The sequence below is a fragment of the Rhodococcus sp. NPDC056506 genome, from assembly GCF_042794945.1.
Classification (GTDB): domain Bacteria; phylum Actinomycetota; class Actinomycetes; order Mycobacteriales; family Mycobacteriaceae; genus Rhodococcus_F.
Genome location: NZ_JBHTSW010000001.1, coordinates 1 through 57,671, shown reverse-complemented (window position 1 = coordinate 57,671; position 57,671 = coordinate 1). Strand labels below are relative to the sequence as shown.

The following is a 57,671-nucleotide window of genomic DNA, read 5'->3' as shown; positions in this document are numbered from 1 at the left end:
AATTCGGCCCGGCCCTTCGTGATCTCATGGCCGCCAACAAGAAGCTGGGGTACGGCAACCTCAGCGGACTCGGGATCACCGAACACAGGCAGCTCGGCGCGCGGGTCACCGAACGCCTTCCCCAACTGTTCGACGCCATCGCAGCGCAACAGGGAACCATCACGTTGACCTCGTCGGGTGTCGACCGTGCCGTGGACAGCGCTGACAACTTCGCTCAGGGCCTGACCGGTGCGTTTCCAGCCGTCGCCGGCGATGTTGCACCGGTGACGACGGATGCCGATCTCCTCTACTTCCACGACTCCGATGCAAATGCCGACTACAAGGACTACGAAGAGTCCGATCCTCGACTGAAAGCCGTCGACGACCAGATCGCCGATCTTCCCCGCACCCGCGAGGTCTCACGGCACATGATGCTCAAGCTCTACTCGGAGAACTTCGTCAACCGCCTGAGCGCGGGCGAGTACTCACTCGTCGACCGCGGCAAGGGTTCCAGCACGATCGACAACGAGGTCGACGCTGCATACATGCTGTACAACACGTACATCATCACTCCGGGCATGGCCGAAGAAGGCAAGTGGAATTTCGAGCGATTCATCGAACCTGCCGACGCACAATGGCTCGCGTACACGAACGATGCCGAGGACTTCTACGCCAAGGGTCCGGGCTTCACCGGTGAAGACGTCACCTATCGGATGGCTACCGTGCTCCGCGACGAGTTCCTGCGCGGCTTGCAGGAACACAACGGCGACGACGCCGTACCGGGAGCGGATTTCCGGTTCGCACACGCAGAAACGATCATCCCCTTCGCGGCGCTCCTGAAACTGCCGGGAAGCACCGTCTCGCAGGCGGAGGGCGACCTCTACACCTATGCGAACAACCCCTGGCGCGGAGCGCAGGTCAGCCCGATGGCTGCCAACGTGCAGTGGGACGTCTACGCCGGGCCGGACGGCAAGCGTCTGGTCCGAATGCTCTACAACGAGCGTGAGACAGCCTTTGCGGCCCCGTGCGCTCCGGTGAGCGCCGGTAGTTTCTACTACACGCCGGACGAACTGGCCCGCTGCCTACCGGAGATTTCACCGGCGGCCTGAGATCCGGCAACTCGGGATCCGGGCCGAGGTCGACGAGGGCGCGCCCATGCCTGATGCAATGCCAGCATGCGCGCCTTCTCGTCGTCCTCCATCAACAAGGCGTCGCAGATCCTCACGATGACCGGAGCCGAAACACCCACGGACGTACCCTGTTCCAACCGTTGGTAGTGATTGAAACTGATGTCGGCAATCTGTGCGACATCACGCCGACTGAGGCCGTGCATGCGGCGAGCACCCTCGCTTCGCATGCCGACCTTTTCGGGTGCAAGGCTGTTTCGTTTCTCGACGAGCATCTGGCTCATCAACTGACGCGCGCTCGACCCGTTCACGTCGCCACCTTTTCCATCCCTGAAATATGCTTTCACCTAACATGTTTCAGAATATGGGATGGGACGGACCCGGCGGTATCTCCGAGATGACAGATAATCACGCGATACCGCCAACTCTGTGCCTGTTCAGGCTGTGAACCCTGTGATGATCAGGCTATGAACCTGCCGATCGTCGGATTCGACTGGCAGATGGGACTACTGCCCCAGTTGATCGAACCGAACGCCGTCGCAACGACATTGCCGACGCCGGTATTGACCGTCGCGGAGAGATACGGGTAAGTCCCTACCAGGTCGACGATTCCGGACTTGCCGGTGTCTGTATTGACCCACGCAACGGTGACCTGTCCGGCCGCCGGGATTGGCGCAGCTGCCGGGAACGAATCGAAGCGAATATCACCCTTGGCAATGGGCGGATTGGCCTCTGGTCCGGACTGGCCGGTGAGACCGGTCAACGAAGCCAGCGACCCCTGATTCGGACACCCGATGGTGACGGCGGCGCCGCCGAAAGGGTGGGGCGGATCAGCCGAGGCGACTCCGGCGAACATGACGCTCGCGGCAATCGGTAGTCCGATGGCCGCAAAAACCCCGGCCGTGCGTGTGACGCTCATAGCTGCTCCTCGGGTCGACAACACTTTCCGGATACCCCTGGTACAACGCCCGAAACGAAGGAAAGTCGACTATTCACACCCCCTAGACAACGCGTGTTGTCAGAACTACAGTCGGTGGTGCAGCTCACACCTACCTCTGCCGCGCGCAGACCAGTCCCAGGGAGTGTTCAGATGAAGCGCTACGACCTCCGCAGTCGCACGGATCGACTCGATCCCGAAACCGATTACGAAGAGATGTCGCGCATTCTCGCGGCGCAAGAGTTCCCCTGGGACATCAATCAGGCGCTCAGCTTCGCACTGTTTCGCACGTACGCAGTCCCCTCCATCGGCAAGCTCCTCTTCTCCACGGGCGAGTTCACCGACAAGGTTCAGAAGCGTTACGACGACACCAGCCTGATCCTCGACGCGATCCTCGAGCACGGCCTCAGCAGCACCGAAGGCCGCAAGAGCGTGCGCCGAATGAATCAGATGCACGGCTCGTACGACATCTCCAACGACGACATGCTCTACGTCCTGGCCACCTTCGTCGTCACACCGGTCAGATGGCTCGACGCGTACGGCTGGCGAAAGATGACCGAGAACGAGATCGTCGGGTCGACGAACTACTACCGCCACCTGGGTCGGTACATGAACATCAAGGACACGCCTGACACCTACGAGGGGTTCGTCAAACTTCTCGACGACTATGAGCGCGAACGCTTTTCATTTGATCCCGGCGCGCGAGCCGTCGCCGATTCCACCCTCGAACTGATGTGCACCTTCCCGCCCAACAACCTGGCGCCGAAGGCTCTGGTCAAGGGATTCGCCTTCGCCCTCATGGACGATCACCTACTCGACGCCTTCCACTACAAGCACCCGAGCACCGCGATGCGCGTCGTCTCACGCGGAGCGCTGAAAGTCCGCGCGCGTCTGCTGCGGTTCTTCCCGGTGCGCACGAAGCGGAAATTCGCCCGCGAACTGCCCAACATCCGCAGCTACCCGAACGGTTACAAGGTCGAAGACCTCGGCACCTTCCCCGCCGGATGTCCGGTCAAGCACCTCCAGGCGGACCAGCAGGCCCAAGCGTAATAACGCTGTGCTGAATAGCCTCTGTCATGCCTGAATTATGGAGGCGTCGCGACCAGTACGACGCAGGGTGATCAATTCATGGTTTGTCTCGGCGTCGTCTCGACGCCCCTCTTCTTCGAAGTCCATCAACTCGTAGAATCTGCGGGCGCGTTCGTTGAGGGTGTAAACCTCGAGTGTCACCTCGCCGTGCATGGTGGCGGCATGTTCGACCAACGCCCGCCCGACGCCCAACCCTTGTGATGCCGGCGCGACGAACAGTCCCCCGATTTCGGAGCCGATCATTCCCAACAGGCCAACAACTTCGGAGCCGTGCTCAGCCACCCAATTGTCGGCCTGAATCAGATAAACCTCTCGCATCTTCTGCTCCCGTTCACCGGTCCCCTCACCCGCAAGAAACGGGTGGGCTTCGCGGGCTGCACGAGACCACAGGTCGACGACCACGTCCTCATCCGAGGGCTGGTAGCGGCGAATGATCAGATCCTGGTTCACAATCCGACAATACCCTCCGGCATCAGACCACTTGCTGGTGCCGAACTGACCAATCTCGGATTTACCCAGACCGCGGAAGTCAGCACACTTCAAAAGATTTCGCATCTTTGTACAGGAAACTGGATGTCACGCAAACGATGGGACCGGTTGGCACGAGTGCGGATCGTGCAGCAAGCCGTAATCACAAACCCCGTGTTCAGCCTTCGGGCAGTTGTTCACTTTAAGACGCTTTTCAGGTGCGGTAAGCATCGGAGCGGTGCGCGATCGAAGTGACCGTCACCCGACGGGCGTCATCGTCGATCAAGTACAGCACCCGATACGTACCGCGCCGCGCCGAATACGCCGGAGCCAGCGGCGGATCGAGCCGCTTTCCGACCCGGTGAGGGTTCTCGAGCAACGGACCGGTGATGAACGCGTAGACCGCGACCGCAACCTTCTCGGGCAAGCCCGCTTTCAGCGATCGAGCCGCAGAACGCGCCACCGCCAAGACATAGGGCTCGTCAACGCCGCTCACTCCTCGCTCTTACCCAGGAACGCAGCCAAACCGGCAGCGTCGAGGGTGTCCCCGGCCTGCGCCTCAGCCACTCCCGCCAGATGTCCGGCCAGTAGCGATTCATCGGCCAGCACGGCGATCGTCTCGCGCAACGCGTCATAGTCGTCGGCGCCGAGCAGCACGGCGGCACGATGCCCGTTGCGGGTGATCTCGAACCGTTCGTGTGTGCGCTCGGCCTCGTCGACGAGACGAGAGAGCTGCGCTCGGGCGTCGGCCACCGGGAGAGTTGTCATGTACATAATTCTAGCGCACATAGGCTAAGGTGCGCTCGCCGCGTCGCAGGGCAACCTCCGGGATCGAGGCCCACCAGAAGTTCGATGGAGACCGGTACACCTTCGTTCAAGCGTTTAAGCAGCGTGAAACTAGCCGACGAGCTTTGACTTCAGAAGCGCGATCGTGTCCGGAGCGAGTCCGAGACCTGCGGTGAGATAACCATCGACGGTTCCGTAGTCGCTGACGATCTGCGCGAGACCTGCCTCCAGATACGAAGCGTCGACACCGAGAGCGGGCTCGAGATTGGTCGCCACCTGCGGGCTCAGGGCCTGAGAGATCTGCGCGAGAATCTTCTGGTTGGTCGCCTGAAGGTAGGTGTTGCTCAACAAATAGTCGTCCATGATCGTCTGGGCGGGAACACCGGCGATGGACTGCAGCAACATCGCGGTCCAACCCGTGCGGTCCTTGCCTGAGGTGCAATGGAACAACTGCACCCCGTCACTCGCAGCGATGTCCGAGAGGACCTGCTTGAAGCCGGCACGGCGAACGGGATCGGTGACAAAACTGCGGTTGGTGTCGACCAAGAACTGCTTAGCCTCTTCCGGCGACTTGATGGTTGTGGCGAGCTGGGTGAGATCCTTGAACTCGATCGGGATGTTCGTGTACGTCACGCCGTCCGGAAGCTTGTCTGCGCCACCGATGAACGGGTTGGAGATCTCGGTTGCACCGCGCAGGTCATAGGCGTCGGCAAGTCCGAGACCGGTGAGCGTCGCCTTGTCGGCGTCGCTGGTCGCGGTCAACGCATTGGACCGGTAGATGACGCCGCGCTTAAGGTGCGAGCCATCTGCGGTGGCGTATCCCGTCCCGTCGTTTCCTGCGATGTCGCGAAAGTTGGCCACGGAGGCCAAGTTCGGGGTCGGCGCGAGCACCGGATCGAGTGAGCCGAGATCGACCGAACCGAGTGATCCCGTGCCCAGGGAACCCAGGTCAAGCGGGATTGCCGTAGCGGGAGCGGCAAACAACAGACCTCCGGTGACAATAAGTGCGGCGGCCTTCGCGGTGCGAGCGAACAACATTCGTGTGCGTGTGGACATGTGGCAGTGCCTTTCTCTGTGTGTGGTGATCTGGAGTTACGGTGATCTGTAGTTAAGGTGCGACGTCACCGATGCCGGTGAATCCGTATCGCTGGTGAGGTCCGATCACTGCTACCTCGAACAGGCCTGTCCCGATGCGGGTTACGCCGTCCTCGACGAGGGTGAACCGGGCGAGATTGTCGACCGGGCACAGCATCTTCTTCCACGGTTCGATGTTCGAAACCTTTTCTCGCAGGCCCTGAACCACCAGTTCGCCCTGCCACATCCCGTGGCGCCAATCCTGCTCGAGTCCGTAGCCCGTGCCGACACCGATGTAGTTGGGCAGTATCGGTTCGCAGGTGATCTCCAGAATGTGGTCGGACTCGCCTGGTGCACCGGGACGCCGGAAGTACAGAGTTCCGCTCTTCACCTCGCGTGTACCGGAGATGAAGGTGAGTTGGTGGTCCGGTCGACCCAACCACTCCGGCTCCCGCGAGCGGTCCGCCCAGACGCGAGTGGCATCCTCGAGGATTCGGCGTCCCTGCTGATCTTCTTGAACGATCGTGACGACGGTGAAGTCGCCGAATTGCATGATCGAGTAAATCCAGAAGAAGTTCTGACTGCCTGCTATCGCCGGATCCGCTTTGCGCCCAGGCGGTTCCGCTTCACCGACCGGTCGAACACCCCAAGACCGATCGCGATTACCCCGCCACGTCTCCGGCGTGACGGGAATGACGTCGCCGTCCACGGTCAGAGATCCGGACCACGTGCCTGTCTGCACGAATCGTTGGGTGTCGAAGGTGACTCGTTCCAGCTGACGGTGGAAATGCCTGGCCTCGAGATTGGCCGGACCGTCGGACTCGAAGGTGAGGTCGAAGCTCAGATCCGGCGCCTCGGGGCTCGATTCCAACACCACACGTAGGCGGTGCAGACCCTCGATGATGTCGATTCGCAGTGGGCCTACTGACAGGTCCATTCGGTCGTCACCCAAGGCTCGGGATGCCCGGAAGACTATATGGTCTTCGCCGCGCCGAAGAACCGCAAAGCCGTCGCATACACCAAGATTGGGGTACTGACCGAGACCGATGATGAGAAACATCGGCTCGGTGTCGCCGTCGACGCCGGCATGAGCGTTGAAGTAGTAGCGATCGTAGAAGTTTCGATCCGAGGTGCCCACGTGGCGGATGGTCTCCGCGATCTGATGTACCGGGTAGTCGTCGAGCGGGGACAGTGTCATCGCGCTTCTCCTGTTGTGACCGGGGCTGATGTAACCGGTACTGTTGCGAGCGACTCCCAATAAGTGCCGTCGAGCATGGCTTCGAGCGTCTTGTGGTGCAGGATCATCTCGTCCGGGTCGTCGGGGAACTCGGCCTGACCGAAAGCCACTGCGCGGCTTTGGACTCGGAACATGATCACCGCATGCCGCAACGCGGCGTACACAATGTAGAAATCGAGATCCGCTACCTGGTGGCCGGACAGCGAGCGGTAGGCATCTGCCACGTCCTCACGACGCAGGAAGTCCGGCATCCCGCGGAGGCCGGCCATGGCCGCAAGATCCTCGAAGAACCTGTGCTGGAAGATCATCCAGCCGAGGTCCAGCTCACGCGGCCCTAGCGTTGCCATCTCCCAATCGAGGACCGCCGCCGGTTCGAAGTCGCGGTAGATGATGTTTCCGATCCGCGAGTCACCCCAACTGAGCACGGCTGCACCGGCATCGGCGGGAAAGTTCGCTTCGATCCAGTCGAAACCACGCTCGATCAACGGGGACCCCGGTCCGTCGGCGGTTGCCCACTCGTAATAGCTTCGCTGCTCTTCGAGATGGGCGCGAAGTGCCTCTGTGCCAGTCGGTTCGACACCGTCGCGACACAGGTCAGGGAGTGCGAGGTGCGGATCGGCCATCGCGTGCAACTCCGCAAGTACGCGGACCGATGACTGCTGGAGTCGAGAACAGTCGTCGGCTGAAGCCTCCGAGAGCCAGGATCCGAACGTGTACGGCATGACGTCGGGCGGGATTTCACCGTCACGCCGCTCCATCACGAAGAATTCGCCGCCGAGCGCGTCCGGATTGCTCTCGGACCAGTACACCCGCGGGACCGGCACCGAAGTGTGAGCGGCGACGGCGCTCATGACCTGAAACTGCTGGTCCAAGTTGTACGAAGGGAAGATCGGCACCGCACTGTCTCGTGGAGCGATGCGGGCGACAAGGCGGTGCTCGGCTCGAACCCCGTCCTCGATCCAGGTCGCATCGAAGAGCACAGTTTCGTTGGACATGCCGTTCGCGGCCGGCACCTCGACCGAGGTCACGGAAGGTTTCGAGCCTCGCCACAGCACGGTAGCGAGCCAGCTTTCGAGGCTGCGCCGCATCTCGGCTGGGTCGTTGCGGGATTCGCCGGGTCTGGCAAATTCGGCGTAGTCGGGATCTCCGCCTGAGGTTTCTGTTTCGGTTCGAAGGTTCATCACCACTCCTCGTGGTTCGGTGGCGCCGATGCGCACGCGCCGATTGTCGATACAATATGTATCGACTAAAGCCGTGACAGAATGTAACGGCCATCACAGCGATACCGCAAGGGATTTGCCAAAAATGTCCAAAGATTCCGAAACTCAGCACCGCCTGGGACCGCAGCGAAACCCTGCAATCGACGACGCAGTACTGGACGCGACCAGGCAACTGTTAGAAGAAAAGGGGTATGCGGGCACGTCCATCGACGCCATCGCCACCCGTGCGGGAGTGGGGCGCCCGGCGATCTACCGTCGGTGGCCGTCGAAGGCGCACATCGTCAACGACGCGATTTACCCGGTGCTCGACGTCGAACAGGGCGCCGACATCGACACCGAACTCGGCACCGAGGGCACGATCACGGATCAGATCCGCGCGCTGGTGCACGGCGCGGTTGCACTGTTCGCAGCTCCTGCCACGCGAGCCGCTGCACCCGGGCTGATGAGCGAAGTGCGAACAAACGCGGAATTGCGTGAGGTTCTGGTGGTGCGGCAACTGGCCGGAGTCCGCGTCGAGCTGAACCGTCGACTGGAAGCGGCGAGGGAACGAGGCGACATCCGAAGTGGCGTCGACGCCGACGCTCTTCTCGACATCATGGCAGGTGCGGCCATCTTCGCGATGTCGGTTCGGGATGTCCCGGACCCGGGACCGTTCGCCGACTCACTCGCCGACATAGTGCTGAACGGCATCCTTCCCGACGACCGCTGAACCCTGAACCGTTGGTTTGCGCTGCCACGCGCGAAACGATGGACATAGGCATGGTCCGGACCAACTGACAGCACGCTCAGTGTTCATCCATCGACGTTCACCCATCGAGTGGGACCGTCTGTCGCTGCCTAACTTCTGCGATGTATTCACGGATGGCGTCGCGATTTTTCACCAGAAAGCTGATCTTCTCGTCAAGTCCCGACGCCTCCGCCTCGAGCATCGACAGCATCTCCGGTGTCACATCGCTCATGTGAATGACGCGTTCTTGGTCCAGGCAAGGAAGGATCTGCCGGATCACTCGCGTCGGGAAACCCATGTCCAACAACCCGCGTATCTGAAAAACCCGATCAACCATTCGTTCGTCGTAGTCGCGGTAACTGTTTTCGGATCGTCTCGGAGCAATCAGGCTTTGCTCCTCGTAATACCGCAAGAGACGGCGGGATACCCGTGTCGCTTCCGACAGCTCGCCGATCTTCATGTGGTCGCCGATGTTTCGAGCGACGCTGTCTGGAGACGCTCTCGCAACGTGCGCACCCGGGTGCTCGCCCCGAAGGCAGCGGGAAACTGTTCGAGGAGAAGTGGGATGTCCCGGCCGTTCACCGCTGGCCGCAGTCGCACGCCATGCGCGCCAGCCGATACGAGTTCGTCGATCCGGTGCATCAGTTCACCCACCGAACCGACAAAAATGTCGGTGTCGGACGAATACGGTGCGCCTGACAACTTGTCGAGGGCACGCTTCTGCTGCACCGCCTCAGAATGGGTCGCGCCGAGGAAGACCACGAGATCCACCAGGATCGCCAGCGGCTCATCGATCAAATTTCGCTGCACTGCAACACATTCAGCGTTGACAGCGTCGAGAACATCACCGATGGTGACACCATTGACACTCGGAGTTGGCGTCACCAGGATGACATCAGCCGAGGCAGCGGCCAACCGATAAGGAACTTGGGCGTGATGCGCCAGCGCGACAACGACAGGTCTCAAGCCTTCGGCAACAGGGACGGCGAGTGGCCCGGAAACCTCGAAATTTGTTGTCACAATTGACTTGTCAGAGATCTTGTCGATATCGACGAATCGGCCATCGGCGCCTTCTTGGAGTGCGCCTTCGGTCCATGTCGACCACAATGCTCGGAGTATTTCGATCGACTCGGTCGCTCTCGAGAAGACCTGCTCCAGTCGGGTTCCAATCAATTCGGGGAAGTAGATGTCGGACTCTCTCAACTCCGGCACGGGTTGCGGACGAACGAAATGACGTCTGTCGATGCTTCGCGAAGTGATCTGGGCACGGAGGCCGACTCGGCCCCCGCTCAAGAGATTGAGCGATGCGATTTCGGTGGCGATACTGTATGGCTCACTGTGAGTCAGGTTTCTCGCGGCGATCACGCCGACTCTCTGCGTCCCGAAAACAGCCAGTGCCGTCAACGCTACAGGCGACAACCGACCACGAACCTGGTCGTCCTTGTCGTCGATTCTCCTGAAGTCCGACGACTGCAAACCGATCGATTCTTCGAAAGTGACAAAATCGAGGACCGATTCATCTATGTCGCGCAACAACTCCGACCAGTAGTGAGCAGTGAAGAGTTCGGCAGGGGCATGCCCCTGCAATCGCCATGCCGCCGGATGCCAGCCAGCTGGTTCCAGCGCGATACCGATGACCGGTGACCGATGGATCGGCGGCCTTTGAATCGACGGCGTTGCGTTCATTCGTGTGCCTGACCTTCCTGATGGATTTGTGCAGGTGACCGGAACCCGTCTCCGCGTGCGGCCCACATGATCACCACGCAGAGCAGGGCGAGTGCGACCGTCCACCACGGGAGGGCTCGAGCACCGTTGAGAGACAACAGAACTCCACCCATCACCGCACCTGCTGCCATCGCACCGTTCCACAGCGTCGTGAGAACCGCTTGAGCCTCGTCTGCGTGTGAGCCCGCAGCAACCGCTGCCGAAGTTTGCAGCAGAGTCGGAATTCCACCCCACCCCAATCCCCATACGGCAGCTGCCAAGTAGACGAGCAGCGCATCCTCCGTGGTGATAGCCAGTACGGTTGCGGCGACCGCAATCAGGACAGCGCCGACAAAGGCAAAGGTCCGTAGTCGCGTGTAGATTTGTTTGCCCACAACAACAATGCTGATGAGGCATGCCACCCCGAAGGTCAACAGAACGAGGTCATTGTCATCTCCCATTTCGATCGACTCGAGGAACGGAGCGATGTATGCATAAAGGATGGTGTGGCCCAACACCACGGCGAACGTCACGATCAGAACTGCGTCGACACCGGGAATGCGCGCCGCCTCGAACATGCTTCGCCGTCTACGGTCGCGGGGCCGACCTGGACGATCGGGAACCGACACCGCGATTGCAACGAGTAGCGCAACGGCCAGTATCGACATGAGATAGAACGGTGCCCGCCACCCGGTAGCGTTGCCCAAGTATGTCCCGAACGGAACGCCGAGCGCGAGAGCGAGCGGAATTCCGGCCATCGTGAACGCGATGGCGCGACCCTCGAGATGTTTCGGGGCAAGACTTCTGGCGTATCCGGCGAGCAATGCCCAGGCGATACCTGCAGCAACTCCCGCAATGAACCGGGCGGTCATCGTCAGAAGATAGTCGGAAGAAAATGCAGTGACCGTGTTGGCGAACGCAAACCCGAGAATCGAATTCAGCAGTAACACCTTTCGTGACCAAGACGCCGTCGCTGCGATCAAGGGAATTGTCGTCAGCGCCGTCCCCAGCGCGTAGATCATGATCGTCTGCCCGGCGGCTGATTCACTGACATCGAGACCTTCACTCATTGCCGGCAACACTCCCGCTGGGAGCGTTTCCGTCAGGCTGGTGATGAAGACGGACACGAACAACGCCAGCAGGGGAACGAGCGGAAGTGTGTCCCCGCGATCATGTTCCGCAAGAAACTGTTTCGCTCCTGATGTGTGGTGCTTTGAATCGATGTCGTCTGCCATGAAACGATTGTCAACCTTCACATCAATGTGAAGGTCAAGCTCTCCGCGAAGATCGGACCGCGAATCAATCAATCTGATGCCGTTCAAGTTTGGTCTATCCAGTCGAGGAACTGCCCATGTCCACCGGCTAGCCCGTGAGGTGTGCCGTCAAGAGAGACAACAAATTTGCCGCGACATTCCTCGTGTGACACGGTCAGCGCTGCGTCGACTTCAGGTAGAACGCCAATACCTTCGTTGGCGATCCAGTGACATGGCAAAGCGCGAACAACCTCTGCGAATTCATCTCTGGCAGTTGGGGTCAGGTAGTTGAGTACCGCACTGTGAAAGACCACGATCGTTGTTTCCCGTGGCGCACGTTCGACGAGATCGGCAACAGCCGACGTGAGATCTCCGCGAACCAGATGAGGCGGATCCACACGAGCGAGTGCCGCTGCGTCGCGCAATCGCCGCCGGCGGTGGTCCTGTTCCGGCCACACAAGACTCTCCAACCATCTCATGTCGTCGGCGTCACCTGCATCAAGTGGATTGAGGTCGATGCCCGCCCGGTAGACCACGTCCGGGACTTTCTCCGGAATCGGCGGATTGCCAGTCGTCCCACACTCCAGCAGAACGGTGGACGGACCATCTACTGGATGCAGATACCTTTCGCCGTCGTAGAGAAAGCTGTAGCGGTCCGGATAAAGGCACAGGCCCGCCGAGACACCGACTTCGATGAGGGAGAGCGGGCCCTTCAACAACCCGAGAACGGGAAGCAACACAGCAACGCGGCCTGCTTCATTGGTCTGTGTAGTCCGGATCCGCGCAAGTTGTTCCACCTCTGACCAGTTCTCGCTCAACCACCGGCGGAACGACGCGTACGGCTCAACCGGGGCACCGAGGTGACGGCTCGCCCCGAACACCAGGTTGGGTTGCCTGCGGGGTTCTGGAAGCCGATCGATCAGAGCGAGGACTGCTGGATCCTCCGATACGCCGATGCCCCATTCCTCGTAGATCGCTGAGTTCCCTCGAGCCTCCACTTCCGCGAACGATCGGTACCAGCGCGATGTGTCCACCGTCGATGTCTACCGGATGGCGTGTGGTGCGGAAAGGTTTTCGATCACGCCGACGCGTAACTCGTAGACGTCCCCCCGTCAGGCGTACTGGCCTGAGAACCCTCCCCGACGACAACCAGGCGCGAACCCCGCCGACTATCCTGTGGGGCATGACCGAGCCTGTAGCGACCGCTGACCTTGCCGACGAGATCGGACCCGACATCCGTAGCTGCGACACGCAGTTCACCCAGTTCGGTGGACGTGAAGTTTTTGCCGGCCCCATCACCACCATCAAGTGCTTCCAGGACAACCTGCTCGTGAAGCAGACCCTCAGCGAACCGGGCAACGGCGGAGTTCTCGTCGTCGACGGTGACGCGAGCATCCACACCGCACTGGTCGGCGACATCATTGCCGGCCGCGGCGTCGACAACGGCTGGGCCGGCGTCATCGTCAACGGAGCCGTCCGTGACTCGGCGATCCTGCGCACCCTCGACATCGGCGTCAAGGCTTTGGGTACCAACCCGCGCAAGAGCACTCAGACCGGTTCGGGTGAGAAGAACGTGCCGATCGAAATCGGCGGCGTCACCTTCAACCCCGGCGAGATCGTCTACAGCGACCAGGACGGCGTCGTAGTTCGCGAAAGCTAGTCAGAAGTCGCGGGGTCAGGCGGGGGCTTCCACTTTGGCGGCCATCCCGCCGATCTCGACGACATCGCCGTCACGAAGCTGGCGGCCCCGACGATCTTCGACCTCACCGTTGACCGAAACCATGCCGTCGGCGATCACTTCCTTGGCCTCCGCGCCCGATTCGATGAGGTTCGCGAGCTTGAGAAACTGACCGAGCCGAATCATTTCGTCGCGGATGGGTACTGCTGGAATGTTGTCGGTCATGTCAATCATCTTCCTCCTCCCACAAAACTGGACACGACAGACCACACTTAGCGTGAGGATCTGATCGACCGGTAGGAGAGGAAGCTCGATGGCACCATTGACCGAGGTATCGGACACCACTGCAGAGTTGGTGGAATCGCCACCCGAAAATCCGCGCCAGGCGCGTAGATTCCGCAAAGGGCGGTTCAGCCAGGTTCCCCATATCTCGGGATTGATCCTCGGAGTCTTCTCCGTACTGGTGTTCCTGTGGAGCATCTCGCCGGTTCTGCGGCACATCCTCCGCGTCCCACGCGAATACATCGACAGCTACTACTTCGACGCACCGGATACGAGCCTGTCGTGGGCGCTCGTCGTCGCCCTGCTCGCCGCGGCCCTCGCGAGCCGCAAGCGCATCGCCTGGTGGCTGCTGACGATCTACCTGGCGCTGATCACCCTCACGAACATCGCCTCCGCGATCGTCGACAAGAACCCGAACAACGCCGTGGCAGTTGTGGTTTTGCTTGTCGTGATCGGAATCCTCATCGCGGCGAGGCCCGAGTTCTACACACGCGTACGACGCGGTGCCGGCTGGAAAGCTCTCGGCGTACTGATCGGCGGTATGGCTGTCGCGACCGTGATCGGTTGGGGCCTTGTCGAACTCTTCCCGGGCGACCTGCCGCAGAACCAGCGATTCCTGTGGGCCCTGAACCGCGTCACCGCTGCGGCTTCGGTCGACAACGAGGTGTTCGACGGTCACCCGCGCGTCTTCGTAAACACGGTCCTCGGTCTCCTCGGTGCCATCGCACTACTCGCCGCCGTCATGACGCTCTTCCGCGCGCAACGCTCCAACAACGCTCTCACCGGAAACGACGAGTCCGCGATCCGCGGGTTGATCCAGAACTTCGGTGCCGACGACTCTCTCGCTTACTTCGCCACACGCCGCGACAAGGCGGTCATCTTCGCGCCGAGCGGCAAGGCCGCCATCACGTACCGCGTCGAAATCGGCGTCTGCCTCGCCAGTGGTGATCCCATCGGCGATCCCGAAGCGTGGCCGCACGCCATCGAAGCGTGGCAGGGGCTCGCGTCGCAGTACGGCTGGGCGACAGCCGTCATGGGTGCCAGCGAAATCGGAGCGACGGCGTACAAAAAGGCGGGCCTGAGCGTCCTGCAACTCGGCGACGAAGCGATCCTGCGCACCCGCGAATTCAACCTCAACGGACGCGACATGCGCCCGGTCCGTCAGGCCGTCACCCGCGTGAGGCGCCACGGTGTCACTGTCCGGATGCGACGCCATCGCGACGTTCCGCCGGAGGACATGTCGGCCGTCATCATCCGCGCCGACGACTGGCGCGACACCGACACCGAGCGCGGCTTCTCCATGGCGCTCGGCCGACTGGGCGATCACCTCGACGGCGACTGCCTCCTCGTCGAAGCCGTCATGGGTGAAGGCACCGAGGACGAAAGCGTCGTCGGCATGCTCTCGCTCGTGCCGTGGGGACCGAACGGCGTTTCGCTCGATCTGATGCGTCGCAAGCCGACTGCGCCCAACGGAGTCATCGAATTGATGGTCGCGGAGTTGGCCACACGCTCGGACGAGATCGGCGTCGTACGGGTCTCGCTCAACTTCGCCGTGTTCCGCTCGGTATTCGAGGAAGGTTCGCGCATCGGCGCCGGCCCGATCCTCCGCATTTGGCGCTCGGTGCTCGTCTTCTTCTCGCGCTGGTGGCAGCTCGAAGCGCTGTACCGCTCGAATGTGAAGTACCAGCCTGATTGGGAGCCACGCTTCCTCTGCTTCGAGGACAACCGCGAACTGCCGCGCGTCGGATTCGCGTCGGCCATCGCCGAAGGCTTTGTGGTGCTGCCCAGTTTCGGGCGCAAGTCGAGCCAGGTCGTCAAACACACCGGCACGCATGTGGCGGTGCCCGCCGCTCTGGTGACGTCCGAAGGACTGCACGCCGACGGCAGTCCGCCGGACTCGGCGCCGTCGTTCACGACCAACGGCCCGCGTCGACCCGAACAGGTCCGAGTGCGCATGAACAAGCTCGCGCAACTCGCCGACGAAGGGATCGCCGCCTACCCCGTCGCCTACCCGCCGACGCACACGATCGCTGCCGCAGCAAAGTCACCGGAGGGCACCCGTGTACGAATCGCGGGACGCCTGCTGAGGGTTCGCGACTACGGCGGAGTCGTGTTCACGGACGTGCGCGACTGGTCCGGCGACATTCAGGTCCTGGTCGACCAGGACAACGTCGGCCGCGAGAAGTTGGCGGAGTTCGCCGCCGAGTTCGATCTCGGTGACCTGATCGAAGTCAGCGGAACCATCGGACGCAGCCGCAAGGGCGAGCTGTCGCTCATCGCCGTCGAGTGGCGCATGAACGGCAAGTGCCTGCACCCGCTGCCGGACAAGTGGAAGGGCCTCTCGGATCCCGAGACCCGAGTCCGCCAGCGGTACCTCGACATCGCCCTCAACCCGAAGGCCCGCGAACTGCTCGAGGCCCGAAGCGCCGTCGTGAAGTCGCTGCGCGATTCACTCGGTGGTCGCGGATACCTCGAAGTCGAGACCCCGATTCTGCAGCAGGTGCATGGCGGCGCGAATGCCGCTCCGTTCCTGACACACATCAACGCGTACAACCTCGACCTCTATCTCCGCATCGCACCCGAGCTGTACCTGAAGCGCCTGTGCGTCGCCGGTATGGAGAAGGTGTTCGAGATCGGCCGCGTGTTCCGCAACGAGGGCGTCGACTTCAAACACAATCCCGAGTTCACGATCCTCGAGGCGTACGAAGCCCACAGCGACTACGAGGGCATGATGCGGATGTGCCGCGAGCTGATCCAGGCGGCGGCTGTCGCAGCGTTCGGTCGCGAGATCATCATGCGTCCCGGCCCGGACGGCGAACTGGTCGAGGTCGACATCTCCGGCGAGTGGCCGGTGAAGACGATGCACGGCGCCGTCGCCGAAAAACTTGGTGTCGACGTCTCCCCCGAGACAAGTCTCGAAGACCTGCAGAAGCTGTGCGACGCCAACGAGATCCCGTACCAGTCCAGCTGGGACACCGGCGCCATTGCGCAGGAAATGTACGAGCACCTGGTCGAGGACTACACCGAGTTCCCGACGTTCTACACCAACTTCCCCACCTCGATGTCGCCGCTCACCCGGCCGCACCGCAGCATCCCCGGCGTCGCCGAGAAGTGGGACCTGGTGGCGTGGGGCGTCGAACTCGGAACCGCGTACAGCGAGCTGACGGACCCCGTGGATCAGCGCAACAGGCTTACCGAGCAGTCGATGCTCGCGGCCGGCGGCGATCCCGAAGCGATGGAATTGGACGAGGACTTCCTTCAAGCCCTCGAACACGCGATGCCGCCGACGGGTGGTCTCGGGATGGGCGTCGACCGAATCGTCATGCTGATCACGGGTGGCAGCATCCGCGAGACGCTGGCCTTCCCCCTCGCGAAACCGCGTCAGTAGTCCGGACCCTCGCGTGCCGGAATTGTTCCACGTGAAACCACCGGGCGAGATCTTGCAGGTCGGCGAGAGCCGACTGCATGTTCTTGCCGAAGGCGACGGCCCCGTCGTCGTCCTGTGCGGCGGGCTGGCGGGCAACTGGTTCGACTGGGATGACTGCGCACGTCATCTGCAGTCGGACCACACCGTTGTCCGGTTCGATCGCCCGGGTTTCGGACTCAGTGAGCCGTCGTCCGAAGTGCCGACCGTGCACGGTGAAGCTCAGCGGATCCGCGATGTTCTCGACGCTCTGGGGTTGGCGCGGCCGGCCGTCGTGGTCGGCCACTCCATCGCCGGCTTCTACGTCGAAGGCTTCGCGCGCCTGTTCCCCGATCGCGCAGCGGGCATGCTCCTCCTCGATTCCAGTGCCGAGAAAGAGCCGAAACGTCTTTTCCCCCGCGACCTACTGCTGATCGCCTCCCGGGCCGCCGCGGCCTCGTTCAGCACCACCGGGCTCCAACGACTCCTCGGCACCACGACGCGCAAGATCCTCAACCAGTCCGTGCCGCCGAGCGGGTCGTCCGAAGCCACTCTCGAATGGGTCCGGAAGATCTACCGCGAGCCTCATTATCTGGAAGCGGCGATGATCGAATACGTCGCGTACACCGATATGGCGTTGGAGCTCACCGCTTTACGACGCTCGAGCAAGCATCCACTGCCCGACATCGACCTCAGCGTCGTTGCCGCACACACTGGCCACACCACTCCCTGGTCCATCGCCTGGATGGCAAAGCAGCAGAAACTCGCCACCTACCTCGGCGGGAGTTTTCACGTCCTGCGTCCGGCGCATCACCACGCCATGATCGATCAGCCCGAGGAGTTGGCGGACTTGATTCGGCGTCTCACGCAGCCGAACCGTCGAGGATGATGCTTCAACCTACAACTCGGACAGTAGCCGGATCATTGCTAGTCTCGGACAGCTTCTGCTTTCTACGACAGGCTGACCATGGACCGTTCGACACGTCGGGTGCGCTCCTGCCTTATTTTCGTGGCGATCCTCGTTGTCGCCCTGGCGGGCATCGCCGCCCGTCCACCCGGGTTTCTGTCGACCTTCTGGCCCGCCAACGCGATCCTTCTGGGCATTCTCCTCCGTAACCCTCGCTCGTTTGCGCCGATCGGACTCGCCGTCGGCGGCGCCGCGCTGCTGACGGCGGATCTTTCGACCGGAAGTTCGGTGCAGCGGGCATTCGAATTGAACGGCATCAATCTGGTCGGGGTGACGACGGGATTGATCGCCGCGAACTTGCTCGGCTGCTTTCCGAGGCGGATCCCCGAGACCAAGTACACCACCAGAATCTTCCTCGTCTCCGTTCTGGCGTCGTTCACGGCCGGGTCCGCGAGCGCGCTACGCACTCAACTTCACGAAGGAAGCGGCGCGGCAACGGAATTGGTGGGGTGGTTCTTCGCCGACCTGTGTACGTATCTGATCGTGCTGCCGATCGTCCTTTCGGCACCGACGCTCGAACACATTCGTCGGACTTTCGGGCCGTCCGTGCGGCAGAGTCTGCGCTTGCGGCGGCTCGCACAGATCCTGGCACCTCTGGCCGCTCTACTGGCCTGTCTGCCACTCGCCCTGGAGGTTCAGGGAGCCCTTGCGCTGCTGCTGCCGATGCCGGCGCTCCTGTGGTGCGCAATGCGTGTCTCACTGTTCAGCACTTCGCTCCTGGCAGCCGGATGGGGCGCGTGGGCACTGGTCATGGCAGGCCAGGGGCGACTGGCACTCGCAGATCCGGTTCATCTGCTCAGCGAGGGTGTGACCACCCGGATCTCCGTCATTCTGATGGCACTCTCCCCCATCGCCGTAGCCGTCGCCACGGGCGCACAGCGACGCGCTGAACGTGAACTCCAACGCATCGCCGAATGCGACGCCCTGACCGGAACACTGAGTCGCCACGCGTTCTGGACCCAATCGCAGGAACTCCTCGACGCCCAGCACGCGGCGCAACGACCGATCGCCGTCATGATGCTCGATCTCGACCACTTCAAATCGATCAACGACAACCTCGGCCACCTCGCCGGCGATTCCGTCCTCGAACAGTTCGGTAACACCCTCCTCGCCACTACCGAAGGCCTGGGACTTTCCGGCCGCCTGGGTGGTGAAGAATTCGCCGTCGCGATAGCCGACTGCACCTTCGAGGAAGCAATCCAGCTCGCGGAGAAGATTCGGCTGACTCAGGAGTCCCACGCGCGATCCATTCGCGGTTTCGCGGGGACGGTCAGTATCGGCGTCGCCTGGGTCGACCGGGCGATGCCGGGGATGGAGACTCTGCTCGACATTGCAGACAACGCGATGTACCAGGCAAAACGCGAAGGGCGAAACCTCGTGGTGGCGTTCGATCTCTACATGGCAAGGTGACGTAGGTGCAACTACTCCTGATCCGACACGCGCTCCCCGAACTGGCCGAGGTCACCGAAGGCCGCGCCGATCCCTCGCTGACCGACGAAGGCCGTGCCCAGACACTTCGTCTTCCCGCAGCACTGGCGCCGTACCGGATCACCGGACTCTTCAGCAGCCCGCAGAAGCGCGCACTCGAGACCGCGGCCCCGGTCGCGCAGGTAGTGGACCTTCCGGTAACCCAGCTCGAGGGTCTGGCGGAATACGACTACGAGCAGCCCCACTACATCCCGATGCACGAGGTCCTGGGGCGGGCACCGGAAACCTATGCGCGCATCAAAGCCGGCTGGCTCCCGGAGTCGGTGGACGGCGACGCATTTCGTGCGCGAGTCCTCGGTGCGATCGACGAGATAGTCGCGGCGACCGACAACGACGCCACCGTGGCGATCTTCTGCCACGGCGGCGTCGTCAACATCGTTTTGCAGGAACTGCTCGGGCTGGAGCGCCCGTTGACCTTCCCGATCGAGTACGTCTCCGTCACGCGAATTCTTGTTTCCCGCAGTGGAAGCCGAAGGGTCGGGTCCATCAACGAAACAGGTCACGTGCGCAACATGTTGCGCGTCTAGCTCAACTCATACGTGGTGGCACGCCACCTGATGGCCGCCCTCGACGAGACGAAGTTCGGGAACTTCCTCGGCGCAGAGATCAGTGGCCAGCGGGCACCGCGTGCGGAAGCGGCAGCCGCTGGGCGGATTGAGCGGCGACGGCAGTTCGATGACCTTCTGCTCGACGTTCTGCGCCGCGGTGACGGTGGCGTCGGGATCGGGAATCGACGCCAGCAGTAGCTGCGTGTACGGATGCAGTGCGCGGTTCTGCATGTCTTCTGCGGGAACGATTTCGCACACGCGGCCCAGGTACATGATCATCACGCGGTCGCTGATGTTCTTCACGACGGCCATGTTGTGCGCGATGAACAGCAGAGACAGCCCGTGGCGCTTCTTCGCGTCCTCGAGCAGGTTCAGAATCTGCGCCTGCACGGACACGTCGAGGCTCGAGACCGGCTCATCACAGATCAGGACCTTGGGGTCGAGCATCAACGCGCGGGCGATGCACACACGCTGGCACTGTCCGCCCGAGAGCTCGCGCGGCGTCCGGTCCCACACCATGTCCGGGTCCAACCCGACCTCGGCAAGAACCTCGCGCGCCCGAGCTTCGATGGCGGCCTTGTCTTTTCCGCCCCAGATCGACGGACCCTCGGTGATGAGAGCCTTGACCTTGCGACGGGGGTTCAGGGAGGAGATGGGATCCTGAAAGATCATCTGCAACTGAGTGCGGCTGCGACGCAACTCTTCCGCACCCAGTGCCGTCATTTCCGTCTCTCCGAGGCGGATCGAGCCCGACGTCGGTGAGGGCAACTGCATGATCGCCCGGCCCGCCGTGGACTTGCCGCAGCCGGACTCACCGACCACACCCAAGGTTTCACCCGGAGCGACGGTGAAGCTGATCCCGGACACGGCGTGAACCGTTTGCCCCTTGCCGACGTTGAATTCGACGACCAGGTCCTCGACGGTCAAGGCCGCGTCCACCGTCTCGGGCTTTCTGGTATCCACTGATGCAGTCATCAGACCATCTCCTTCACCGCGAGCGTCAGGCCCGCTGCGGTAGTGCCGGCCTTCTCGTTGGCGACCAATGCCGTTGTGCCTTCCGGGGTATCGACCGGGTAGTGGCACGCGAACGTGTGACTTTCAGTTGTGTTGTCCCCAGGTCCGCCGGGAGCCAGAGCCGGGTCACCGGTCAAGCAGTCGTCCTGGGCGTACCGGCAGCGAGCAGCGAAGCGGCAACCGGTGATCGGCTTCGTCATGTCCGGGAGCCCACCCGGAATTGTCTGCAGCACTGTGTGCGTCGGCGATTCGAGTCGCGGAATCGCGGCCATCAGCGCTTCGGTGTACGGGTGACGCGGACGAGTGAACAGTTCTTCGGTTGCCGACGTCTCCACGACGGAACCGGCGTACATGACGGCGACGCGATCCGATCGACCCGAGACCACACCGAGGTCGTGGCTGATCAGGATGACGGCCATGTTGAGCTTGTCGTTGAGCGAGGCGAGCAGATCGAGGATCTGCTTCTGGACCGTCACGTCGAGGGCGGTGGTCGGCTCGTCGGCGATCAGCAGTTTCGGCTCGCAGGCCAGCGCCATCGCGATGACCACACGCTGGCGCATACCGCCCGAAAGTTCGTGGGGGTACTGATCGAGCCGACGCTTGGGCTCGGGGATACCCACCATCGACAGGAGTTCCGCAGCGCGATCACGGGCCGCGTCCTTCTTCAGACCAAGATGGAACTTCAAGGATTCGGTGATGTGCGTACCGATGCGCTTGAATGGATTGAGCGAGGTCATCGGATCCTGGAAGACCATGGCGATCTCGGGTCCCCAGAAGTGCTTCATCTCCGACTTCTTCATCGTCGACATGTCGCGGCCGGCAAACGTCACCGTTCCGGTGATGTCGAGGGCGGGACCCTTCTGGAGCAGACCCATGATGGTGCGCCCGAGAACCGACTTGCCGGAACCGGATTCGCCTACGATGCCGAGAGTTTCACCAGCGGAGACGTGGATCGAGACACCGTCAACTGCTCGCAACTGGCCACGCGGAGTGGCGAATACGGTTCTGATGTTGTCCGCCTGCAGCAGCGGAACGCCGTTCTGAGATGAAGTGGTCACAGCTTACTCCGATACTTCTCACCGATGAGGTTGAAGGAGAACACCGTCAGGAAGAGGAAGACACCTGGTACCAGGACGATGAACGGATGCTTCTCCACGATCCCGCCCTGACCTTCGGCAATCATGTTGCCCCAGGTCGGATCGGGTTGTGCGATACCGAGTCCGAGGAAGCTCAGTGATGCTTCCGCGACGATCAGGCCGGAGACGGCCACCAGGCCGAGCGCGGCGACGGGAACGAGGACGTTGGGAACCAACTCGCGCCAGATGACGCGCCATTTGGTGGCGCCCATGGCTCTCGCGGCAAGCACGAACTCCCGTTGGGCGACGACGATGGTGTTTGCCCTGGCGATTCGAACCATGCTGGGAATGCAGAGAATCGACAGTGCGAGGGTGATGTTGCGCAGGTTCGACGTGAGCACCGCAGCCAGTGCGATGAGCAGGACCAGAGAAGGAATGGCCAGCAGCGAGTTGGTCAGGATTCCGACCACGGCGTCGACCTTGCCACGGAAATAGCCGGCCATGACGCCGATGGTGCCACCGATGATCATGCCGATCAGTACGGCGCAGATTGCCACGGTCAAGGATGCTCGAGCCCCGAACAGGGCGCGGGCGAGGAGGTCGAGACCGAAGTTGTTGGTACCCAACGGGTGCTCGGACAACAGGCTCGGCGAGGCGAAGCCCGGCTCGGCCAATGTCTTGACCGTGTCCTTGTACTCACCGAGCGGCAGCAGCGGCGCGAAGATCGCGGCCAGGATCAGCGCGACCAGCCAGATGCACGCCAACCAGTACGAGAGATCGAACTGACTGCCCCACTTGGACGTACCGAGCTTGCCGAGACCCTTGAAGAGGAAAACCAGGGCAACGAGCGCGAGCACGATCCGGACGGTCATCATGATGGCCGAACCGAAGAGTGCGGTGCCGAGGAGCGCAAAGCCGACCACCGTGAGAATCGACCCGATCAGGACCAGGTTCTTCGGCTGTTCCAGCGTTTCGACGGGACCGGGAGCCAGCAGGACTGTCTGCTGCCGGTATGTCATCACCTCGGACGGGGCCGGCGACGGGGCCGCTCCGTCTGGCGTCACTTCAGACATGGACACGACGACTCCTCGGGTCAAGATAGGTGTACAGAACATCGATCGCGCTGTTGACGAGGACGTAGATGACGGCGATCACGACCACCGCGCCCAGCAGCATCGGCGAATCACCTTGCTGCGCTGCGCGGACGATGAGCGTGCCCATTCCGGGCAGTGAGAACAGCGTCTCGACGATCACGGTGCTGCCGATCATGCCGCCGAGAGCCAGACCCATCATCGTGATGAGCGAGAACGACGACGGGCGGAGCGCGTCACTGAAAAGCACTCGCAGCGTGGGCATTCCCTTGGCCTTCGACGCGAGGATGTAATCCTCACGGAGCGTCGTCACCAAGTCGGAGCGGAGAACGCGAGTGAACATTGCCATCTCGAGGAGGCTGATGGTGATCGCGGGAAGTATTGCGTGTGAAAGGTTTCCGGAGAGGCTGTCGCCGATGCGCACCCACTGTGATCGCGGGAACCAGCCGAGCCAGTTGACGGTGACCATGATCAGCAACAGACCGGCAAGGAAGCTCGGGACGGAAAGAACACCGAACGTCGCGGCGCTGATGACGCGGTCGATGGCGCCGCCTTCGTGGTGTGCCGACCAGAGTGCCAGCGGAACTGCGACGACGAGGGCGATGACCAGACCCATCACTGCCAACTGAACGCTGACGGGGAGAGCGGAACTGATCGCCGTGAGGACGTCCTGCTGCGGGGGAACGAGCGAGTTGCCGAGGTCGCCCTGCAGAGCACTGGTCAACCAGTCCCAATAGCGAACCAGGAGTGGATCGTTGAGGCCGAGCTGCTGGCGAACTTCCTCGTACTCGGCGGGCGTGCGCCCCTCACCGAGGACGGAGACAGCGGGATCGCCGGGGATCAGTGATGCCAGCACGAAGGTTCCGAAGCTGACGATCAGGATCACAATGACGAGCTGGCCCAATTTCTTACCTATTGCGCCGATGTTCATCGATTTCGTCTCCTTCGGACAGCGAGCTCGCAATACACAGCAGTTCCTCTGATCTCATTTCTTCGTTCGCAGCCGGCCCCGATCCGCTGCAATATGGGCGCGGGGCCGGCTGTGAACTTCAGGCTCTCCAGGACTTCCGGGCTCCCTAGGACTTCCAAGCGCCGTCGAAGAGCACGATTCCGTCGAGGCTCTGCTCGAGTCCGTGAACGTTCTGGTTCCACACGTCGAGTGCGGCGACGTTGCCCCACACCTGCCACGGCACCGTCTCGTTGGCGCGTTCCTGGATCTGCGCCAGGACTGCCTTCTTGTCCTCGTCGGTGGTTGCGACACCCAACTTGTCCAGGAGAGCATCCATTTCGGCGTCGGAGTAGCCGGTCGCGTTGTTGCGGCCGCCGGACTTGATGCCCGTGTACAGACGCTCGAAGGGATCGGCCTCGGCGAGGCTCAGTGCTGCGGTACTCATGTCGTAGTCGTGATCGGCATACATCCGCTTGACCAGATCGCCTGCACCGGTGACGTATTCGATCTGAGCGTCGAAGCCGACTGCGTTGAGCATCGCCTGGATGGCCAGAGCCGTTGCCTGCGCGGACGGTTCCTGGATGGACAGGAACGTGATCTTGCCGTCGTACCCGTCGGCCTTGGCCTGATCGAGCAGTTCCTTCGCCTTGGTGGGGTCGACGCCGATCGGTGCGACGTCGTTGTGCCAGCGCGAAGTGTCCTGGAAGATCTCCTGGCCGGGCAGTCCCTTGCCGTTGTTGACTCGGGTGTTGAGCGTCTCCGGATCGACGGCCAGCGCCATCGCCTGTCGGACACGGACATCCGATCCCGGGCGACCCGGGGCCATGTTCACGTTCGCGATGTAGCCGAGCGAGGGGATGTCGACGAAGCCGGGGTAACCCGACTCGATCAGATCCAGGATCGGGGTGAGCGTACGCATGTAGGCGGCGTCGATGCCGCCGGTCTTGAGGGCTTCGGCGGTGGGCTGAGCGCCGACGATGCTGATCAGCTTGAGCTTGTCGATGTTCGGTGCGCCGCCGTAGTAGTCGGGGCGAGCTGCCAAGAGCAGTTCCTCGTTGGGAGCGAACTTCTCGAGGGTGAACGCGCCGGCACCGATCGGGGTGAACTGGTCACCCTGCTGGGCGCTCGGGGCGACGATCATGCCGGGTCCGGTGGCGAGCATCGACTGGATGCCCGTCCACGGATCAACGAGGTTGAAGACAACCGTCGTCGCGTCCGGGGTGTCGATCGAGGCAACCTTGGAAGCCCAGAGGCTCGATTGAGGTCCCTTGTTGGTGACGTAGCGGTTGATGCTGTCGGTGACGGCCTTGGAATCGAAAGCTGTTCCATCGCTGAACTTCACACCGCCACGCAACTTCAGCGTCCAGGTCTTGCTGTCCGCACTCGCCTCGAGCGACTGGGCGAGCTTGGGCTCGAACTTCTGCCCGATGGGGTCGTAGCGCATGAGCACGTCGTAGATGGCGCTGAGCTCGCTGCCACCGGTGGCACCGGCAACCTGAGCCTTCGCGGGATCGAGAGTCGTGACCGCGGAGTAGCCGCTGAAGGTCAGCGTGCCGCCCTTGGTGGGAGTGCCGGCGTCGGCCTGCTCGTTGACCATGCCGATCTTCAGCGAGGAACCGGAATCAGCGGATTCGCCGCCGCCGTTGCCCGTGCCGTTGTCGGCGCACGACGCCAGGAACATACTTGCGGTGATCGCCAGCGCAGCCGCAGCCAATCTGCGACTTCCGCGGCGGGAACTACGACTCATTCGAATGCCTCCAAGGCGGGGTAAGACCATGACGTGATGTTGAACACGAAACAGTCTGTGATGGGAGGCACAGAAAATTGGATCGAGTCTCGCTCAGTGGAATCGGTTAAGTTGCAGGCCTCAACGGTCGGGTAAACCGACCCTGGCCAGCGAATACCCTCACCGAGATCAGACCAGCCGGTCTAGTCCAGATCTAGTCGCGATCCAGCGTCGCTTCCTCGAGATCGAGCTCTCGAAGTACCTTTCGGAGCACTTCGTCGTCGATCCGGCCGGCATCGCGCTCGGCGATGAAGACACCTCGCTCGGCATCGATCATCTCGAGGCGCAGCGAGCGGAAGGCATTCGACGGGCTCTCCCCCAGATCCTCGTCGCTGCGTCCCAGTCGCTCCCAGGCCGAGTTCGCCCGGTGGGTGTTCCAGCTTCGCAAGATGTCTGCGGCCCGATTGCGGACCTGTGGAACGTCGTCGGCGTCGGCTCCGACCAACTCGTCCAGACGCGCCGCAGCAGCCCGCGCAGCCTTGTCCTGTGCTGCCGCCTCAGCGCGCGCGTCGGACTGCGCTTCGTTGCCCTGCACGCCGAGGACTCGGATGACCCACGGCAACGTCAGACCGTGCAGCAGTAGCGTGCCGACCACAACGACAAATGTCAGGAAGAGAATCAGCGAACGCCCGGGGAAGTCTTCGCCACTGTTGACCGTCAACGGAATCGCGAAGGCAGCCGCCAGTGACACGACCCCTCGCATACCGGCCCACGACACGACGAACACTGCCCGAGCCGAAATCTCCGGCTCCCTCGCTCGGATGCGAGGAGACAGCCAGCGCGGTAAATACGTGAACGGGAACACCCAGGCGATCCGCACCACCACCACGGTCACGAGCACGGCAACCGACGCCCAGACGACGATCGAGGTGCTGTACCCCTGCAATCCGTTGACGACGCTGGGCAATTGGAGACCGATCAACAGGAAGACGAACGACTCCAGAATCAGGTCGACGGCCTTCCACACTGCCGTGTCCTGCAAACGCGTCGCATAGCTCGCACGGGTGGAGCGCTGGCCGAGGAACAATCCGGCCACGACGACGGCGATGACGCCCGACGCGTGGACCTCCTCCGCAGCCAGGTAGGTGAAGAAGGGCACCACCAGTCCGATTCCGCTCTCCATCACCGGATCCTGGAGCTTGCCGCGAACCTTCGAGATGACAAACCCCACCGCGAGGCCGATCACCGTTCCACCGACCGCCGCGACGAGGAAGGTCTCGAAACCGCCGATCAGCGTCGCACCCGTACCGACGGCGGCCGCGAGAGCGACCTTGTACGCCGTCAGAGCGGTGGCGTCGTTGAGCAGGCTCTCGCCGCCCAGCAGTGTCATGATTCGGCGCGGCAGGCCGAGCTTGCGTCCGATTGCGCTCGCGGACACCGCGTCCGGCGGCGCCACGATCGCGCCGAGAACCAGAGCAGCCGCTATCGAGAACTCCGGCACGATCAGGTAGGCGACAAAGCCCACCGCGGCCGTCGTCGCCAGGGGAAGCCCCACCGCGAGAAATCCGATCGGACGCAGATTCGAGCGCAAAGCCAGGTATGAACTGTCCAGTGCTGCCGAGTACAGAAGTGGAGGCAACACGACGAACAGGACGAGGTCGGGATCGAGTTCCAATTCCGGAACACCCGGTATCTGACAGGCGATCAAACCGACCAGGACAAGGATCAGCGGCGAAGACAGCCCGAACCTTCGCGCGACCGCCGCCACCAGCAACGCCGCTACTACAACCCCCAGTAATATGCCGTTCACCCTGGCAGCATGCAGTATGGAAGGCGATGAAGAAAATCCTGAAGCGAGCAGCAGCTCGCACACAGCAGCCCGCACCCGCTACGAGCGGTTGCGAGGAACTAACCAATGCGCCCGAAACGGACCCGGCGGCGCTGACGCCCGGCGTCTGCCAGGAGTGCGCCGAGTTGGGTGAGGATAACTGGTCTCACCTGCGCATGTGCCTGTCCTGCGGCCACGTCGGATGCTGCGATTCCAGCCCTCATCAGCACGCCACCAATCACTACCGCGAAACCGGGCACCCGGTCATGCGCTCGCACGAGCCCGGCGAATCCTGGCGCTGGTGCTACGTCCACGATCTGATGGATTGATCGCTCTCGACACGCAGTGCACTGCGCATTGTGCCCACCTGTTGCGGCACACAGCCCTCGGTGTTGCGCACATCGCTCAATCCAGTGGATAGCTATTGCCCAATCTGTATGCCGATGATGGACTTTGACGCAGAATCTGCACAACAGATCGACAGGTGCGGCTGGACTTTGCCGCACCGAACGGTTCGGCCTCAGGAAGTCCTGCCAAACATCACAACCACATCGTCGGCCCCACGATCTGGGGTACAGGCGGTGCGGTGATCGATGTCCACTATTGAAGGCAGGACCGGCCGTGAACAGCCCCAGCATCGACCAGAACGCTCCCGAGTCACTGGCGGAGATCGAGAAGCGCGTTCTGTGGTTGTCGACCGCGATGATCCATCACGCCAACCGTGTTCGGCCGAATCCCAGCGGGCTCAAGGTCGGCGGCCATCAGGCCTCGTGCGCGTCGATGGTCTCGATCATGACGTCGCTGTGGTTCGGCCAACTTCGTTCCGGCGACCGGGTTTCCGTCAAGCCGCACGCGGCTCCGGTGCTGCACGGCATCAATTATCTGCTCGGTGAACTCGACGAGTACTACCTGACGACTCTGCGCGAGTTCGGGGGCCTGCAAAGCTACCCGAGTCGATCAAAAGATCCTGATCCGGTGGATTATTCGACCGGATCGGTGGGAATCGGTGCGACGGCTCCCATCTGGGGCGCCATTGCACGTCGGTACGTCGACGCCTCCCTCGGCGGCGCCGGAACCGGGCGCCAGTACTCCCTCGTCGGTGACGCCGAACTCGACGAGGGCGCTGTGTGGGAAGCAGTTCTCGATCATTCGGTTGCCGAACTGGGTGAGATCGTGTGGATAGTCGACCTCAACCGCCAATCACTCGACCGGGTGGTGCCGAACATCGCGGCAACTCGCCTGGAACGCATGTTCTCGGGTGCCGGCTGGCAGGTCATCACCGTGAAGTTCGGCGCTTTGCTGGAATCACTGTTCACCCGGCCCGGCGGCACCGCGCTGCGCGAACGAATCCTGGACATGCCGAATCCGGAGTACCAGCGTCTGCTGCGATGCACGGCCGACGAGGTTCGTCTGAGACTGCCCGGCGACGCGGCGGACTCCGACGCGATCACGGCGCTGATCAACGACCTCGACGACGCCACGGTGCTCGAAGCCATCCGCAATCTCGGTGGCCACGACCTCGACGCTCTGCGAGAGGCCTACGCGCAGATCGACGACACCCGCCCCACCGTGATCATCGCGTACACGATCAAGGGCCGAGGCCTGCCGACGCAGGGCCACCCGCAGAACCATTCGTCGCTGCTCACCACCGAGCAGTACGAGCACCTGGCGGCGGAACTCGGCATGGATCCGTCGAAGCCGTGGGAACGGTTCGACGCCGACAGCCCATCGGGCCGTATCTGCGCCGAAACCGCTGGGCGCCTGGCCCGCCCGAAGGTGGAGCACCTGGTGCCGCCGGCAGTTCCGAAAGACATCGGCCGTACGCCCTCCGGCACGTCCACCACTCAGGCAGCACTCGGCCGGGTACTACTCGACCTCAGCCGCGAAGCGCCGGACGCCGCGAAACGTGTTGTCACACTGAGCCCGGACGTCAGTTCCACCACGAACCTGGCGGGGTGGCTGAACAAGGTCGGGGTGTGGTCCCCCAACGAGCGGCACAACTGGTTTGCCGACGACGCCGAAACGATCATGCACTGGCGTGAGAAGCCCACCGGTCAGCACATGGAACTCGGTATTGCCGAGACCAACCTGGTCGGACTGATGGGCGAACTCGGCGCGACGTGGAGTCGTTGGGGCCAGCCGCTCTTCCCCATCGGCGTGATGTACGACCCCTTCATCGAGCGGGCTCTCGAACCGTGGTCGTACGGCATCTACGCCGGCGGACAGTCGATCATGGTCGGCACTCCGTCGGGCGTCACCTTGGCTGCCGAAGGTGGTGCGCACCAGTCGATCAAGACCCCGTCCATCGGTCTCGAACAGCCGGGATGCGTCAGTTTCGAACCGGCGTTTGCCGTCGACGTCGAGTGGACGCTCCTCGACAGCATCGGACGCCTGGGCCGACCGGACGGCAGCTCGTCGTACCTGCGTCTGTCGACCCGTCCGGTCGATCAGGCCCTGGCCGCAGTACCGACCGATCCGGCTGCGCGAGAACGCCGTCGACGTCAGGTGGTCGCCGGGGCATACACACTGCGACACAATCCTGATCCTGCCGTCACTCTGGTCGGTATGGGTGCCACTGTCACCGAAACACTGGTTGCAGCCGAAAGACTCGGCGAGCAAGGCATTTCCGCCGACGTGGTGTGCGTGACCAGCCCGGGCTTGCTCTTCGAAGCACTCCAGTCTCGGCGTGGCCTCGCGGACGGCCCGTCGTGGATCCTGGATCAGGTCTTTCCGAGTAGCCGATCCGCGCCGATGGTGACCGTTCTCGACGGTCACCCGCACACCCTCGCGTTCCTGACGGGAATCAACAACGTCCCGGGCGCTGCGCTCGGGGTGAGCCGGTTCGGTCAGGTCGGTTCGCTCGAGGACGTCTACCGGTACCACGGCCTCGACTCCGACAGCATCGTCCGCGCCGCCCTCGATCTCACTTCTTGATCACTCTGTTGCCGAGAAGCGTCCCGGCGGGGACGCTTCTCGGGTCTGGTCAGTTCTTCAGTTCTTCAGAGGCCTTCAGTTCTTCCAGGCCTTGTCGAAGAACATGATTCCGTCGAGGCTCTGCTGAATGCCGTGGACGTTCTGTCCCCACACACCGAGCCAGGGGGTGTTGCCGTAAACCTGCCACGGCACAACCTCGTTGGCGCGCTCCTGAATCTTGGCGAGCACCTCGATCTTCGCGTCGTTCGACGTCGCGACACCCAACTGGTCGAGCAGCGTATCCATCTCGGGGTCGGAGAAGCTCGTGGCGTTGTTCCGTCCACCCGACTTGAGATTCGAGTACAGACGCTCGAACGGATCGGCTTCCGCGAGGCTGGCGGAACCTGTTGCCATGTCGAAGTCGCGGTCGGCGTACAAACGCTTGACGACGTCGGCAACCGAGTTGACGTACTCGATCTGGAAATCGAATCCGACGGCGTTGGCCATCGACTGCAGTGCGAGAGCCATCGCCTGCGCCGAATTCTCCTGCAGCGTCAGGTATGTGATCTTGCCGTCGTAACCGTCGGCCTTGGCCTCGTCGAGAAGCTGCTTCGCCTTGGCGGTGTCGACGCCGATCGGAGCGACGTCGTTGTGCCAGCGGGAGGTGTCCTGGAAGATGACCTGTCCGGGCAGACCCTTGCCCTCGTTGAGTCGGTTGTCGAGTGCGACGGGATCGGTTGCGAGTGCCAATGCCTGACGGATGCGCACGTCGGCACCGGGACGACCGGGTGCCGTGTTGACCAGCGACAGGTAGGACAGCGACGGAATGTCGACGAAGCCCGGGTAGCCGGAGTCGATCAGATCCAGCACGTTCGGTAGCGAACGCATGTACGCGACGTCCATGCCGCCGCTCTTGAGCGATTCGGTGGTGGACTGCGAACCGACGATGCTGATCAACCGCAGCTTGTCCACGTTCGGGGCGCCGTCGAAGTAGTCCTCCCGAGCGTCGAGGATCAATTCCTCGTTGGGAGCGAACTTCTCGAGGGTGAACGCACCCGCGCCGATCGGGGTGAACTGATCACCTTGCTGGGCACTCGGCGCGACGATCATGCCGGGGCCCGTCGAGAGCAGTGACTCGATACCGGTCCACGGGTCGACGAGATTGAAGACGACCGTCGACGGATCCGGAGTGTCTACCGACGCGACCTTCGACGCGTACAGACTCGACTGCGGTCCCTTGTTGGTGACGTAGCGATTGAGGCTCGCCGAGACGGCCGCCGAATCCACCGGCGTCCCGTCGCTGAACTTCACACCGTCGCGCAGTTCGAGGGTCCACGTCTTGAAGTCCGAACTCGGCTCCATCGACGCTGCGAGCTTCGGAACGAATTCCTTGGATGCCGGGTCGTACCGCAGGAGCGTGTCGTAGATGGCGCCCAACTCCGAACCGGCGACCGAACCGGCGATCTGAGTCTTCGCCGGATCGAGATTGGTGACGGCTGAGTACCCGCTGAACGTGAGGGTGCCGCCCTTGACCGCGTCACCCTCGCCGGACTGCTCGTTGACCGGGCCGATGGACAACCCCGAACCGGAATCCGGTGCGTCGCCGCTCCCACCCCCGTTCCCGCTGTCAGCGCACGACGAGACGAACAGGCCGGCGGAGACTGCCAGCGCGACGGCGGCAACCTTGCGGTGACCGCGCCGAGAACTGCGACTCATTCAAAACCTCCAGGTCAGAAACTGTGATGTGAAGCATTGTCGAGACAGTTTGTGACTTAAGGCACAGGTATTAGTCGCAGGTCCCGCTCAGTGGAATGAAGCGCGACGATTGGTCAGTTTTCCAGCGACATTCGCAGGTCAGGCCCTTAGCGAAGGTCAGGAATTCATTCTGATTCAGGCGCCTTTCAACGGGTGGATCGCCGGAGCACCGTCGAGGAGCGGACCGGCAGCGGCCAGTGCAGCCTGCAGATGGGGGGACTGCATATGAGCGTCCAACTCCTCCTGCCCGCGCCAAGTTTCGATCGTGACGAAGGTACCGGGCGCAGCCGCTGACTCGAACAGTTCGTACGACACACAGCCGTCCTCGGACCGACTCGCCTCCGCGAGAGTGGTCAGAGCCGATCGGACGTCGTCCTCGGAACCGGACTTGGCCGGGATGGTTGCAACTACACGAAGCTCGCTCATCGGATACCTTTCGCAGAGGGGAAGTCAGCTAGAGACACACGCCACAAACGTACACACGAAAAGGGCAACCAATGGGGCTACTGAAGGACGTCACCGGCTGGCGACGCGGAACGAAGTTGCAGCGTCGACTGCGCGATCTCACCGGCACGCTGGTGGTGATCACCGGTGCGGGCAGCGGCATCGGGCGTGAAACGGCCCTCGCCTTCGCCGCCCAGGGAGCTATCGTCGTGGTCTCCGACATCAATCTCGAAAGCGCGCAGGACACTGCGGCACTTGTAAACATCCCTTCGCAAGCCGGCGGCGCCGAAGCAGTGTTCGGTGGCGGTGCCCACGCCTATCAGGTGGACGTGTCCGACGAACAGGCCGTGATTCGTTTCGCGGAGACGGTCGCAGCACATCACGGCGTACCGGACATCGTCGTCAACAACGCCGGAATCGGGTTCTCGGGAACTTTCGCCGACACCGAGCAGCGCCAGTTCGAACGCGTTATGGACATCAACTTCTGGGGAGTTGTCTACGGCTGCCGGGCATTCACCCCGATGATGATCGACCGGGGAACAGGTGGGCACGTCGTCAACCTGTCCTCGGCCGCCGCGTACACGCCGCAGAAGGCGCTCACTGCGTATTCGACCAGCAAGGCAGCGGTATTCATGCTCTCGGATTGCCTACGGGCAGAGCTGCTTCCACACGGCATCGGCGTCAGCACCATCTGCCCCGGCCTCGTTCACACGAACATCCTCAAGACCACCGAGTTCGCCGGGACCACCGCCGAGGAGCAGCTCGAGAACCAGACCAAGGTCGACAACTTCTACCGCAAACGAAACTTCACGCCTGATCGAGTCGCCAGCGCCATCGTGAAAGCAGTTCGTACGAACAAAGCCGTCGTACCCGTCACCGTCGAAGCCAAGCTCGGACGCACGATCAGCCGGTTGTCTCCCGGATCGATGCGCGTCGGAGCTCGGTTCGAGATCTAGCTCAGCTGCCGAAGCTCAGGCTGCCCGTGAAACCCTGCTGCACATCGGCTTCCGAACGGGGAAGAACCTCGTAGGTGCTGGCGTACTGACCACTGAAACCGGTGACGGTGATCGGGCGTCCCACCGCAATGGCGTCGACATCGATTCCGGTCTGGGTGTTGACGAAGATGACGGTGTTTCCCTCGATGCCCGAGACCAGGATCTTGTGGCCGTACGGCAGATCGTCGACGACGGGTCCGCTCACGATTCCGGACACCGTCACGAGGCGCCCTTCGCTGGCCTCACCGATTGCATTGAGTGGCAATCGCGCCGGGCTGATCTGGGTGGCTGTACCGATTACCTCGACGGCAGTGGGGCGGACGACGAGCAGGCCCTCCTGATCCGCGAGGACTCCGGTGACCCGAACCTGATCGCCGAGATCAATCCCGGAGTTGTTCGGATCACTGATGTAGATGCCGGAATTGCCGCTCTGGAGACCAAAGCCCTTGTCGTAGAAACTGGATTCGAACACTCCCGACGGTGTGGTTGCGGTTCCCACGACGGTGACCGTCGTTCCGATGGCCTGAGTGCGCGCCACCGCGATGGAGTCCGCGGACACCTCACCGACAACTGCCGCCGGCTCCGCTGTTGCTGCAGTGCCGACAAACATGGCGGCTGCGGCCGCCACTGCCAGTGCCGTCACACCCCGACGCAGGACCGGACTGGCAAGAACGCTGTCTCGAAACATGTTTGAGGACTCCCCTGTGATTTCGTGGCCGCGCAGGTCCTCCTGATGGAGTCCGCCTTCGCCCACCCTGAGGCACAGGTTATTACAGGTCGGACGCCGCAGCGGTGGTGACATTCCGTCACCACCGCTGCTTCAAGGCATCCAGGTTTTCAGGAACCGGAGCTTCCGGACGAACCGCTCGAGCCACTGGATCCGCTGGAACCTGTTCCGCCGCCGAGATCGTCGAGAGGATCGCTACCGGTGAGCCCACCCGGGTACAGGTAGGCGTCGGAGATCGTGCTGAGCGAGGTTCCGGACGTGGCCGGTACCTTTGCTCGCCAGTTGACGATCGGATTCAGCACTCCGAACGGTCCGCAGCCACTGGCGGCGGGGAGCGCGAAGCCGGTGGCCTCGTTCCCAACCGGGCTCACCTTCAGCGCAGTCGACGGCAGCACCGTGTAGGTCGGTACCACCGACGGGTCAGGCGCGAGACGGAGATTCACCGGCGCAGCCGCGGAGCCCAGGTAGCAGTTGTCACCGAGGAACGCGTTGTTGATCTTCATCCGCACCGGGATGCTCAGATCCATGTCGGTGATGATGCCGTTGAGGGTCGGGGCAGCGGTCGCCTCCACCTCGGCGGTGACTGCGGCGAGGCCGAACAGATTGCCGAACGGCAGGTCGATTCCGAGAACTCCACCCGGAACGGTCAACGGCTTGGAGTAAACACCGTTATGTCCGTCGTCGCGAGGGAGTAGAACGGTGGACTCACCTTCACCGGAGCCGGCCTCGGCGGCGATAATCATGTCGCCTTTTCCGATCGGGAGGTTGAAGCCGTTGTTGTCGAAGGTTCCGCTCTGAACCACAACCGACACACAGGATTCGGCAGCAGCCGGACACACTGCGGCACCGGGTACCGAATTGTCGACCGGATCCTGAGCCGAGGCCATCGGCGCCGCGAACGCGAGGACCGCACCTGCGGTACCTGCAATAACGGCCACGCGCGTGCCGAGACGTCTGTTGCCGTTCTTGTGAGATTTCTGCACTGATTTCTCCCTGCCGTTTATGTGATGGGGGACGAAACTCGCAGTCATTGCTTGTGTTTCGACCGCCGCCGACAAGGCCTTGCGGTGTGCTCCTACTCACAAGTAACAACTGAACAGATGTATATCACAGGACTTCGACTTAAAAACAGGGCAAAAGGGAGTTTCCTTAAAACGGACAAACTAAGCGGTACGGTGTGTAACACTCACGGGTGATGAACACGAACAGACTGGTCCTCTGCGTCGCGGCAGCGGGCCTACTCCTCAGCGGCTGCAGCAGCCAATCCGACAGCGATGCAGCGGAATCCACATCTGCTGCTACCAGTACCACGGTGGCGGCGACGTCGAGTTCGACTGCTCCGAGTACGCTCTCCGAGCTGCCGACCAGCCCGCTCGCCGTTACTCCGGAAGCCGCGCCGAGCGTCGTCGAATCGACGCCGCCACCGGTAGCACCGCCGGCAAAAGTAGCGCCACCGGCAAACGCACCGATCGACGCCCGGTCACCGGAAGAGATCGTCGCGAACGCCGGTGAGAAGGGGCAGCGGTACATCGCCGCTCTGCGTCTGGCCGGGATCCCGCCCGCCGGAATGGATTCCGCAGAGATCCTTTACGCCGACGGCACCTGTAAGGCTCTTGCAGACGGCATGCCTCGGTCCGAGGTGCTGGCGGAGTTCAACTCCGTGGGCGAGGTGTACTCGCAGATCACGCCGATGTCCTCGCAGCGCATCGCCGAGATCTACGTCGACACCGCGCAGCAGACGTACTGCTGATCAGGCCTTGCCGGCCAACCAGCCGTGCAGCCAGGATGTAGCCGAATTGCCCGCGCCGTCAACGACGTAACGCGTGTAGTCGGTGTGGACTTGCGAGCCGTAGAAGTCGACCAACTGATCGACGCGTCGCGAATTCGCGCCCGGATCGAGCTGAGCGATCAGGGCGGGGAGACCGCCAGCGGTCACCAGATCATTGACGATCACGGCGGCCTCGTCGCGCAGCGCCAGCGCACTTGCGGGAGTGGGATCGGACGCCTGAGCCATGAATCCGGCCAGACGCATCACAAAATCGTCCTTGGGCGTCGAGCAGTACAGGTCACCGACGGCGCACAGCGTCACCGTTTTGCCTGATAGCCAACCGAATCCACCGATGCGCGGGCCACTGGCACCGTTACCACCGACAGCGGGTCCGATCAGGACGTCGGACTCGGAACGGCGGGGATCGGACAGCAGGCCGACGCCCTCCACGCGAGTCGGGGGAACAACGCCGATGCCGGTTCCGATCTCGGCGGCGAGATCGCCTGCCGCGTCGGCACCCTGGCTGTATCCGACGATGGCGAAGCGAGTGTCACCGCACGAGGCGGCCATGGCGCCGATCATGCCGCGGGCATTGTCGACAGCCTGCTGCTTCGACCTGGCGTAGACGTTGGACTCCCAGGGGAACGCCGTCGCCGAGTAGGTGACGTAGTCGGTGCGCACCGAGTCCGGAAGCCCGTTGGTCACCGGGGCGAGCATGCCGGCGCCGGGCCTGGTGCCCGAGGGCTCCCACGTTCCTGGGATGGCCACGACGTAGAGGCTGGGGCAGGGATCAGCCGACGCCACGGGAGCACTGACAACCGGTACCACTACTGCCGCAGCAAGTGCCGACAACACCGCAACGAGACGCCTCGCACGCATGAAACTCCCCTGATTTACCTGAAACAACCCTTACACCACTGTCGATGCTCAGGAATCATACTGCCTGGGCGGTATGTCTGTCCGATGCACGATTGATGAAGGTTTGTTACAGATCGTACGAATTACGGGCAGAAACAAGTCCGCACCCCACCGTTGCGGTGGAGTGCGGACTTGTAAGAGCCTCTAGCGCTGCGGAGCCGCTGTCGGGTGGATCGGTGACGGAAGGGCCGTGACACCCTCGAGGTAGGTGTCCACAGCCGCTGCTGCGGAACGTCCCTCGGCGATGGCCCAGACGATCAGGGACTGACCGCGGCCCATGTCGCCGGCCACGAACACGCCGTCGACGTTGGTGTTCCACTTCGACGTGCGGGCGACGTTGCCACGCTCGTTCAAGTCGACACCGAGATCGGTGAGCAGACCCGGCTTCTCGGGACCGACGAAGCCCATGGCCAGGAGCACGAGATCGGCTTCGAGCTCAAAGTCCGAGCCCTCGACCTTCTCGAAGCGACCCGACTTCATCTCGACCTCGTGAGCCTTGAGTCCGGTGACCTTGCCGTTTTCACCGACGAAGTTCTCGGTGTTGACGGAGAACAGACGCTCGCCGCCCTCCTCGTGAGCCGAAGCCACGCGGAACATGAGCGGATACGTCGGCCACGGAGTCTGCTCGGCGCGAGTCTCCGGCGGACGCGGCATGATCTCGAACTGGTGCACGCTGGCTGCGCCCTGGCGGTGCGAGGTGCCGAGGCAGTCGGCTCCGGTGTCGCCGCCGCCGATGATGACAACCTTCTTGCCCTCAGCGGTGATGGTGGGAGCGTCGAGGTCACCCAACTGCACGCGGTTGGCGATCGGCAGGAACTCCATCGCCTGGTGGATGCCGTCCAGCTCGCGGCCCGGGATCGGCAGATCGCGAGCAGCGGTGGCGCCGCCGGCCAGAACCACTGCGTCGAACTGCTCGCGCAGCTCGTCCGCGGTGATGTCCACGCCGACATTGACGTTCGTCTTGAAGACGGTGCCTTCGGCTTCCATCTGCTCGAGACGGCGGTCGATGTGCCGCTTCTCCATCTTGAACTCGGGGATGCCGTAGCGCAGCAGGCCGCCGATGCGGTCTGCCCGCTCGAAGACCGTCACTGCGTGACCGGCGCGGGTCAGCTGCTGCGCTGCAGCCAGACCAGCCGGACCACTGCCGACAACTGCGACCCTCTTGTTGGTGGCGTGCGCGGCGCGAACCGGCTTGACCCACCCTTCGTCGAAGGCCTTGTCGATGATCTCGACCTCGACCTGCTTGATGGTGACCGGATCCTGGTTGATGCCCAGGACACAGGACGCCTCACAGGGTGCGGGGCACAGACGACCGGTGAACTCCGGGAAGTTGTTGGTCGCGTGCAGACGCTCGATGGCGTCGTGCCAGTGGTCCTTGTAGACCAGGTCGTTCCACTCGGGAATCAAGTTTCCGAGAGGGCAACCGTTGTGGCAGAAAGGAATTCCACAGTCCATGCAACGGCTGGCCTGGGTCTTGAGGGTTTCCTTCGGGAACTCCTCGTAGACCTCTTTCCAGTCGAGCAGGCGCAACGGCACCGGCCGGCGAACCGGAAGTTCGCGCGACGTGTGCTTCAGGAAGCCGCTTGGATCACCCACGAGCTGCCTCCATAACTGCCTCGTCCACGTTCTTGCCATCCTTCTCTGCGGCCGCGATGGCCAAAAGAACCTTCTTGTAGTCGCGGGGCATCACCTTTGCGAAGTGACCCACCTGCTGCGACCAGTCAGCGAGGATGCGTGTGGCAACCTCGGAGCCGGTTTCGTCGCGATGACGTTCGATAGCGCCCTTCAACCAGGTGAAGTCGTCGCCCGAAAGATCCTCGAGGTCCACCAGTTCGGTGTTGAGGTTCTTCTCGAATGCCTTGTCGGGGTTGTAGATGTACGCGACGCCACCGGACATGCCGGCGCCGAAGTTACGTCCGGTGGCTCCGAGGATGACCACCTTTCCACCCGTCATGTACTCGCAACCATGATCGCCCACACCCTCGACGACGGCAGTGGCGCCGGAGTTACGGACTGCGAAGCGTTCGCCGACGACACCGCGAAGCAGAGCCTCGCCACTGGTGGCGCCGAACAGGATGACGTTGCCACCGATGATGTTGTCCTCGGCGACAAAGCCTTCCGCTGCATCGAGCGGCGGGCGTACGACGATGCGTCCACCCGAAAGGCCCTTGCCGACGAAGTCGTTGGCGTCGCCGTGCAGGCGCAGGGTCATACCGCTGGGCACGAAAGCACCGAAGCTGTTACCGGCGGAACCGGTGAACGTGATGTCGATGGTGCCCTCGGGCAAGCCCTCTCCACCGAACGCCTTGGTGACCTCGTGGCCGAGCATGGTGCCGACCGTGCGGTTGACGTTGGTGATCGCGGACTCGAAGGAGACCGCCTCACCCTTGTCGAGTGCGTTGCGGGCCGAGACGATCAACTGCTGATCGAGCGCCTTGTCGAGACCGTGATCCTGCGTGCCGGTGCAGTGGACGTCCTGGTCCATGAACGCGGACTCGACCTGGGTGAGGATCGGCGACAGATCGAGATTGCCTGCCTTGCTTCCCTTCCAGTGTTCGAGGGCGCGCTTGGTGTCCAGCATGTCGACCTGGCCGACTGCTTCGAGCAGCGTGCGGAAACCGAGTTCCGCGAGAAGCTCGCGAACCTCTTCGGCGATGAACATGAAGAAGTTCTCGACGAATTCCGGCTTGCCACTGAAACGCTGACGCAGCAACGGGTTCTGCGTCGCGACACCCACGGGGCAGGTGTCGAGATGGCAGACACGCATCATGATGCAGCCCGAGACCACCAGCGGTGCGGTGGCGAAACCGAACTCCTCGCCGCCGAGCAGGGCAGCGACGACGACGTCGCGACCCGTCTTGAGCTGGCCGTCGACCTGCACGACGATGCGGTCACGAAGACCGTTGAGCAGCAACGTCTGCTGGGTCTCGGCGAGGCCGAGTTCCCACGGTGCGCCCGCGTGCTTGACGGAGGTCAGCGGGGTGGCACCGGTGCCACCGTCGTGACCGGAGATCAGAACGACGTCGGCATGTGCCTTGGAGACACCGGCCGCGACGGTTCCGACGCCGACCTCGGAGACCAGCTTCACGTGGATGCGGGCCTGCGGGTTGGCGTTCTTGAGGTCGTGGATCAGCTGAGCGAGATCCTCGATCGAGTAGATGTCGTGGTGCGGCGGCGGCGAAATCAGGCCGACGCCAGGTGTGGAGTGCCGAACCTCGGCCACCCACGGGTACACCTTGTGAGCTGGAAGCTGGCCGCCCTCACCGGGCTTGGCTCCCTGCGCCATCTTGATCTGGATGTCGGTGCAGTTGCTCAGGTAGTGCGAGGTGACACCGAAGCGTCCCGACGCGACCTGCTTGATGGCACTGCGACGCAGATCGCCGTTCTCGTCCGGTGTGAAGCGCGACGGGTTCTCGCCGCCCTCACCGGAATTGGAGCGAGCGCCCAGACGGTTCATCGCGATCGCGAGAGTCTCGTGAGCCTCGGCGGAGATGGAGCCGTAGCTCATCGCACCCGTCGAGAAACGCTTGACGATCTCGCTGGCCGGCTCGACCTCGTCGATCGAGATCGACGGCCGCTTGCCGATGTTGAAGTCGAACAGACCACGCAGAGCGGCAAGGCGCTCCGACTGGTCGTTGACCAAGGTCGTGTACTCCTTGAACACCTCGTACTGGCCTGTGCGAGTTGCGTGCTGGAGCTTGAACACCGTGTCCGGGTTGAACAGGTGGTACTCGCCTTCACGACGCCACTGGTACTCGCCGCCGACCTCGAGCTCGCGGTGAGCGCGCTCTTCGGGGCGATCCAGGTATGCAACGGCGTGACGTGCCTGGACATCGGCTGCGATCTGGTCGAGGCCGATGCCACCGAGCTGCGACTGCAGACCGGTGAAGTACTCGTCCGTCAGCTCCTGTGAGAGGCCGATGACCTGGAACAGCTGAGCACCGGTGTACGACGCGAGCGTCGAGATGCCCATCTTGGACATCACCTTCAGGACACCCTTGCCGGCTGCCTTGATGTAGTTCGCGATGCCCTTCTCGAGGGTCAGACCCTCGAGTTCGCCGTTCTGCAGGAACTCGTCGATGGTCTCGAAAGCCATGTACGGGTTGACCGCTGCGGCACCGAAGCCGATGAGGAGCGCCATGTGGTGCACCTCGCGGGCGTCGCCGGCCTCGACGATGAGGCCGACCTTGGTGCGCGACTTCTCGCGAACCAGGTGGTGGTGCACAGCCGAGGTGAGGAGCAGCGACGGGATCGGTGCGTAATCCTCGGTGGACTCACGGTCCGAGAGCACGACGATGCGTGCGCCACCCTCGATTGCCTGCGAGACCTGGTACTTGATGCCCTCGAGCGCACGACGGATACCGTCGCCGCCTTCCTTGACGGGGTACAGGCCGCGGATCACGACACTGCGGAAGCCCGGGAATTCGCCGTCGTCGTTGACGTGAACGAGCTTCGACAGATCGTCGTTGTGCAGGATCGGCTGCGGGAGCGCAATCTGCTTGCAGGAGTCCGCATTCGGGTGCAGCAGGTCGCCTTCGGGGCCGATGGTCGCGCCGAGGCTGGTGACAACCTCTTCACGAATCGCGTCGAGAGGCGGGTTGGTGACCTGAGCGAAGAGCTGCGAGAAGTAGTCGAACAGCATCCGGGGACGTGACGAGAGCACGGCGATCGGAGTGTCGGTACCCATCGAACCCAGAGCCTCGGCACCGGAGAGTGCCATCGGCTTGACCAGCAGGTTGACCTCTTCGCTGGTGAAACCGAAGAGCTGCTGACGCAGGACGACGCGCTCGTGCGACATGTACGTGTACGGGCGGTCCGGCAGGTCGTCCATGTGGATCAGACCTTCATCGATCCACTGCTGGTACGGGTGCTCGGCAGCGAGTTCGGACTTGAGTTCGTCGTCGCTGATGACCCGGCCCTGCGCGGTGTCCACGAGGAACATGCGGCCCGGCTGGAGGCGGACCTTGCGGACCACGGTGGACGGATCGATCGGCAGGACGCCGACCTCCGACGCCATGACGACGAGGCCGTCTTCGGTGATCCACAGACGCGACGGACGCAGACCGTTACGGTCCAGCACGGCGCCGATGACGGTGCCGTCGGTGAAGCACACCGACGCCGGTCCGTCCCAGGGCTCCATGAGAGCCGAGTGGTACTCGTAGAACGCCCGACGGGCGGGGTCCATGCTCTCGTGCTTCTCCCAGGCTTCCGGGATCATCATGAGAACTGCGTGCGGCAGGCTGCGGCCGGCGAGGTGCAGCATCTCGAGCACCTCGTCGAAACGAGCGGTGTCACTGGCGCCCTGGGTGCAGATCGGGAAGATCTTGTCCAGGTTCTCGCGGCCGCCGAAGACGTCGCTGTCGATGAGGGACTCGCGAGCGCGCATCCAGTTCTCGTTACCGGTGACGGTGTTGATCTCACCGTTGTGAGCGACCCGGCGGAACGGGTGCGCCAGCGGCCACGACGGGAACGTGTTGGTGGAGAAGCGCGAGTGGACCAGGCCCAGTGCGCTCTCGACACGATCGTCCTGCAGGTCGAGGTAGAAACCCTTGAGCTGCGGGGTGGTGAGCATGCCCTTGTAGACGAAGGTCTGGCCGGACAGGCTGGGGAAGTACACGGTCTCGCTACCCGGGCCACCCTTGCCGGCGCCTTCGGAGCCGAGTTCGTGCTCGGTGCGCTTGCGCACCACGTATGCACGACGCTCGAGATCCATGCCGGTGTACTTGTCACCCTCGGAGCCGATGAAGATCTGACGGAACGTCGGCATCGCGTCGCGCGCCAGTGCGCCCAGCGAGGAGTCGTCGGTTCCGACCTCGCGCCAGCCGAGAACCTTCAGGCCCTCTTCGACGACGATCTTCTCGACTGCAGCAGCAGCCTCGTGTGCATCGGCATCGCCCTGCGGGAGGAATGCGATACCGGTTGCGTACGCGCCTTCGGCGGGCAGCGCGAAGTCCACGACAGCTCGGAAGAACTTGTCGGGAACCTGCAGCAGAATGCCCGCACCGTCACCCGTGTTGGGTTCGGATCCGGCAGCGCCGCGATGCTCGAGGTTGACCAGAGCGGTGATCGCCTTTTCGACGATGTCCCTGCTGCGGCGACCATGCATGTCGACAACAAATGCGACTCCACAGGAGTCGTGCTCATTGGACGGGTGATAGAGGCCCTGGGGGCCTGGAAGTTGCTTCATACCCAGCCTTCGTATGCCATAAAGATGCACCGACGACCAGCAGCGCTGATGGCCATCAACTTGCAATGCAAGTCCTTCAAAGCACCGACACGACGATGTGTTCGGTACCACCGAAGTAGCCGCCCTGCGCAGACGCGATGGTGTGCGTTCTGGCACCCGGCGACGTGAGTCTTCGGTCGGTTGAAACTTTTGTGAGTCAACCGTGTAACGAAAACGATAATTCAGAACCCCGGCACGGGCGCAACTAAGGTAGCCCTATAATTGCTCTGAACTGCGGCGATGCAGGGAGCCAGAAGGCCCCTCGACAGATTTCGGAGCTGCGTCTGTGCAGAGAAGTTCCGATTCACAGGATACCGAATCCGCAGGAAACAGGCGCGATGGGCGATGAATGCAACAACTGGCCGCAGCGATAAGAATCAGCTGCGGCCAGTGCGCCTCGAACTGTAACAAAAGTTGATCGATCAACCAAGGTCTAGGCCTGAATTGTTTGCTCGCAGAATGCCATCGCTGTAATTTCCGTAGGCTCACCCTTGAGAAGACGGGTGGCGAAGAGAAAATGACAACAGCAGTAGTGGTGGGCAGTGGCCCCAACGGTCTCGCGGCGGCGATCGAACTCGCCCGCGCCGGAATCGACGTCCATGTCATCGAGGGTGCGGACAAGATCGGCGGCGGCACCCGCAGCAGCGAATACATAGTCGACGGACTCGTCCACGACGATTGCTCCGCCTTCCATCCCACAGCCTTGGCTTCTCCTTACTTCAAGGAACTCGACCGCGAATTCGGGCTCGCCAAGCATGGCCTGACGTGGCTGTGGCCCGAGATCGATCTGGTCCATCCACTCGACGACGGCACCGCCGGGGTTCTCTGGCGTGACATCAACCGGACCGCTGACGGATTGGGTGCCGACGGTAAGCGCTGGCTCGACGTCTTCGGATACCTCTCCGCGAACTTCGACGAGTTGGTGCAGGACGTCTTCAAGCCGATCGTGCACGTTCCGAAGCACCCGCTGTTGCTCGCCCGTTTCGGGACGGGCGCTCTGCTTCCCGCGACTGGTTTCGCGCGGATGTTCAAGACCCCACAAGCCCGGGCACTGTTCGGTGGCGTCGCGGCGCACATGTTCGGGACGCTCACCATTCCTCTCTCCAGTGCTGTCGGCTCGATGCTCACTGCGGCCGCTCATGCTCACGGTTGGCCTGTGGCACAAGGCGGTTCAGGATCAATTGCTGCGGCGCTCGCGTCGATCCTGCGCAGCCTCGGTGGCACCATAGAAACCGGGAACTGGGTCACCAACTACTCCCAGATCGCCGGCTACGACATCGTCATGCTCGACATCGCCCCCGACGCGGCCGGTCGTCTGCTCGACGGCCGGCAGCCCGATCGCATTGCCCGGGCCTACCGCAAATTCCGCTACGGCACCGCCGCCTACAAGGTCGACTACGCCGTGCGTGGTGACTCCGACGGAAGCGTCGTGCCGTGGACGAATCCGCATGCCCGCAAGGCCGGCACCCTGCACCTGTCCGGGACGATTTCGCAAACTGCTGCCGTGGAACGCCAGACCGTTCGGGGTCAGATGCCGGCCAAGCCCTTCATTCTGTTGGGCCAGCAGTTCTTGGCCGACCCTTCCCGTTCCATCGGAGACATCCACCCGGTCTGGGCGTATGCGCATGTGCCGCACGGCTATCCGGGTGACGCCACAGAAGCCATCACACGTCAGATCGAGCGGTTCGCGCCGGGGTTCCGGGACCGGATCGTGGGCGTCCACGTGCGCAATGTGCCGCAGATGCAGGCCTACAACCCCAACTATGTGGGCGGCGACGTCTCCGCGGGGGCGAACACTGCGCGGCAGATCATCGCGCGCCCCCGGTTCGGGCTCAACCCCTATGCCACCGGGGCCCCGGGCGTGTACCTCTGCTCGTCCGCAACTCCCCCGGGCGGCGGGGTCCACGGGATGGGCGGGTTCAATGCCGCGCAGGCGGCGCTGAAGGCGCGGGGTTGAGCGTCCCCGATGGGGACGACATTTCGGACAAACGACTTCTGAATGGTCACCTAACCCAGTCAGCCAACACGATGGTCACCTAACCCAGTCAGCCAACACGGACAAAACAATGCCGTCCGGCCCAGTGACCAAAGCGAATCCACGAAAGGGCAACTAAATGGCACGTGACGCCGAACATGGATTGCTGGTCCGGCACCTGGGTACAGCAGAATCCTGGGATTCACCAGAAATGACTGCCTACGACAACGAAGACCACCTTCAACGGATCATCGCTTCCGACCCGCACTACGTCCCCGGTGTCCCCGAAGGCTCTCTGACCGTGCGGGAACTGTCCACAACAGCAGGGCCCGCTGACGTATGCATCATCAGCCCAGACGGTGCGATCACGATCGTCGAGTGCAAACTGGCTTCGAACTCTGAACGCCGCAGAATGGTCATCGGCCAGGTCCTCGACTACGCCTCCGCGATCTGGGTGGACGGAGCAAAATCGTTTCGCGAACAATGGAATCGCCAACAGGGTGGCGATCTGAACAGGCTCGGGGAGACCGCACTCGAGCAACTCGATACGAATATCACAGAAGGTCGCATCGACCTTTGTCTTGCCGTCGATCGAATTGACAACGATCTAAAACGGTTGGTGGAATTCCTCAACCGCATCACCCGCGACGAGGTCGCCGTCACTGCCCTCCAACTGACCTACGCCCGACACGGGGACATCGAATTCCTGATGCCATCCACCTACGGCGGCGAGATTGCTGCCGCCAAAGCTCGTGGTTCCGGCCCTTCAGCGTCCTGGACCACTGAATCGTTCCTCAAAGCCCTCGGATCCGAGTCCGACCGCGGCCTCGCCGAAAAGCTTTTCGACCTGATCGAGGGCCTCCACGAAAGACGTGGCACGCACGCGAACCTGTGGTTCGGCAACCGGCCAGGAGGAGGAATTTTCCTCTACCCCTACGGATTGCGGTTCGCACCGATCCAGTTATGGATCAACAAGACCGCCCAACTCATGGCCTACGGCACCTGGAATCAATACGAGGTGGTCCGTCAGCACCCGGGATTTGCCGAGCTCGCCAACTTGATCGGGCAGGACCACCAATCCACCGCAAAAGGTTTCGCCGTCGCCAATACCGATCTCGACGAACTGTGGCAGGTTGTGCTGCGCTGTGCGGTCAGTATCAACGGCTCCGACGACTGAAAAATTCGAGTGAGCTACGTGGATAGTTTGCACAACCGAACAACGCCGGTTGAACTAGCCAATTGAAGGATTTCGGCAGACTGGGTCAGTTGACCGGGTTGTCTATTTGACCAGCAAGAACGATTCGTTTCGTGCCTTGGTAGTACCAAACATCGCCGCCGGGAATAGATTCGCGGCGCTCGTCTATGGCCTGTTCGATGATGTTATTAGAGCCGGAGCTTCAGCGGGGTGACCCCCGGTCCTCGAAAACAGTTGTTCAACAAGGGAAATCAGGGGTACTACTTGTACCGGTGGATGGGGCCGCAGATCCGGCAGTCGCCCGAGGCGATCTACATTTACCTGGCCAACCGGTTCTTCAATCCGCCGCTGATGCCGTGCCCCTCTTAGCCGCCGTACACGGTTGGCGAACCATCAAAGCGGTGACTACAAAACACATCATTGTGAAAGCCTGCACCGGCGCTCCGTCGACAACCCCATCCGATAGCTCTATAAGCGCGGAACACTTCGTGCCGAACCACCCCGTCGTGGGGTGAATGTCCGTTATCTTCCTCGATAGTGGTTGCAATCTCCTGGCTGCTTGGCATCCCGCGCACGGATGCTGTCACCACGAAAGGGAGCACATCTGTGAATGGACTCGAAACGCCTACTCGTTTGTCCCGAACCACCGCGGCCCTCGGCGTCGGCGCGCTCGCTGCCGCGATCACCTTCGGCAGTGCAGTCGGTACTGCGTCAGCCGACACTCCGGTCGCCGACTTCGGAAGTATCTCGTTCTCGGTGACCAACGGTCCCGACAACACCATCTACGACATCAACGCCATCATCAATCTCCCGCCCGGCACACTGCCGCCAGGGATGATGACCCCTCAGATCACTGCGCCCGCCGCGCCCCCTCAACCAGTCGGCGACCCGTTTGCGGGCACCGCATTGGACTTCGTTCTGAGCTTCATTCAGGCCTTGGCCAGATAGCCGACAACAAAAAACGAGGCCACGAACTCTTATGAGTTCGTGGCCTCGTCTTGTGGTGGGCGAAGGGGGACTTGAACCCCCACGTCCCTAAGGACACTGGCACCTGAAGCCAGCGCGTCTGCCATTCCGCCACTCGCCCGAGCAACGCCGAAACATTATCACGACAAACTTTGAAAGTTCTATTCGTGCAGTTCAGGGCACGAATCAGTGAACACCGAGCACCCGAAAGCCCAGAACCGATACCATGCTGAAACAGCGGCCAGGTACTGCCGAAGCGACATTTGACAGTACCGTGGAACCTGTACAGCAGTTTGGACGACACGCGACAAGGCGGTGCCGGCGCTACTTGCCGAGCATTTTGCCGTCGTAGATGCGAGGCGAGAGGAGGGCCCGATGGGCATCGTGCAGCGATTCGAACGAAAGCTCCAAGGAGCTGTCGGCGACGCATTCGCGCGGGTCTTCGGTGGTGGTGTTGTGCCGCAGGAAGTAGAGGCGGCGCTCCAGCAGGAGGCACGTGACCGCGTCGAGCACCTCGGCGGCGGAATCCTTCTCGCCCCCAACAACTACGTGATCACCATCAACAACTCCGATCACGAAGAGTTGGCAGCTGATCGCGAACTGACTACCAAAGCTTTCAGCCGACACCTGCAGGATTTCATCCGCGATCAGGGTTGGCAGACGTACGGCGACATCTCGGTCACTTTCGAGCCTTCGCCTACGCTCCACACCGGTCAGTTCCGCACCCGCGGAACCGTCGACCCGGATGGTGACGCCGAGCAGGCATCCCCGCCGCCGCATGTTCCGCAGGTTTCGTCGCGGCCTCCACAACGGCCGCCTCAGCGACCCGCACCGATTGTTCCCCCTGTTTCCAATCCAGTCCCGTCACAACCAGGAGCCGGCCCCATGACGCAGAACTCAGGCTACGAACCAAGCCGCGAACCGGCGGGTCGCCAGCCCGAACCGCAGCAGCCGGCACGGAACGGGTACTCCCACGACGACGGCGGTTACGCCGCTCCGCAGGGCCAGGAAGCGCCGTACCAGAACGGTTACGACCGCGGCGACGGTTACCGCACGGGCGACGACCAGCAGGGCTACAACCAGCAGCAGGGTGGCTACGACCAGCAGGCGTACCCGAACCAGCAGCAGCCGTACGAGCAGGCCGGTTACGACCAGCAGGGCTATGACCAGCAGGGCGGCGGCTACGACCAGCAGGGTTACCAGCAGCAGCCGTACGACCAGCAGGGCTACGGCCAGCAGGCGTACCAGGGTGGGTACGACCAGCAGGGCTACCAGCAGGGCGGCTACGACCAGCAGGGTTACCAGCAGCCCTACAACGGCCAGTCCTACGATCAGCCGGGCTACGACCAGCAGAGCTACCAGCAGGGCGGCTACGACCAGCAGGCGTACACACAGCAGCCGTACGAGCAGACCGGCTACGAGCAGGGCGGCAACTTCGAGCAGACGCAGGCCTACCCGCAGCAGGGTTACGCCCAGCCGCAGGGCGGTTACGCACCGACGGCGCAGAGCCTGACGGCAACCCTGCAGCTCGAGGACGGCAGCGGACGCCACTTCCAGCTTCGCGACGGCAGCAATGTCATCGGCCGCGGCCAGGAAGCTCAGTTCCGCCTCCCGGACACGGGCGTCTCACGTCGCCACATCGACATCCGTTGGGACGGCCGCACCGCGATGCTGTCCGATTTGGGATCCACGAACGGCACCACCGTCAACGGTGCACCGGTCCAGGACTGGCAGCTGGCAGACGGCGACATCATTCGTGCAGGTCACTCGGAGATTCTGGTTCGCATTCTCTGAGCTGAGAAACGGACGCCAGGATTTTTCCGATAACAATCGAACATTCGGCGGTCCGTCGGCGCGCCGCCGTCACGCGGCTGTCAGTATCGTGATCTTCGGGGCCCAGAGCCCCCTATGATGCTGCCAGTCGACAATGCTCGAACCCCGCTGCGGCGGGGCTCGAGCCATAGAAGGAGGTGGACAGCCGTGCAGGGCCTGATTCTGCAACTCACACGGGCGGGCTTCCTGCTCCTACTGTGGCTGTTCGTCTGGGCAGTCCTCCGCACTCTCCGCTCCGACATCTATGCCGGCTCCGGGGTCAGGGTTCCGCCGCGATACACCCGCGCCGGAAAGGTCCTGCCCTCGCTGGGCAAGGCGAAGGTGCCTCGGTACCTGGTGGTCACGCAGGGCGCCCTCGCCGGCACCCGCATCACCCTGGGTTCTCAGCCGGTCATGATCGGCCGCGCCGACGATTCGACGCTCGTTCTCACCGACGATTACGCGTCGACGCGCCATGCGAGGCTCTCGCAGCGCGGAGCCGACTGGTACGTCGAGGATCTCGGTTCGACCAACGGCACCTATCTGGACCGCGCCAAGGTCACAACTGCGGTGCGCGTGCCGCTGGGCACTCCGGTTCGCGTCGGCAAGACGGTAATCGAGCTACGCCCGTGACCCTTGTTCTCCGCTACGCGGCGCGCAGCGACCGCGGTCTCGTGCGCTCCAACAACGAAGATTCCGTGTACGCCGGTGCCCGACTGCTGGCCTTGGCCGACGGTATGGGCGGACACGCGGCCGGGGAGGTCGCGTCGCAGTTGATGATTGCCGCTCTGGCGCATCTCGACGACGACGAGCCCGGCGAGGATCTGCTCGGCAAGCTCGAGGCAGCCACCCGCGAGGGCAACGATTCCATCGCCGATCACGTCGAGGAAGAACCCGAACTCGACGGCATGGGCACCACGCTCACCGCGATACTCTTCTCCGGCAGCAAGCTCGGTCTCGTGCACATCGGCGACTCGCGCGCCTACCTGCTGCGCGACGACCACCTGACACAGATCACCCGCGACGACACGTTCGTGCAGTCGTTGGTCGACGAGGGCAGGATCACCGCCGAACAGGCACACACGCACCCGCAGCGATCCCTGATCATGCGGGCGTTGACCGGCAACGAGATCGAGCCGACGCTCACCGTGCGCGAAGCCCGCGCCGGCGATCGTTACCTGCTCTGCTCCGACGGCCTCTCCGACGTGGTCAGCGACGAGACCATCGAGAACACGATGCGCGAGGGCTCGCAGGAGCAGTGCGCCGACCGTCTCATCGAATTGGCGCTGCGCAGCGGCGGTCCCGACAACGTCACCGTCGTCGTCGCCGATGTCATCGACCTCGACTACGGCCAGTCACATCCCATCGTCGCGGGCGCCGCGTCGACGGAAGAGGAAGAGGACTCCCCTCCTCCCAACACCGCTGCCGGCCGCGCCGCTGCCATGCGTCCGCCGCGCGCGACGCCCAAGCGAGTTGTCTCCCAGCCCGAACCGGAACCGAAGAAGAAGCGGAACCGGTTGTGGTGGGTGGTCCTCGCCGTGGTGCTGATCGCGCTGGTCGGCGTCGGCGCCGTGATCGGCCGCGCCGTCATCCGCAACAACTACTACGTCGGCGAAGACAACGGCCGCGTGACGGTGCTGCGCGGAATCCCCGGTTCGGTGCTCGGTTACTCGCTGCAAGACGCGGATCTGGTGGGTTGCGTCGGCGACGACGACGTCCTCACCCTCGTCTCCCCCGATGCGATTCCCAGCAACTGCAACATCCTCGAGGTGACGGATCTGCAGCCGTCGGCGCAGGAGCAGGTGCGCGCCGGGCTGCCGTCCGGCAAGCGTGAAGACGCGCAGAGCCAGATGATCCGTCTCATCGGCGGCGATCTGCTGCCTCGTTGTGAGCCGGTTCCGACGACGACGGCCACGCCCACTCCCCCGCCGGCACCGGAGACCACACCGCCCCCCGCACCGCCCGCGGAGCCTGCTGCGCCGACAACGGCGGCACCCACGACTACGCCTACGCCGACCGAAGTTCCCGGTCAGACTTGCAGGACGGTCAACTGATGTCGTCCAACGCAGCTGCGGGGACGGCTTTTCCGAGTCCGCCCGGAGGTTTTGCCCCGGCGCCGGTCCAGTCGACCCGTCGAAACATGGAGCTGCTGCTCCTGGGCTTTGCCGTCATCATCACGACGGTCTCGCTTCTGCTCGTCGAAGCGAGCCAGGAACAGAAGATCACTCTCGATCTGGCCAAGTACGCGCTCGCGTACACGGGCTTGTTCCTGATCGCGCACTTGGCAATTCGGCGATATGCGCCGTACGCAGATCCACTGCTACTGCCGATCGTCGCCCTGCTCAACGGCCTTGGGCTGGTGCTCATCCACCGACTCGACCTCGCCGACGAACAGACAGCGCTCTACAACGGCGTCGAGGCACCGTCTCCGGATGCGAACCAGCAGGTCATGTGGACTGCGCTGGCGATCACCGGTTTCGTGCTGCTGCTCGTGTTCTTGAAGGACTACCGCCTGATGGCGCGGTTCAGCTACACACTCGGCCTCGCGGGCCTGGTGTTCCTGGCGATTCCCGCGATCCTGCCGGCGAAGTTCTCGAGCGTGAACGGCGCGAAGATCTGGATTCGCCTGCCCGGATTCAGCATTCAGCCAGGTGAGTTCGCGAAGATCCTGCTCATCATCTTCTTCGCGTCAGTGCTCGTCGCCAAGCGCGACCTGTTCACCTCGGCCGGTAAACACTTCCTGGGCATGGATTTTCCGCGTGCCCGCGACCTCGGCCCGATCCTGCTCGCCTGGATCGTCTCGGTGGGCGTTCTCGTCTTCGAAACCGACCTCGGTACGTCGCTGCTGCTCTTCAGCACCGTGCTGGTGATGCTCTACATCGCGACCGAACGTGTGGGCTGGCTGGTGATCGGCGGCGGACTGCTCGCCATCGGATTCTTCTTCGCCTACAAGATGTTCGGCCACGTACGCGTGCGCGTCGACACCTGGCTCGATCCGCTCGGCGACTACGCCAACACCGGTTATCAGATCTCGCAATCGCTGTTCGGCCTGGCCACCGGTGGCATCGCCGGAACAGGTCTTGGTAGTGGTCGACCCAACCAGGTGCCGTTCGCGAAGACGGACTTCATCATCGCGACCATCGGCGAAGAGCTCGGCCTGATCGGCCTGGCGGCTGTACTGATGCTGTTCCTGCTTCTCATCGTGCGCGGCCTGCGTACGGCATTGGCAGTGCGTGACAGCTTCGGCAAACTGCTCGCCGCCGGTCTGTCGTTCACGATCGCGATCCAGATTTTTGTCGTCGTCGGCGGCGTCACCAAGCTGATCCCGCTGACGGGTCTGACAACACCGTTCATGTCGTACGGCGGCTCGTCGCTGCTCGCGAACTACCTACTGCTGGCCATCCTCGTCCGGATCTCGGACGCGGCACGTGCGCCGGTAGTGACGAAGAAGAAAGGCCCGCCCCCAATCGCTGACGCCAATACCGAGATGATGCCGCGCGTATGAACACTCCACTGCGCCGCGTCGCGATGGCCGTCATGGTGATGGTCGTCGCGCTCCTCGCCAACGCCACGTACGTACAGGTCATCAAGGCTGACGACCTGCGAGCCGACCCGCGCAACTCACGGGTGCTGCTCGACGAGTACTCACGCCAGCGAGGTCAGATCTCGGCGGCCGGACAGGTACTGGCGGCCTCCCAGGCCACCGACGACCGGTACAAGTACCTGCGCCAGTATCCGAATCCGTACCCGTACGCACCGGTCACGGGCTTCTACTCGATGCAGTACGGCAGCGCCGGCCTCGAGCGCACCGAGGATCCGATTCTCAACGGCTCGGACAACAGGTTGTTCAGCCAGCGCTTCTTCGACTTGGTCTCCGGACGCGATCCGCGCGGCGGCAACGTCGTCACGACGCTCAATCCGGCCATGCAGCAGGTGGCGTACGACCAGCTGACCAGCAAGGGCTACACCGGTTCCGTCGTCGCCATCGAGCCGAGCACCGGACGCATCCTGACGATGGTCAGCACCCCGAGCTACGACCCGAACCTGCTCGCCAGCCACGACGGCGCCGAAACCACGCAGGCGTGGGACGAGCTCAACGCCGATCCCAACGATCCGCTGGTCAATCGCGCGATCTCGCAGACCTACCCGCCCGGTTCGACGTTCAAGGTGCTCACCACGGCCGCAGCTCTGGGCAACGGTGCGACCCCGGAAGACCAGCTGACCGCGGCGCCGCAGATCACGCTGCCCGGCACCAGCACGACCCTCGAGAACTACAACGGCAGCACCTGCGGCCCCAATCCGACGGCGTCGTTGCGTGAGGCGTTTGCGCGCTCGTGCAACACGGCTTTCGTCGAACTGGGCATCAAGGACGGCGCCGACGCCATCAAGGACGAGGCCAGCGCCTTCGGCATCGGACCCAACACTCCCGCGATCCCGCTGCCGGTCGCAGACAGCACCGTCGGCGACATCTCCGACGACGCTGCCCTCGGCCAGACCAGCATCGGCCAGCGTGACGTTGCGGTGACCCCGCTCGAAAATGCGGTGATCGCCGCGACCGTCGCCAACGGTGGTGTGCGGATGCAGCCCAACCTGATCTCCCAGCTGCAGGCACCCGATCTGACCGATCTCAGTACGCCGTCACCGGTGTCGATGGGTCAGGCGATCTCGCCGGCAGTGGCGGCAACGCTGACCGATCTGATGATCGGCTCGGAGAACTTCACCGGCGGCGACGGCAAGATCCCCGGCGTTCAGATCGCGTCCAAGACCGGTACCGCGGAGCATGGCGTGAATCCGCGGGAAACCCCGCCGCACGCCTGGTACATCGCTTTTGCACCGGCGCAGAATCCGACGGTCGCTGTGGCCGTCATCGTCGAGAACGGTGGTGACCGCGGACTCGCCGCTACCGGTGGCTCGGTTGCTGCGCCGATCGGTCGTGCAGTCATCGCAGCCGGAATCCAAGGGGGCTGAACCGTGGCGTTGAACAACGGCGCTTTGATCGCCGATCGTTACCGATTGATCCGTCTCATCGCCACCGGTGGGATGGGTCAGGTGTGGGAAGCCACGGACTCCCGGCTCAACCGTCGCGTCGCCGTCAAGGTACTCAAGTCCGAGTTCTCTTCCGATCCGGAGTTCTTGGAGCGCTTCCGCTTCGAGGCACGCACCACCGCGCAGCTCAACCATCCCGGTATCGCCGGAATCTACGACTACGGCGAGACCCGTGACAGCTCGGGCGATTCCACGGCGTACCTGGTGATGGAACTCGTCAACGGCGAGCCGCTCAACGCTGTCCTGGCACGCGTCGGCCGCCTGGCGGTTCCGCATGCCCTCGACATGCTCGAGCAGACCGGCCGTGCCCTGCAGGTCGCACACGACGCCGGTGTCGTGCACCGCGACGTGAAGCCGGGCAACATCCTCATCACGCCGACGGGCCAGGTGAAGATCACTGACTTCGGCATCGCCAAGGCCGTCGAGAACTCACCTGTCACACGCACGGGAATGGTGATGGGCACTGCCCAGTACATCGCGCCCGAGCAGGCTCTCGGTCAGGACGCAACCGCGGCGAGTGACGTGTACTCGCTGGGAATCGTCGGATACGAAGCGCTTTCGGGTCGACGCCCGTTCACCGGTGACGGCGCGCTGACCGTTGCGATGAAGCACGTGCAGGAAACCCCGGCGCCGATGCCGGCCGACCTGCCGCCGAACATCCGCGAGCTCATCGACATCACGTTGACCAAGGATCCGGCCGGCCGCTACGCCAGTGGTGGCGAATTCGCCGACGCCGTCGCAGCCGTCCGCGCGGGTAGGCGTCCACCGCCTCCTGGCGTACTCGCTACCGGCGCCGCGAGCGCGTTGCCGGCGACGGGTGCCACGCAAGTCATGCCGCCGACGTACGCGGGCCCGGCGACGGGCGCAGCTGCAGCGGACGACGCGGCGGCCGGCGGAATGACCAGTGGGCAGAAGGCCGTGGCATGGGCCGGCGGCGGATTGATCTTGTTGGCGTTGATCATCGGCGGAGTCTGGATCGCGACCGACGGTCCGAGCGACCCGACGCCGCCCGTCGTCACGTCCACGACGTTGCCGACTACGACGACGCCCAAGCCCACCACGACAACAACTCGGCCGACAACGACGACCACCGAGCCGACAACCACGACGACTCGGCCGACGACAACGACCACCGAGCCGACAACCACAACGACAACGCCGACCACGACAACAACAACTCCGACGACCACAACCACCACCACGACGACAACGACGACCACAACGACCACTGAGCCGTTGGCGGATCCCGGAGACGCTGAAGAACCGCTAGGACAAGACCAATGACGACACCCCGCAATCTCTCCTCCCGCTACGAGCTGGGTGAGATTCTCGGCTTCGGCGGAATGTCCGAGGTTCACCTGGCGCGCGACCTCCGACTCAGCCGCGACGTCGCGATCAAGGTGCTGCGTGCAGACCTCGCGCGCGACCCCACGTTCTACTTGCGGTTCCGTCGTGAGGCGCAGAACGCTGCCGCGCTGAACCATCCGGCGATCGTGGCCGTCTACGACACCGGTGAAGCCGAGACCGACGCCGGGCCGCTGCCGTACATCGTCATGGAGTACGTCGACGGCGACACGTTGCGTGACATCGTGCGCAGCACCGGGCCGATGACTCCGCGCAAGGCGATGGAAGTGATCGCGGACGTCTGTGCCGCTTTGGACTTCAGCCACCGCAACGGCATCGTGCACCGCGACGTCAAGCCCGCCAACATCATGATCAACCGCGCCGGCGCCGTGAAGGTGATGGACTTCGGTATCGCCCGTGCCATTTCCGACGCGTCGAGCCCGATGACGCAGACGGCGGCCGTGATCGGCACCGCTCAGTACCTGTCGCCGGAGCAGGCGCGCGGTGAGCAGGTTGACGCACGTTCGGACGTCTACTCACTCGGTTGTGTGCTGTTCGAGATTCTGACGGGCGAGCCGCCCTTCAAGGGTGATTCACCCGTCGCCGTCGCGTACCAGCATGTTCGTGAAGATCCGCAGACGCCGTCGGAGATCAATCCCGACATTCCGCGCGAGCTGGATTCGATCATTCTCAAGGCGATGAGCAAGAACCCGGCCAACCGCTACCAGAGCGCCGGCGACATGCGCAGCGACTTGGTGCGTGTCCTGGGCGGTCAGCGTCCGAGTGCGCCGATGGTGATGAACGACGAGGACCGCACCACCATCCTCGGCGCCGTCGGCTCCGACACCGGGAACTATCGCACTGCTCCTGATCCGGTCGAGCCGGTTGCTACGAGGACAACTCGCGCTGCCGAGCCGCCTGCCAAGAAGAAGGGCGGACGCTACGCCCTGATGGGCATCGCGGCGCTTCTGGTGATCGGTCTGGTGACGTTCTTCCTGATCCGGGTGAACTCGCCGAAGGTCGAGATGGTGACCGTTCCGGGTGACCTCACCAACCAGCCCGCCGACGTCGCCGAGGCGACGCTGACAAACGCCGGATTCCAGGTGGAGCGTCAGCAGAAGACGGACAAGGTGATCGCCGCCGGAAACGTCATCACGACGCGTCCGGTTGCCGGGGTGCGCATCGAGAAGGGCAGCACCGTCACCATCGACGTGTCCACCGGCCCCGAGCAGGTCGCTATCCCGCGCCTGACCGGCCTGAGCCAGGACGACGCAGAGAAGAAGCTCAACTCCGTCGGACTCCGACTTGATCCGACCATCGGCAAGGCCGCGTCGACCATTGCCGAGGTCGACAAGATCGTCAATCAGGACCCGGCCGTCGGAGTGTCGGTTGTTCTCGATTCCGCGGTCTCGATCACCGTCGGCACCGGCCCGGAGCAAGTTCGTGTCCCGGATGTGACCGGTCAGCGTGAAGAGGTGGCGAGGCCCAACATCGAAGGTGCCGGGTTCGTCGTCCAGATCACGGAGATCGATTCGGGACTGCCGAAGGGACAGGTTGTTTCGACCGACCCGACCGGTGGCACGTCGGCCACCAAGGGTTCGACCGTGACGCTGCGAGTGTCCAACGGCAACCAGGTCGCGATGCCTGATCTCACCAACAAGACGGTGTCGGAGGCGTTGACCACGCTCCGCGCAGCCGGCTGGGCGGGAACCGCATCGCAGCTGGTGCAGAACCAGAGCACGACGCTCACCCCGGAAATGGTGGGCAAGATCGTCTCGCAGACCCAGCCTCCGGGCTCGGAGATCTCCAAGGACGCGGTCATCACCGTCAGCGTCGGAGCGCTCGGAATCCCCGGCCGCTAGCAAGTAAAAAAGTGCCTCCCGGAGATTTCCGGGAGGCACTTTTTTGTGGACAGGTGTCAGAGAATTTCGGGTAG

48 protein-coding genes and 1 tRNA gene (1 of these 49 running past the window's edge) are annotated in these 57,671 nt (G+C 63.0%); 22 read left to right on the top strand and 27 right to left on the bottom strand.

All coding sequences use genetic code 11. The annotated features are described in order from the left end of the window. Positions 1–1,088 carry the 3' portion of a histidine-type phosphatase gene (locus tag ACFQ6H_RS00245; protein WP_378642486.1) on the top strand. Its footprint begins 361 nt before the window's first position, so 1,088 of the gene's 1,449 nt are visible here — the last part of the coding sequence; its start codon lies beyond the left edge, outside the window; the stop codon is at positions 1,086–1,088. On the opposite strand, the gene ACFQ6H_RS00240 is transcribed toward ACFQ6H_RS00245, so the two are convergent. Together ACFQ6H_RS00240 and ACFQ6H_RS00235 are read right to left on the bottom strand one after the other, a co-directional pair. Then, positions 1,034–1,417: a helix-turn-helix domain-containing protein gene (locus tag ACFQ6H_RS00240; RefSeq protein WP_378642483.1), complete on the bottom strand. Its 384-nt coding sequence runs from the start codon at positions 1,415–1,417 to the stop codon at positions 1,034–1,036. The genes ACFQ6H_RS00245 and ACFQ6H_RS00240 overlap by 55 nt on opposite strands. A gap of 149 nt (positions 1,418–1,566) precedes the next feature. After that, positions 1,567–2,025: a hypothetical protein gene (locus ACFQ6H_RS00235; RefSeq protein WP_230816135.1), complete on the bottom strand. Its 459-nt coding sequence runs from the start codon at positions 2,023–2,025 to the stop codon at positions 1,567–1,569. A gap of 171 nt (positions 2,026–2,196) precedes the next feature. Between ACFQ6H_RS00235 and ACFQ6H_RS00230 the strand changes: the two genes are divergently transcribed. Further along, positions 2,197–3,093: an oxygenase MpaB family protein gene (locus tag ACFQ6H_RS00230; RefSeq protein WP_378642479.1), complete on the top strand. Its 897-nt coding sequence runs from the start codon at positions 2,197–2,199 to the stop codon at positions 3,091–3,093. A gap of 24 nt (positions 3,094–3,117) precedes the next feature. Here ACFQ6H_RS00230 and ACFQ6H_RS00225 read toward each other — a convergent pair whose 3' ends face one another. The 6 genes from ACFQ6H_RS00225 to ACFQ6H_RS00200 all read right to left on the bottom strand — a co-directional run bounded on the left by ACFQ6H_RS00225 (position 3,118) and on the right by ACFQ6H_RS00200 (position 7,878). Next, positions 3,118–3,582, bottom strand: a complete 465-nt coding sequence (locus ACFQ6H_RS00225) for a GNAT family N-acetyltransferase (protein WP_378642474.1) — start codon at positions 3,580–3,582, stop codon at positions 3,118–3,120. 232 nt (positions 3,583–3,814) lie between these two features. After that, positions 3,815–4,096: a type II toxin-antitoxin system RelE/ParE family toxin gene (locus tag ACFQ6H_RS00220; RefSeq protein WP_378633285.1), complete on the bottom strand. Its 282-nt coding sequence runs from the start codon at positions 4,094–4,096 to the stop codon at positions 3,815–3,817. Beyond that, entirely contained in the window at positions 4,093–4,368 is a 276-nt protein-coding gene (locus tag ACFQ6H_RS00215) for a type II toxin-antitoxin system Phd/YefM family antitoxin (protein WP_374105663.1), read from the bottom strand. The genes ACFQ6H_RS00220 and ACFQ6H_RS00215 overlap by 4 nt, the downstream gene beginning before the upstream one ends. Before the next feature lie 129 nt (positions 4,369–4,497). Beyond that, complete coding sequence (locus ACFQ6H_RS00210; protein WP_378642470.1) at positions 4,498–5,442, bottom strand: tyrosine-protein phosphatase; 945 nt, start codon at positions 5,440–5,442, stop codon at positions 4,498–4,500. A gap of 52 nt (positions 5,443–5,494) precedes the next feature. Then, positions 5,495–6,658: a hypothetical protein gene (locus ACFQ6H_RS00205; RefSeq protein WP_378642466.1), complete on the bottom strand. Its 1,164-nt coding sequence runs from the start codon at positions 6,656–6,658 to the stop codon at positions 5,495–5,497. Further along, the gene (locus tag ACFQ6H_RS00200; RefSeq protein ID WP_378642463.1) at positions 6,655–7,878 is read right to left on the bottom strand and encodes a phosphotransferase family protein; all 1,224 of its coding nucleotides are present in this window, start codon (positions 7,876–7,878) and stop codon (positions 6,655–6,657) included. The genes ACFQ6H_RS00205 and ACFQ6H_RS00200 overlap by 4 nt, the downstream gene beginning before the upstream one ends. 124 nt (positions 7,879–8,002) lie before the next feature. Here ACFQ6H_RS00200 and ACFQ6H_RS00195 point away from each other — a divergent pair, with 124 nt between their 5' ends. Continuing rightward, entirely contained in the window at positions 8,003–8,626 is a 624-nt protein-coding gene (locus tag ACFQ6H_RS00195; protein ID WP_378541066.1) for a TetR/AcrR family transcriptional regulator, read from the top strand. A 97-nt stretch (positions 8,627–8,723) separates the two neighbouring features. Here ACFQ6H_RS00195 and ACFQ6H_RS00190 read toward each other — a convergent pair whose 3' ends face one another. The 4 genes from ACFQ6H_RS00190 to ACFQ6H_RS00175 form a co-directional block, all read right to left on the bottom strand. Next, positions 8,724–9,104 (bottom strand): MerR family transcriptional regulator, encoded by a 381-nt coding sequence (locus tag ACFQ6H_RS00190; protein ID WP_007735825.1) that lies wholly within the window; start codon positions 9,102–9,104, stop codon positions 8,724–8,726. Then, positions 9,101–10,330: an LLM class flavin-dependent oxidoreductase gene (locus ACFQ6H_RS00185; RefSeq protein WP_378642459.1), complete on the bottom strand. Its 1,230-nt coding sequence runs from the start codon at positions 10,328–10,330 to the stop codon at positions 9,101–9,103. Before ACFQ6H_RS00185 ends, ACFQ6H_RS00190 begins: the two co-directional genes overlap by 4 nt. After that, positions 10,327–11,583: an MFS transporter gene (locus ACFQ6H_RS00180; protein ID WP_378642455.1), complete on the bottom strand. Its 1,257-nt coding sequence runs from the start codon at positions 11,581–11,583 to the stop codon at positions 10,327–10,329. The genes ACFQ6H_RS00185 and ACFQ6H_RS00180 overlap by 4 nt, the downstream gene beginning before the upstream one ends. 83 nt (positions 11,584–11,666) lie before the next feature. After that, positions 11,667–12,635, bottom strand: a complete 969-nt coding sequence (locus ACFQ6H_RS00175) for a DUF2332 domain-containing protein (RefSeq protein WP_378642450.1) — start codon at positions 12,633–12,635, stop codon at positions 11,667–11,669. 149 nt (positions 12,636–12,784) lie between these two features. On the opposite strand from ACFQ6H_RS00175, the gene rraA reads away from it, so the two are divergent. Next, positions 12,785–13,261 (top strand): ribonuclease E activity regulator RraA, encoded by a 477-nt coding sequence (rraA, locus tag ACFQ6H_RS00170; RefSeq protein ID WP_003943552.1) that lies wholly within the window; start codon positions 12,785–12,787, stop codon positions 13,259–13,261. A 15-nt stretch (positions 13,262–13,276) separates the two neighbouring features. Here rraA and ACFQ6H_RS00165 read toward each other — a convergent pair whose 3' ends face one another. Further along, positions 13,277–13,504, bottom strand: coding sequence for an RNA-binding S4 domain-containing protein (locus ACFQ6H_RS00165; RefSeq protein ID WP_003943569.1), 228 nt, complete (start codon positions 13,502–13,504; stop codon positions 13,277–13,279). 88 nt (positions 13,505–13,592) lie between these two features. Here ACFQ6H_RS00165 and lysX point away from each other — a divergent pair, with 88 nt between their 5' ends. The 4 genes from lysX (at position 13,593) to ACFQ6H_RS00145 (ending at position 19,946) form a co-directional block, all read left to right on the top strand. Next, on the top strand, positions 13,593–16,949 hold the full coding sequence (gene lysX / locus ACFQ6H_RS00160; protein WP_378642445.1) for a bifunctional lysylphosphatidylglycerol synthetase/lysine--tRNA ligase LysX: 3,357 nt from the start codon (positions 13,593–13,595) through the stop codon (positions 16,947–16,949). 13 nt (positions 16,950–16,962) lie between these two features. Continuing rightward, on the top strand, positions 16,963–17,853 hold the full coding sequence (locus ACFQ6H_RS00155) for an alpha/beta fold hydrolase (protein WP_378642441.1): 891 nt from the start codon (positions 16,963–16,965) through the stop codon (positions 17,851–17,853). A gap of 120 nt (positions 17,854–17,973) precedes the next feature. After that, a complete protein-coding gene (locus tag ACFQ6H_RS00150; RefSeq protein WP_378642437.1) occupies positions 17,974–19,341 on the top strand; it encodes a diguanylate cyclase in 1,368 nt (455 codons plus the stop codon). A 5-nt stretch (positions 19,342–19,346) separates the two neighbouring features. Next, on the top strand, positions 19,347–19,946 hold the full coding sequence (locus tag ACFQ6H_RS00145) for a histidine phosphatase family protein (protein WP_378642432.1): 600 nt from the start codon (positions 19,347–19,349) through the stop codon (positions 19,944–19,946). A 6-nt stretch (positions 19,947–19,952) separates the two neighbouring features. Here the strand turns inward: ACFQ6H_RS00145 and ACFQ6H_RS00140 are convergent, their stop codons facing one another. The 6 genes from ACFQ6H_RS00140 to ACFQ6H_RS00115 all read right to left on the bottom strand — a co-directional run bounded on the left by ACFQ6H_RS00140 (position 19,953) and on the right by ACFQ6H_RS00115 (position 27,633). After that, a complete protein-coding gene (locus ACFQ6H_RS00140; protein ID WP_007735815.1) occupies positions 19,953–20,942 on the bottom strand; it encodes an ABC transporter ATP-binding protein in 990 nt (329 codons plus the stop codon). Beyond that, positions 20,942–22,039, bottom strand: coding sequence for an ABC transporter ATP-binding protein (locus ACFQ6H_RS00135; protein WP_378445346.1), 1,098 nt, complete (start codon positions 22,037–22,039; stop codon positions 20,942–20,944). The genes ACFQ6H_RS00140 and ACFQ6H_RS00135 overlap by 1 nt, the downstream gene beginning before the upstream one ends. Next, entirely contained in the window at positions 22,036–23,130 is a 1,095-nt protein-coding gene (locus tag ACFQ6H_RS00130) for an ABC transporter permease (protein WP_378445764.1), read from the bottom strand. Before ACFQ6H_RS00130 ends, ACFQ6H_RS00135 begins: the two co-directional genes overlap by 4 nt. Beyond that, positions 23,123–24,079 carry an ABC transporter permease gene (locus ACFQ6H_RS00125; protein ID WP_378642426.1) on the bottom strand — a complete coding sequence of 319 codons (957 nt, stop codon included), beginning with the start codon at positions 24,077–24,079 and terminating at the stop codon, positions 23,123–23,125. Before ACFQ6H_RS00125 ends, ACFQ6H_RS00130 begins: the two co-directional genes overlap by 8 nt. 145 nt (positions 24,080–24,224) lie before the next feature. After that, entirely contained in the window at positions 24,225–25,844 is a 1,620-nt protein-coding gene (locus tag ACFQ6H_RS00120; protein ID WP_378642423.1) for an ABC transporter substrate-binding protein, read from the bottom strand. Positions 25,845–26,037: 193 nt separating this feature from the next. Then, entirely contained in the window at positions 26,038–27,633 is a 1,596-nt protein-coding gene (locus ACFQ6H_RS00115; RefSeq protein WP_378541080.1) for a Na+/H+ antiporter, read from the bottom strand. Positions 27,634–27,659: 26 nt separating this feature from the next. Here ACFQ6H_RS00115 and ACFQ6H_RS00110 point away from each other — a divergent pair, with 26 nt between their 5' ends. Next, positions 27,660–27,980, top strand: coding sequence for a UBP-type zinc finger domain-containing protein (locus ACFQ6H_RS00110; RefSeq protein ID WP_378541082.1), 321 nt, complete (start codon positions 27,660–27,662; stop codon positions 27,978–27,980). A 292-nt stretch (positions 27,981–28,272) separates the two neighbouring features. Beyond that, entirely contained in the window at positions 28,273–30,585 is a 2,313-nt protein-coding gene (locus ACFQ6H_RS00105; RefSeq protein ID WP_378642420.1) for a pyruvate dehydrogenase, read from the top strand. A 75-nt stretch (positions 30,586–30,660) separates the two neighbouring features. Here ACFQ6H_RS00105 and ACFQ6H_RS00100 read toward each other — a convergent pair whose 3' ends face one another. Next, a complete protein-coding gene (locus tag ACFQ6H_RS00100) occupies positions 30,661–32,280 on the bottom strand; it encodes an ABC transporter substrate-binding protein (RefSeq protein WP_378642415.1) in 1,620 nt (539 codons plus the stop codon). A gap of 174 nt (positions 32,281–32,454) precedes the next feature. After that, positions 32,455–32,745, bottom strand: a complete 291-nt coding sequence (locus ACFQ6H_RS00095) for a putative quinol monooxygenase (protein ID WP_003943546.1) — start codon at positions 32,743–32,745, stop codon at positions 32,455–32,457. A gap of 71 nt (positions 32,746–32,816) precedes the next feature. Here ACFQ6H_RS00095 and ACFQ6H_RS00090 point away from each other — a divergent pair, with 71 nt between their 5' ends. Next, positions 32,817–33,719 (top strand): SDR family NAD(P)-dependent oxidoreductase, encoded by a 903-nt coding sequence (locus ACFQ6H_RS00090; RefSeq protein WP_003943614.1) that lies wholly within the window; start codon positions 32,817–32,819, stop codon positions 33,717–33,719. Between the two features lies 1 nt (position 33,720). On the opposite strand, the gene ACFQ6H_RS00085 is transcribed toward ACFQ6H_RS00090, so the two are convergent. Continuing rightward, positions 33,721–34,446, bottom strand: coding sequence for a hypothetical protein (locus tag ACFQ6H_RS00085; protein ID WP_378541089.1), 726 nt, complete (start codon positions 34,444–34,446; stop codon positions 33,721–33,723). Positions 34,447–34,595: 149 nt separating this feature from the next. Beyond that, positions 34,596–35,468 carry a hypothetical protein gene (locus tag ACFQ6H_RS00080; protein ID WP_378536264.1) on the bottom strand — a complete coding sequence of 291 codons (873 nt, stop codon included), beginning with the start codon at positions 35,466–35,468 and terminating at the stop codon, positions 34,596–34,598. Positions 35,469–35,680: 212 nt separating this feature from the next. On the opposite strand from ACFQ6H_RS00080, the gene ACFQ6H_RS00075 reads away from it, so the two are divergent. Further along, positions 35,681–36,235, top strand: coding sequence for a DUF732 domain-containing protein (locus tag ACFQ6H_RS00075; RefSeq protein ID WP_378541094.1), 555 nt, complete (start codon positions 35,681–35,683; stop codon positions 36,233–36,235). Here ACFQ6H_RS00075 and ACFQ6H_RS00070 read toward each other — a convergent pair whose 3' ends face one another. From ACFQ6H_RS00070 to gltB, 3 genes are all read right to left on the bottom strand, one after another. Next, a complete protein-coding gene (locus ACFQ6H_RS00070; protein WP_378541096.1) occupies positions 36,236–37,132 on the bottom strand; it encodes a cutinase family protein in 897 nt (298 codons plus the stop codon). It abuts the gene before it with no gap. Positions 37,133–37,315: 183 nt separating this feature from the next. Further along, the gene (locus ACFQ6H_RS00065; RefSeq protein ID WP_378445324.1) at positions 37,316–38,767 is read right to left on the bottom strand and encodes a glutamate synthase subunit beta; all 1,452 of its coding nucleotides are present in this window, start codon (positions 38,765–38,767) and stop codon (positions 37,316–37,318) included. Then, positions 38,760–43,358, bottom strand: a complete 4,599-nt coding sequence (gene gltB / locus ACFQ6H_RS00060; RefSeq protein ID WP_378642412.1) for a glutamate synthase large subunit — start codon at positions 43,356–43,358, stop codon at positions 38,760–38,762. The genes ACFQ6H_RS00065 and gltB overlap by 8 nt, the downstream gene beginning before the upstream one ends. Positions 43,359–43,914: 556 nt before the next feature. On the opposite strand from gltB, the gene ACFQ6H_RS00055 reads away from it, so the two are divergent. The 3 genes from ACFQ6H_RS00055 to ACFQ6H_RS00045 all read left to right on the top strand — a co-directional run bounded on the left by ACFQ6H_RS00055 (position 43,915) and on the right by ACFQ6H_RS00045 (position 47,515). Then, complete coding sequence (locus tag ACFQ6H_RS00055; protein ID WP_378642409.1) at positions 43,915–45,354, top strand: phytoene desaturase family protein; 1,440 nt, start codon at positions 43,915–43,917, stop codon at positions 45,352–45,354. 157 nt (positions 45,355–45,511) lie between these two features. Beyond that, positions 45,512–46,549: a hypothetical protein gene (locus tag ACFQ6H_RS00050; RefSeq protein ID WP_378642405.1), complete on the top strand. Its 1,038-nt coding sequence runs from the start codon at positions 45,512–45,514 to the stop codon at positions 46,547–46,549. A 624-nt stretch (positions 46,550–47,173) separates the two neighbouring features. Continuing rightward, positions 47,174–47,515 (top strand): hypothetical protein, encoded by a 342-nt coding sequence (locus ACFQ6H_RS00045; protein ID WP_378642401.1) that lies wholly within the window; start codon positions 47,174–47,176, stop codon positions 47,513–47,515. 53 nt (positions 47,516–47,568) lie between these two features. Here the strand turns inward: ACFQ6H_RS00045 and ACFQ6H_RS00040 are convergent. Then, positions 47,569–47,654: transfer RNA gene (locus tag ACFQ6H_RS00040), tRNA-Leu, on the bottom strand. A 254-nt stretch (positions 47,655–47,908) separates the two neighbouring features. Between ACFQ6H_RS00040 and ACFQ6H_RS00035 the strand changes: the two genes are divergently transcribed. The 7 genes from ACFQ6H_RS00035 to pknB all read left to right on the top strand — a co-directional run bounded on the left by ACFQ6H_RS00035 (position 47,909) and on the right by pknB (position 57,597). After that, positions 47,909–49,327, top strand: a complete 1,419-nt coding sequence (locus ACFQ6H_RS00035) for an FhaA domain-containing protein (RefSeq protein ID WP_378642396.1) — start codon at positions 47,909–47,911, stop codon at positions 49,325–49,327. A 186-nt stretch (positions 49,328–49,513) separates the two neighbouring features. Then, complete coding sequence (locus tag ACFQ6H_RS00030; RefSeq protein ID WP_003943418.1) at positions 49,514–49,978, top strand: FHA domain-containing protein; 465 nt, start codon at positions 49,514–49,516, stop codon at positions 49,976–49,978. Then, on the top strand, positions 49,975–51,399 hold the full coding sequence (locus ACFQ6H_RS00025; protein WP_058036948.1) for a PP2C family serine/threonine-protein phosphatase: 1,425 nt from the start codon (positions 49,975–49,977) through the stop codon (positions 51,397–51,399). Before ACFQ6H_RS00030 ends, ACFQ6H_RS00025 begins: the two co-directional genes overlap by 4 nt. Further along, on the top strand, positions 51,399–52,850 hold the full coding sequence (locus tag ACFQ6H_RS00020) for an FtsW/RodA/SpoVE family cell cycle protein (RefSeq protein WP_007735775.1): 1,452 nt from the start codon (positions 51,399–51,401) through the stop codon (positions 52,848–52,850). Before ACFQ6H_RS00025 ends, ACFQ6H_RS00020 begins: the two co-directional genes overlap by 1 nt. Beyond that, positions 52,847–54,313 carry a peptidoglycan D,D-transpeptidase FtsI family protein gene (locus tag ACFQ6H_RS00015; RefSeq protein WP_378536237.1) on the top strand — a complete coding sequence of 489 codons (1,467 nt, stop codon included), beginning with the start codon at positions 52,847–52,849 and terminating at the stop codon, positions 54,311–54,313. Before ACFQ6H_RS00020 ends, ACFQ6H_RS00015 begins: the two co-directional genes overlap by 4 nt. Positions 54,314–54,316: 3 nt before the next feature. Then, positions 54,317–55,675, top strand: a complete 1,359-nt coding sequence (locus ACFQ6H_RS00010; RefSeq protein ID WP_378642389.1) for a protein kinase — start codon at positions 54,317–54,319, stop codon at positions 55,673–55,675. After that, entirely contained in the window at positions 55,672–57,597 is a 1,926-nt protein-coding gene (pknB, locus tag ACFQ6H_RS00005) for a Stk1 family PASTA domain-containing Ser/Thr kinase (protein WP_378642385.1), read from the top strand. Before ACFQ6H_RS00010 ends, pknB begins: the two co-directional genes overlap by 4 nt. Positions 57,598–57,671 lie beyond the last annotated feature (74 nt).

Bases quoted from the DNA above. Each gene is read 5' to 3' on its own strand.
- ACFQ6H_RS00235 (WP_230816135.1), bottom strand. From the start codon at position 2,025: ATGAGCGTCACACGCACGGCCGGGGTTTTTGCGGCCATCGGACTACCG.
- ACFQ6H_RS00230 (WP_378642479.1), top strand. From the start codon at position 2,197: ATGAAGCGCTACGACCTCCGCAGTCGCACGGATCGACTCGATCCCGAA.
- ACFQ6H_RS00215 (WP_374105663.1), bottom strand. From the start codon at position 4,368: ATGACAACTCTCCCGGTGGCCGACGCCCGAGCGCAGCTCTCTCGTCTC.
- ACFQ6H_RS00210 (WP_378642470.1), bottom strand. From the start codon at position 5,442: ATGTCCACACGCACACGAATGTTGTTCGCTCGCACCGCGAAGGCCGCC.
- ACFQ6H_RS00205 (WP_378642466.1), bottom strand. From the start codon at position 6,658: ATGACACTGTCCCCGCTCGACGACTACCCGGTACATCAGATCGCGGAG.
- ACFQ6H_RS00200 (WP_378642463.1), bottom strand. From the start codon at position 7,878: ATGAACCTTCGAACCGAAACAGAAACCTCAGGCGGAGATCCCGACTAC.
- ACFQ6H_RS00195 (WP_378541066.1), top strand. From the start codon at position 8,003: ATGTCCAAAGATTCCGAAACTCAGCACCGCCTGGGACCGCAGCGAAAC.
- ACFQ6H_RS00190 (WP_007735825.1), bottom strand. From the start codon at position 9,104: ATGAAGATCGGCGAGCTGTCGGAAGCGACACGGGTATCCCGCCGTCTC.
- ACFQ6H_RS00185 (WP_378642459.1), bottom strand. From the start codon at position 10,330: ATGAACGCAACGCCGTCGATTCAAAGGCCGCCGATCCATCGGTCACCG.
- ACFQ6H_RS00180 (WP_378642455.1), bottom strand. From the start codon at position 11,583: ATGGCAGACGACATCGATTCAAAGCACCACACATCAGGAGCGAAACAG.
- rraA (WP_003943552.1), top strand. From the start codon at position 12,785: ATGACCGAGCCTGTAGCGACCGCTGACCTTGCCGACGAGATCGGACCC.
- ACFQ6H_RS00165 (WP_003943569.1), bottom strand. From the start codon at position 13,504: ATGACCGACAACATTCCAGCAGTACCCATCCGCGACGAAATGATTCGG.
- lysX (WP_378642445.1), top strand. From the start codon at position 13,593: ATGGCACCATTGACCGAGGTATCGGACACCACTGCAGAGTTGGTGGAA.
- ACFQ6H_RS00140 (WP_007735815.1), bottom strand. From the start codon at position 20,942: ATGACTGCATCAGTGGATACCAGAAAGCCCGAGACGGTGGACGCGGCC.
- ACFQ6H_RS00130 (WP_378445764.1), bottom strand. From the start codon at position 23,130: ATGTCTGAAGTGACGCCAGACGGAGCGGCCCCGTCGCCGGCCCCGTCC.
- ACFQ6H_RS00125 (WP_378642426.1), bottom strand. From the start codon at position 24,079: ATGAACATCGGCGCAATAGGTAAGAAATTGGGCCAGCTCGTCATTGTG.
- ACFQ6H_RS00120 (WP_378642423.1), bottom strand. From the start codon at position 25,844: ATGAGTCGTAGTTCCCGCCGCGGAAGTCGCAGATTGGCTGCGGCTGCG.
- ACFQ6H_RS00110 (WP_378541082.1), top strand. From the start codon at position 27,660: ATGAAGAAAATCCTGAAGCGAGCAGCAGCTCGCACACAGCAGCCCGCA.
- ACFQ6H_RS00100 (WP_378642415.1), bottom strand. From the start codon at position 32,280: ATGAGTCGCAGTTCTCGGCGCGGTCACCGCAAGGTTGCCGCCGTCGCG.
- ACFQ6H_RS00095 (WP_003943546.1), bottom strand. From the start codon at position 32,745: ATGAGCGAGCTTCGTGTAGTTGCAACCATCCCGGCCAAGTCCGGTTCC.
- ACFQ6H_RS00090 (WP_003943614.1), top strand. From the start codon at position 32,817: ATGGGGCTACTGAAGGACGTCACCGGCTGGCGACGCGGAACGAAGTTG.
- ACFQ6H_RS00085 (WP_378541089.1), bottom strand. From the start codon at position 34,446: ATGTTTCGAGACAGCGTTCTTGCCAGTCCGGTCCTGCGTCGGGGTGTG.
- ACFQ6H_RS00075 (WP_378541094.1), top strand. From the start codon at position 35,681: ATGAACACGAACAGACTGGTCCTCTGCGTCGCGGCAGCGGGCCTACTC.
- ACFQ6H_RS00070 (WP_378541096.1), bottom strand. From the start codon at position 37,132: ATGCGTGCGAGGCGTCTCGTTGCGGTGTTGTCGGCACTTGCTGCGGCA.
- gltB (WP_378642412.1), bottom strand. From the start codon at position 43,358: ATGAAGCAACTTCCAGGCCCCCAGGGCCTCTATCACCCGTCCAATGAG.
- ACFQ6H_RS00055 (WP_378642409.1), top strand. From the start codon at position 43,915: ATGACAACAGCAGTAGTGGTGGGCAGTGGCCCCAACGGTCTCGCGGCG.
- ACFQ6H_RS00050 (WP_378642405.1), top strand. From the start codon at position 45,512: ATGGCACGTGACGCCGAACATGGATTGCTGGTCCGGCACCTGGGTACA.
- ACFQ6H_RS00035 (WP_378642396.1), top strand. From the start codon at position 47,909: ATGGGCATCGTGCAGCGATTCGAACGAAAGCTCCAAGGAGCTGTCGGC.
- ACFQ6H_RS00020 (WP_007735775.1), top strand. From the start codon at position 51,399: ATGTCGTCCAACGCAGCTGCGGGGACGGCTTTTCCGAGTCCGCCCGGA.
- ACFQ6H_RS00015 (WP_378536237.1), top strand. From the start codon at position 52,847: ATGAACACTCCACTGCGCCGCGTCGCGATGGCCGTCATGGTGATGGTC.
- pknB (WP_378642385.1), top strand. From the start codon at position 55,672: ATGACGACACCCCGCAATCTCTCCTCCCGCTACGAGCTGGGTGAGATT.